Annotated in this window: 47 protein-coding genes and 4 tRNA genes (2 of these 51 running past the window's edge); 38 read left to right on the top strand and 13 right to left on the bottom strand. The window is 44.9% G+C overall.

From position 1 onward, the window contains the following. Positions 1–1446, top strand: the 3' portion of a protein-coding gene (gene ilvD, locus AAC855_RS12535) for a dihydroxy-acid dehydratase (protein ID WP_340609997.1). Its footprint begins 405 nt before the window's first position; 1446 of the gene's 1851 nt are visible here — the last part of the coding sequence; its start codon lies beyond the left edge, outside the window; it ends in the stop codon at positions 1444–1446. A 2-nt stretch (positions 1447–1448) separates the two neighbouring features. Further along, positions 1449–2996, top strand: a complete 1548-nt coding sequence (gene ilvA, locus AAC855_RS12530) for a threonine ammonia-lyase, biosynthetic (protein WP_340609995.1) — start codon at positions 1449–1451, stop codon at positions 2994–2996. A gap of 83 nt (positions 2997–3079) precedes the next feature. Here the strand turns inward: ilvA and ilvY are convergent, their stop codons facing one another. Next, a complete protein-coding gene (ilvY, locus tag AAC855_RS12525; RefSeq protein WP_340609993.1) occupies positions 3080–3991 on the bottom strand; it encodes an HTH-type transcriptional activator IlvY in 912 nt (303 codons plus the stop codon). 166 nt (positions 3992–4157) lie between these two features. Here ilvY and ilvC point away from each other — a divergent pair, with 166 nt between their 5' ends. Next, entirely contained in the window at positions 4158–5636 is a 1479-nt protein-coding gene (gene ilvC, locus AAC855_RS12520; RefSeq protein ID WP_340609991.1) for a ketol-acid reductoisomerase, read from the top strand. A 57-nt stretch (positions 5637–5693) separates the two neighbouring features. On the opposite strand, the gene AAC855_RS12515 is transcribed toward ilvC, so the two are convergent. Continuing rightward, positions 5694–6809, bottom strand: coding sequence for a class II histone deacetylase (locus tag AAC855_RS12515; protein WP_340609990.1), 1116 nt, complete (start codon positions 6807–6809; stop codon positions 5694–5696). A 295-nt stretch (positions 6810–7104) separates the two neighbouring features. On the opposite strand from AAC855_RS12515, the gene rep reads away from it, so the two are divergent. Beyond that, positions 7105–9135 carry a DNA helicase Rep gene (gene rep, locus AAC855_RS12510; RefSeq protein WP_340609988.1) on the top strand — a complete coding sequence of 677 codons (2031 nt, stop codon included), beginning with the start codon at positions 7105–7107 and terminating at the stop codon, positions 9133–9135. A gap of 102 nt (positions 9136–9237) precedes the next feature. Here rep and gppA read toward each other — a convergent pair whose 3' ends face one another. Continuing rightward, entirely contained in the window at positions 9238–10746 is a 1509-nt protein-coding gene (gppA, locus tag AAC855_RS12505; protein WP_340609986.1) for a guanosine-5'-triphosphate,3'-diphosphate diphosphatase, read from the bottom strand. Positions 10747–10782: 36 nt separating this feature from the next. Then, entirely contained in the window at positions 10783–12066 is a 1284-nt protein-coding gene (gene rhlB / locus AAC855_RS12500) for an ATP-dependent RNA helicase RhlB (RefSeq protein WP_340609984.1), read from the bottom strand. A 134-nt stretch (positions 12067–12200) separates the two neighbouring features. Between rhlB and trxA the strand changes: the two genes are divergently transcribed. The 19 genes from trxA (at position 12201) to AAC855_RS12405 (ending at position 30063) form a co-directional block, all read left to right on the top strand. Then, positions 12201–12527 carry a thioredoxin TrxA gene (gene trxA, locus AAC855_RS12495; protein WP_422824382.1) on the top strand — a complete coding sequence of 109 codons (327 nt, stop codon included), beginning with the start codon at positions 12201–12203 and terminating at the stop codon, positions 12525–12527. Between the two features lie 705 nt (positions 12528–13232). Continuing rightward, on the top strand, positions 13233–14492 hold the full coding sequence (gene rho / locus AAC855_RS12490) for a transcription termination factor Rho (RefSeq protein WP_010845326.1): 1260 nt from the start codon (positions 13233–13235) through the stop codon (positions 14490–14492). A 352-nt stretch (positions 14493–14844) separates the two neighbouring features. Further along, the gene (gene wecA, locus AAC855_RS12485; protein ID WP_340609980.1) at positions 14845–15933 is read left to right on the top strand and encodes a UDP-N-acetylglucosamine--undecaprenyl-phosphate N-acetylglucosaminephosphotransferase; all 1089 of its coding nucleotides are present in this window, start codon (positions 14845–14847) and stop codon (positions 15931–15933) included. Positions 15934–15965: 32 nt separating this feature from the next. Continuing rightward, positions 15966–17024, top strand: a complete 1059-nt coding sequence (gene wzzE / locus AAC855_RS12480) for an ECA polysaccharide chain length modulation protein (protein ID WP_340609978.1) — start codon at positions 15966–15968, stop codon at positions 17022–17024. A gap of 56 nt (positions 17025–17080) precedes the next feature. Continuing rightward, positions 17081–18211, top strand: coding sequence for a non-hydrolyzing UDP-N-acetylglucosamine 2-epimerase (gene wecB, locus AAC855_RS12475; protein WP_340609977.1), 1131 nt, complete (start codon positions 17081–17083; stop codon positions 18209–18211). Beyond that, complete coding sequence (gene wecC, locus AAC855_RS12470; RefSeq protein WP_340609975.1) at positions 18208–19470, top strand: UDP-N-acetyl-D-mannosamine dehydrogenase; 1263 nt, start codon at positions 18208–18210, stop codon at positions 19468–19470. Before wecB ends, wecC begins: the two co-directional genes overlap by 4 nt. Continuing rightward, on the top strand, positions 19467–20567 hold the full coding sequence (rffG, locus tag AAC855_RS12465; protein WP_340609974.1) for a dTDP-glucose 4,6-dehydratase: 1101 nt from the start codon (positions 19467–19469) through the stop codon (positions 20565–20567). The genes wecC and rffG overlap by 4 nt, the downstream gene beginning before the upstream one ends. 18 nt (positions 20568–20585) lie before the next feature. Then, the gene (gene rfbA / locus AAC855_RS12460; protein WP_340609973.1) at positions 20586–21461 is read left to right on the top strand and encodes a glucose-1-phosphate thymidylyltransferase RfbA; all 876 of its coding nucleotides are present in this window, start codon (positions 20586–20588) and stop codon (positions 21459–21461) included. Then, positions 21445–22176, top strand: a complete 732-nt coding sequence (gene rffC / locus AAC855_RS12455) for a dTDP-4-amino-4,6-dideoxy-D-galactose acyltransferase (RefSeq protein ID WP_340609971.1) — start codon at positions 21445–21447, stop codon at positions 22174–22176. The genes rfbA and rffC overlap by 17 nt, the downstream gene beginning before the upstream one ends. After that, positions 22163–23329, top strand: a complete 1167-nt coding sequence (rffA, locus tag AAC855_RS12450; RefSeq protein ID WP_340609969.1) for a dTDP-4-amino-4,6-dideoxygalactose transaminase — start codon at positions 22163–22165, stop codon at positions 23327–23329. Before rffC ends, rffA begins: the two co-directional genes overlap by 14 nt. Position 23330: 1 nt before the next feature. Continuing rightward, positions 23331–24581: a lipid III flippase WzxE gene (wzxE, locus tag AAC855_RS12445; protein WP_340609968.1), complete on the top strand. Its 1251-nt coding sequence runs from the start codon at positions 23331–23333 to the stop codon at positions 24579–24581. Continuing rightward, the gene (locus AAC855_RS12440; RefSeq protein WP_340609966.1) at positions 24578–25663 is read left to right on the top strand and encodes a TDP-N-acetylfucosamine:lipid II N-acetylfucosaminyltransferase; all 1086 of its coding nucleotides are present in this window, start codon (positions 24578–24580) and stop codon (positions 25661–25663) included. The genes wzxE and AAC855_RS12440 overlap by 4 nt, the downstream gene beginning before the upstream one ends. Continuing rightward, positions 25660–27075, top strand: coding sequence for an ECA oligosaccharide polymerase (gene wzyE / locus AAC855_RS12435; RefSeq protein ID WP_340609964.1), 1416 nt, complete (start codon positions 25660–25662; stop codon positions 27073–27075). Before AAC855_RS12440 ends, wzyE begins: the two co-directional genes overlap by 4 nt. Beyond that, complete coding sequence (gene wecG, locus AAC855_RS12430) at positions 27062–27799, top strand: lipopolysaccharide N-acetylmannosaminouronosyltransferase (RefSeq protein ID WP_340609963.1); 738 nt, start codon at positions 27062–27064, stop codon at positions 27797–27799. Before wzyE ends, wecG begins: the two co-directional genes overlap by 14 nt. Before the next feature lie 267 nt (positions 27800–28066). Further along, the gene (gene thrP, locus AAC855_RS12425) at positions 28067–29467 is read left to right on the top strand and encodes a bifunctional threonine/serine APC transporter ThrP (RefSeq protein WP_340609962.1); all 1401 of its coding nucleotides are present in this window, start codon (positions 28067–28069) and stop codon (positions 29465–29467) included. A gap of 148 nt (positions 29468–29615) precedes the next feature. Then, a tRNA-Arg gene (locus AAC855_RS12420) sits at positions 29616–29692 on the top strand. Positions 29693–29767: 75 nt separating this feature from the next. Beyond that, a tRNA-His gene (locus AAC855_RS12415) sits at positions 29768–29843 on the top strand. A 16-nt stretch (positions 29844–29859) separates the two neighbouring features. Further along, a tRNA-Leu gene (locus tag AAC855_RS12410) sits at positions 29860–29946 on the top strand. Between the two features lie 40 nt (positions 29947–29986). Continuing rightward, positions 29987–30063: transfer RNA gene (locus tag AAC855_RS12405), tRNA-Pro, on the top strand. 768 nt (positions 30064–30831) lie between these two features. Here the strand turns inward: AAC855_RS12405 and hemY are convergent. From hemY to hemC, 4 genes are read right to left on the bottom strand one after another with little or no spacing between them, the layout of a single operon-like run. Further along, positions 30832–32040 carry a protoheme IX biogenesis protein HemY gene (hemY, locus tag AAC855_RS12400; RefSeq protein ID WP_340609961.1) on the bottom strand — a complete coding sequence of 403 codons (1209 nt, stop codon included), beginning with the start codon at positions 32038–32040 and terminating at the stop codon, positions 30832–30834. A 2-nt stretch (positions 32041–32042) separates the two neighbouring features. Then, positions 32043–33224, bottom strand: coding sequence for a uroporphyrinogen-III C-methyltransferase (gene hemX, locus AAC855_RS12395; RefSeq protein ID WP_340609960.1), 1182 nt, complete (start codon positions 33222–33224; stop codon positions 32043–32045). Positions 33225–33244: 20 nt separating this feature from the next. Further along, on the bottom strand, positions 33245–34018 hold the full coding sequence (hemD, locus tag AAC855_RS12390; protein WP_340609958.1) for a uroporphyrinogen-III synthase: 774 nt from the start codon (positions 34016–34018) through the stop codon (positions 33245–33247). After that, complete coding sequence (hemC, locus tag AAC855_RS12385; RefSeq protein WP_340609956.1) at positions 34015–34992, bottom strand: hydroxymethylbilane synthase; 978 nt, start codon at positions 34990–34992, stop codon at positions 34015–34017. The genes hemD and hemC overlap by 4 nt, the downstream gene beginning before the upstream one ends. A 659-nt stretch (positions 34993–35651) precedes the next feature. Here hemC and AAC855_RS12380 point away from each other — a divergent pair. Next, complete coding sequence (locus AAC855_RS12380; protein ID WP_340609954.1) at positions 35652–38246, top strand: class I adenylate cyclase; 2595 nt, start codon at positions 35652–35654, stop codon at positions 38244–38246. A gap of 146 nt (positions 38247–38392) precedes the next feature. Here AAC855_RS12380 and cyaY read toward each other — a convergent pair whose 3' ends face one another. After that, positions 38393–38710, bottom strand: coding sequence for an iron donor protein CyaY (gene cyaY / locus AAC855_RS12375; RefSeq protein WP_340609953.1), 318 nt, complete (start codon positions 38708–38710; stop codon positions 38393–38395). 76 nt (positions 38711–38786) lie between these two features. Between cyaY and lptM the strand changes: the two genes are divergently transcribed. The 8 genes from lptM (at position 38787) to AAC855_RS12335 (ending at position 45974) form a co-directional block, all read left to right on the top strand. Continuing rightward, entirely contained in the window at positions 38787–39005 is a 219-nt protein-coding gene (gene lptM / locus AAC855_RS12370; protein ID WP_422824379.1) for an LPS translocon maturation chaperone LptM, read from the top strand. 36 nt (positions 39006–39041) lie between these two features. Next, a complete protein-coding gene (dapF, locus tag AAC855_RS12365) occupies positions 39042–39866 on the top strand; it encodes a diaminopimelate epimerase (RefSeq protein WP_340609951.1) in 825 nt (274 codons plus the stop codon). A gap of 24 nt (positions 39867–39890) precedes the next feature. Then, positions 39891–40595 carry a DUF484 domain-containing protein gene (locus AAC855_RS12360; protein WP_340609949.1) on the top strand — a complete coding sequence of 235 codons (705 nt, stop codon included), beginning with the start codon at positions 39891–39893 and terminating at the stop codon, positions 40593–40595. Next, positions 40592–41506, top strand: a complete 915-nt coding sequence (gene xerC / locus AAC855_RS12355) for a tyrosine recombinase XerC (RefSeq protein WP_340609947.1) — start codon at positions 40592–40594, stop codon at positions 41504–41506. Before AAC855_RS12360 ends, xerC begins: the two co-directional genes overlap by 4 nt. Then, a complete protein-coding gene (gene yigB / locus AAC855_RS12350) occupies positions 41506–42222 on the top strand; it encodes a 5-amino-6-(5-phospho-D-ribitylamino)uracil phosphatase YigB (protein WP_340609945.1) in 717 nt (238 codons plus the stop codon). The genes xerC and yigB overlap by 1 nt, the downstream gene beginning before the upstream one ends. A 65-nt stretch (positions 42223–42287) precedes the next feature. Then, positions 42288–44453 carry a DNA helicase II gene (gene uvrD, locus AAC855_RS12345; RefSeq protein ID WP_479715140.1) on the top strand — a complete coding sequence of 722 codons (2166 nt, stop codon included), beginning with the start codon at positions 42288–42290 and terminating at the stop codon, positions 44451–44453. A 140-nt stretch (positions 44454–44593) separates the two neighbouring features. After that, complete coding sequence (corA, locus tag AAC855_RS12340) at positions 44594–45544, top strand: magnesium/cobalt transporter CorA (RefSeq protein ID WP_099109327.1); 951 nt, start codon at positions 44594–44596, stop codon at positions 45542–45544. 124 nt (positions 45545–45668) lie between these two features. Continuing rightward, positions 45669–45974 (top strand): helix-turn-helix domain-containing protein, encoded by a 306-nt coding sequence (locus tag AAC855_RS12335; RefSeq protein WP_099124160.1) that lies wholly within the window; start codon positions 45669–45671, stop codon positions 45972–45974. 76 nt (positions 45975–46050) lie between these two features. Here the strand turns inward: AAC855_RS12335 and rarD are convergent, their stop codons facing one another. The 3 genes from rarD to AAC855_RS12320 form a co-directional block, all read right to left on the bottom strand. Next, positions 46051–46941, bottom strand: a complete 891-nt coding sequence (rarD, locus tag AAC855_RS12330; RefSeq protein WP_340609942.1) for an EamA family transporter RarD — start codon at positions 46939–46941, stop codon at positions 46051–46053. A 301-nt stretch (positions 46942–47242) separates the two neighbouring features. Continuing rightward, complete coding sequence (locus AAC855_RS12325) at positions 47243–48028, bottom strand: hypothetical protein (protein ID WP_340609940.1); 786 nt, start codon at positions 48026–48028, stop codon at positions 47243–47245. Positions 48029–48488: 460 nt separating this feature from the next. Continuing rightward, entirely contained in the window at positions 48489–48974 is a 486-nt protein-coding gene (locus AAC855_RS12320; protein ID WP_340609938.1) for a thioesterase family protein, read from the bottom strand. A gap of 257 nt (positions 48975–49231) precedes the next feature. Between AAC855_RS12320 and pldA the strand changes: the two genes are divergently transcribed. The 6 genes from pldA to AAC855_RS12290 all read left to right on the top strand — a co-directional run bounded on the left by pldA (position 49232) and on the right by AAC855_RS12290 (position 56901). After that, positions 49232–50092 (top strand): phospholipase A, encoded by an 861-nt coding sequence (gene pldA / locus AAC855_RS12315; protein WP_340609936.1) that lies wholly within the window; start codon positions 49232–49234, stop codon positions 50090–50092. Between the two features lie 185 nt (positions 50093–50277). Next, positions 50278–52104 carry an ATP-dependent DNA helicase RecQ gene (gene recQ, locus AAC855_RS12310; protein WP_340609935.1) on the top strand — a complete coding sequence of 609 codons (1827 nt, stop codon included), beginning with the start codon at positions 50278–50280 and terminating at the stop codon, positions 52102–52104. Positions 52105–52164: 60 nt separating this feature from the next. Continuing rightward, positions 52165–53160, top strand: coding sequence for a lysophospholipase L2 (gene pldB / locus AAC855_RS12305; RefSeq protein ID WP_340610017.1), 996 nt, complete (start codon positions 52165–52167; stop codon positions 53158–53160). A gap of 21 nt (positions 53161–53181) precedes the next feature. Further along, the gene (yigL, locus tag AAC855_RS12300) at positions 53182–53982 is read left to right on the top strand and encodes a sugar/pyridoxal phosphate phosphatase YigL (protein ID WP_340609933.1); all 801 of its coding nucleotides are present in this window, start codon (positions 53182–53184) and stop codon (positions 53980–53982) included. Positions 53983–54454: 472 nt separating this feature from the next. Further along, positions 54455–55852 (top strand): MFS transporter, encoded by a 1398-nt coding sequence (locus AAC855_RS12295; protein WP_340609932.1) that lies wholly within the window; start codon positions 54455–54457, stop codon positions 55850–55852. A gap of 38 nt (positions 55853–55890) precedes the next feature. After that, positions 55891–56901 carry a LacI family DNA-binding transcriptional regulator gene (locus tag AAC855_RS12290; protein WP_340609930.1) on the top strand — a complete coding sequence of 337 codons (1011 nt, stop codon included), beginning with the start codon at positions 55891–55893 and terminating at the stop codon, positions 56899–56901. Between the two features lie 9 nt (positions 56902–56910). Here AAC855_RS12290 and AAC855_RS12285 read toward each other — a convergent pair whose 3' ends face one another. Then, positions 56911–57671, bottom strand: the 3' portion of a protein-coding gene (locus tag AAC855_RS12285) for an MFS transporter (protein WP_340609929.1). It continues 445 nt past the right edge of the window; the window shows 761 of its 1206 coding nt (coding positions 446–1206); its start codon lies beyond the right edge, outside the window; its stop codon occupies positions 56911–56913.

Genomic DNA, 57671 nt, shown 5'->3' with positions numbered 1-57671 from the left:
TTGAACATTCCGGTTATTTTCGTTTCTGGCGGCCCGATGGAAGCCGGAAAAACACGGTTATCGGATCAAATCATCAAATTGGATCTGGTCGATGCCATGATTCAGGGAGCTAACCCGAATATCAGTGATGAGCAGAGTGATCAGATTGAACGCTCTGCCTGCCCGACTTGTGGCTCCTGCTCCGGTATGTTTACCGCGAATTCAATGAACTGCCTGACAGAAGCTCTGGGGCTTTCTCAACCGGGCAATGGTTCATTACTCGCTACACATGCTGATCGTAAGACGCTGTTCCTCAACGCGGGTAAGCGCATTGTTGAACTGACTAAGCGCTACTATGAACAAAATGATGACAGTGCCTTGCCACGTAATATTGCGACTAAAGCTGCGTTTGAAAATGCTATGACGCTGGATATTGCAATGGGGGGGTCGACAAACACGGTGTTGCATTTATTGGCCGCAGCACAGGAGGGTGAAGTTGATTTCACCATGGCAGATATTGATCGCCTGTCTCGTCAGGTTCCCCATTTGTGTAAGGTGGCACCCAGTACCCAAAAATATCATATGGAAGATGTGCATCGTGCTGGTGGCGTGGTTGGTATTCTCGGTGAACTGGATCGGGCAGGGCTTTTGCATCGCCATGTGAAGAATATTCTCGGGTTAGATTTGCCACAAACACTGGCCCAGTATGACGTTATACAAACCACTGATGAAGCTGTCAAAAGCATGTATGCAGCAGGGCCGGCAGGTATTCGTACTACTCAGGCATTTTCTCAGAACTGCCGTTGGCCGTCTTTGGATACAGACCGAAAAGAAGGCTGTATTCGTGAACTTTCCCATGCCTATAGTCAGGATGGGGGACTGGCAGTTTTGTCCGGTAATATTGCTGTGGATGGCTGCATAGTGAAAACCGCAGGAGTGGATGAAAGTATTCTGACTTTCCGTGGCCCGGCTAAAGTTTATGAAAGCCAGGAAGATGCCGTAGATGCGATTCTGGGAGGAAAGGTAATAGCAGGTGATGTGGTTGTCATTCGCTATGAAGGCCCGAAAGGAGGTCCCGGTATGCAGGAGATGCTTTATCCGACGACTTACCTGAAATCAATGGGATTAGGCAAAAGTTGTGCTTTGATTACGGATGGACGTTTCTCTGGAGGGACATCGGGATTGTCAATCGGCCATGTCTCTCCTGAAGCTGCTAATGGCGGTTTAATTGGTCTGGTACATGATGGCGATATCATCAATATTGATATTCCAAACCGTAAGATTCTGTTGGATGTCGGTGAAAAGGTGCTTGAAGAGCGGGTACAGAAAGAATTATCCCGTGGCGATAAAGCATGGACACCCACGTTCAGGGAACGTCAGGTTTCTTTTGCCCTGCGTGCTTATGCTTCACTAGCGACCAGCGCTGATAAAGGGGCTGTGCGTGATAAAACTAAATTGGGAGGGTAATTGTGGTTGTTTATCCTCTTAATACTGAACCCAAAGGGGCGGAATATCTCAAAGCAGCGCTAAGTGCGCCGGTTTATGACGTTGCTCAGGTGACGCCATTACAGGAAATGAAAAAAATCTCTGCTCGTTTAAATAACACCATTTTGGTTAAACGGGAAGATCGTCAGTTGGTACACAGTTTCAAACTACGTGGTGCCTACGCGATGATTGCCAGCCTGACGGAAGAACAAAAAGTCAGGGGCGTTATTACGGCATCAGCAGGCAATCACGCACAGGGCGTTGCATTATCGGCCAGTAAAGTGGGTATCAGAGCGACGATTGTGATGCCGGTAGCGACAGCCGATATTAAAGTTGATGCTGTGCGCAGTCTGGGCGGAGAAGTCTTGTTGCATGGTGCGAATTTCGATGAAGCAAAAGCCAAAGCGATCGAAATGGCAAAGGAACACAGTTATACCTTTGTGCCTCCTTTTGATCATCCGGCTGTCATTGCGGGTCAGGCAACGTTGGCAATGGAATTGTTACAGCAGGATGTTCACCTTGATCGTATTTTTGTTCCGGTTGGCGGCGGCGGGTTAATTGCCGGTGTTGCTGTTCTGATTAAACAGCTTGTACCAGAAATGAAAATTATTGGGGTGGAAGCTGAGGATTCTGCCTGCTTGAAAGCCGCACTGGAAGCCGGGCGCCCGGTCGATTTACCGAGAGTGGGTTTATTTGCGGAAGGTGTTGCCGTCAAGCGTATTGGGAATGAAACATTCCGCCTTTGTCAGAAATATGTCGATGATGTCATTACAGTTGATAGCGACGCTATTTGTGCTGCCATGAAAGATATTTTTGAGGACGTGCGGGCCATTGCTGAACCCTCCGGCGCTTTGGCATTGGCAGGGTTGAAGAAATACGTCCAGCAGCATCAGATTCAGGGAGAAAGGCTTGCACATATTCTTTCTGGTGCAAATGTGAACTTCCACGGTTTGCGTTATGTTTCAGAGCGTTGTGAGCTGGGCGAGCAGCGTGAGGCTTTGCTGGCAGTCACTATTCCTGAACAAAAAGGCAGTTTCCTGACGTTTTGTCAGATATTGGGAAGTCGTTTTGTGACAGAATTCAGTTATCGTTATTCGGATTCTGCTGAGCCAAATAAAGCCTGTGTTTTTGTCGGTATCAGGCTGAGTAGTGGAAATACGGAACGGATTGAAATTATTGAAGAGCTAAAAACATCAGGTTATCAGGTCGTTGATTTGACCGATGATGAAATGGCGAAACTCCATGTCCGCTATATGATTGGCGGCAGGCCATCCAAACCGTTGCAGGAGCGCTTATTCAGCTTTGCCTTTCCTGAATCACCGGGTGCTTTGCTGAAATTTTTACAGACATTAGGGGCACACTGGAATATTACGCTGTTTCATTATCGTAGTCATGGTATGGATTATGGGCGAGTATTGGCTGCCTTTGAGCTTTCAGAGGAAGAACTTCGTTTTGATCGACATTTGGAGGAGTTAGGCTACGAATATCATGATGAGACGAATAATCCTTCATTTAATTTGCTATTGAGATAGGAAAACTCAGACTTGTAGGAAATAGAGATAGCGCCATAATAGGCGCTATTATTTTAGTGATTAAATTTATTCTGTCCTTATCATCATCCAATGCTTGATGAGTGGCTATCAGACGATAGCAGTCGCCAAAATGCTTGTATCAACGGTTCATTCAGTCGCTTACCCAGAGCACATACACCCAATTCAAAGGGTTCAACCAGTGAAATGTTTTCCAGCAGCGATATACGGCTGCGTACCGGTTCCGGGCTGTTTTCAACGACAACCGCAGGAATGAGAGCGATGCCGCAACCTAAAGCCACCATCGATACAATGGCTTCATGGCCTGAAACTGTTGCATAAATTTGCGGATGATTAATGTTATGGCGGCGGAACCAAAGCTCAATGCGCTTACGGGAAGGGCCGTGTTCCGGCAGGATAAACGGGATCTTATTCCAGTCAGGCTGTTCCTGTATGGCTAACGATCTGACTGCACAAGGTAAAGCCGGGGCGATCAGAACGAGTGGAATTTCGCCAATCTTGGTAAAACTGACGTTATCAGGCAGTTTTTCAGGTTTACCGGCGATACCTAAATCCGCTTCTTCAGATTGGATTTTATCAACGGCATCGGCAGCATCACCTGTTGTCAGTTTAATCTCCACCAAAGGATGTTCCGCCCGAAATTTATCCAGTACCTGAGGGAGGTGGCTATAAGCGGCTGTTACTGAACAGAAAAGGCGTAATTCTCCCGTTAATGACGGGCTTTGGTGATTCAGAGAATGAAGCAGTTGCTGATATTGTAATAATGTATGTTGGGCAAATTGTTTTAGCTGTTCGCCCGCAGTGGTGAGTTTTACTGTCCGGTTATCCCGTAGAAACAGGGGATGAGCCAATTGATCTTCAAGGCGCTGAATCTGGCGCGAAAGCGTAGAAGGGCTGACATGCATTGCTTTAGCTGTGCGGCCAAAATGACAACTTTCTGCAAGATGTAAAAACAGTTTTAAATCACGTAGATCCATCGTTTCTGTGTCCTCTGCTGAAAGTTTTTTCTGTAAATTGTCTCAAAAAAGATATGTTGCATAAACTGCAATATAGTCTTGTCAATATATCAATTTAAGCAATGTCTTTCATGGCATATATTGGCTGAATGCAAACAACATCACACCTAATTATATCGGAGTCACCATGGCTAACTATTTTGATACATTGAATTTACGCCAGCAGTTGGCGCAGCTGGGCAAATGCCGTTTTATGGCAAGAGAAGAATTTGCTGACGAGGCAGGGTATTTAAAAGGCAAGAAAGTGGTGATTGTCGGGTGTGGTGCTCAGGGCCTGAATCAGGGGCTGAATATGCGTGATTCCGGTCTGGATATTGCCTATGCCCTGCGTAAAGAAGCTATTGCAGAAAAACGAGCTTCATGGCGTAAGGCAACAGAAAATGGTTTCAGAGTCGGTACCTATGAAGAGTTGATCCCACAGGCTGATTTGGTTATTAACCTGACGCCGGATAAACAACACTCTGCCGTTGTTCAGGCTGTTCAGCCCTTGATGAAAGAAGGCGCTGCTCTGGGGTATTCCCACGGTTTTAATATTGTCGAAGTGGGGGAACAGGTTCGCAAAGATATTACTGTTGTGATGGTTGCTCCGAAGTGCCCGGGAACGGAAGTGCGGGAAGAATATAAACGTGGTTTTGGTGTTCCGACTCTGCTTGCTGTACACCCGGAAAACGATGCAAAAGGCGAAGGTATGGCAATCGCGAAAGCATGGGCAGCAGCAACCGGAGGCCATCGGGCAGGCGTTCTGGAATCCTCATTTGTCGCCGAAGTAAAATCTGACTTGATGGGAGAGCAGACCATCCTGTGTGGCATGTTACAGGCAGGTTCTCTGCTGTGTTATGACAAGCTGGTGGCTGATGGTGCTGAGCCGGGCTATGCCGGTAAACTTATCCAGTTTGGCTGGGAAACTATCACTGAAGCCCTGAAACAGGGTGGCATTACGCTGATGATGGATAGGCTTTCCAATCCGGCAAAACTGAGGGCTTATGCACTTTCGGAACAGTTGAAAGCTATTCTGACGCCATTATTCCAGAAACATATGGATGATATTATTTCCGGTCAATTCTCTTCAGGCATGATGGCTGATTGGGCGAATGATGATAAGGATTTGCTGAACTGGAGAGCTGAAACCGGTCAGACACCATTTGAAAACTACCCCGATTACAGCGGTCATATCGACGAGCAGGAATACTTTGATCATGGCGTATTAATGATTGCTATGGTTAAAGCCGGGGTTGAGCTGGCATTTGAAACGATGGTGGATTCAGGCATCATCGAAGAGTCTGCTTATTATGAATCACTGCATGAACTGCCATTGATTGCGAATACCATTGCTCGTAAACGTCTCTACGAAATGAACGTCGTCATATCAGATACGGCTGAATACGGTAACTACCTGTTCTCTTATGTTGCAGTCCCTCTGTTGCAGAAAGAATTTATGTCATCTTTACAGGCAGGGGATTTAGGTAAAACTGTTGCCGATAATGGTATCGATAACGCTCAGTTGCGTGATGTTAACGAGGCTATTCGTAATCACCCGATTGAAACTATAGGCCGGACTTTGCGTGGTTATATGACTGATATGAAACGCATTGCTGTTGGCGGATAATTTTGATGATGCTATGCCCGATATGATGTATCGGGCACACTATTTTTCCCCGCCGGGTTACAAATGAAATCTCTGTTTCAGTGCATCAATTTCCTGACGCTGGAATGTGTCAAAATGTTCTCTTGGCTGCTGCCTTTTAAACATCTCCAGTAAAGGATCTTGAACTTCCGTGCGAACGCCGCTTAATTCCTCCAGTACAGCCAAACCACAGAAAGGCACATAGAGTTCTGAGTAACCACCTTCATGGATAACAACCAGCTTACCATCACATAATTCATCTGCTGCCTGCTGTATTTTGCGTGTCATTTCCCGGAAGCTGTCACTGTGTAATTGCATGCGAGCCAGCGGGTCAATCGCATTGGCATCATAGCCACTGGCGATAATAATCAATTCGGGTTGATAACGATGTAATGCGGGAAGAACGATGTGATCCATGGCATACATGTAGCTGTTGTGCCCGGCTCCGGCCATCAATGGAATATTGATATTAAAACCTTCCCCTTTACCCGCACCGATATCGTCTTCGCCACTATAACCTTCGGGATAGCAACCATCCTGATGCAGCGAAATAGTTAAAACGTCATCACGTTCCCAAAAGATATGTTGTGTTCCGTTACCGTGGTGAACATCCCAGTCAACGACTGCAACCCGCCCAAGCCCAAACAGCTTTTTGGCTCGTTCAATGGCGAGGGGAATATTGGCGAAATAACAAAAACCCATTGCTTGTTCTGGCAGGCAATGATGTCCGGGAGGGCGGGAAAGGCTATAGGCATTATCGAGTTCACCCTGCAATACGGCCTCTACAGCAGCACAGGTCAGCCCGGCAGACAGTTTAGCAATTTCATAGCTGCCTGCCCCTACAGGTGCTTCGTGCCCAAGCAAACCGGTTCCATTATCGCTCATAGTCTTAAAACGCTGTAAATACTCTGTTGGGTGGATGAGATTTAAGGTTGCTTCATCAAGAGGAGCAGCACCTGATAGCTGCAATGAGCGGCTTAATCCAGAAACATCCATTAAATTTTTCATTCTACGTTTAGTTTCTGGTGATTCAGCATGCCCCGATCCAGAAGGAGGCTGTACCCATACCCCAACTGGAAGCATGACAACATGCTGTATGCCGGAATTGTGCCAGAAGCAGCTTTCATCAAAGAAAAAACCGGTTTTGCGTAACATATTGCATCCTCTATGACAGGTTTTATGAGATGAATTTTTTATTGTGATTACAGCAAGGTGAATTCGATACAATTTATGACATTGTTATTTATTACATATAGAAAAGTAGTAAATCTATTACGGATTAGGGATTTTAAGATCTGTAAAATAATTATTTTTGATGGTTGAATAATAATTCACTAAAGAATAAAGCATCGTAGTGGCCTGACTGGTGAAGAAAAACGCCTTATTACACGGCTTTCTGCTACAATTTCGTTCCTTACTTTTTTCATCCTGATATAACTTTCAAAACAGTATGCGATTAAATCCCAGCCAACAACAAGCGGTTGAATTTGTGACAGGACCTTGTCTGGTTCTGGCAGGTGCAGGCTCCGGTAAGACCAGAGTTATCACCAATAAAATAGCCCATCTGATACGCGCCTGCGGTTATCAAGCCCGCCATATTGCGGCTGTGACCTTTACTAACAAAGCGGCACGCGAAATGAAAGAACGTGTGGCACAGACATTAGGACGTAAGGAAACCAGAGGCCTGATGATCTCCACGTTCCACACGTTGGGATTGGAAATCATCAAGCGTGAATACAAAGCGTTGGGCATGAAGAGTAATTTCTCTCTGTTTGATGATCAGGATCAAATGGCTTTGCTGAAAGATCTGACGGCGGATTTACTGGAGGAAGACAAAGATCTATTACAAAAATTGATCTCAAGTATTTCTGGCTGGAAAAATGATCTGATGCCACCTGAGCAGGTAATAAGGCAGGCTCGTTCAGAACAGGAACATCACTTTGCTGAGTGTTATCGGCGTTATGATTTACACTTGAACAGTTGTAATGTGCTCGACTTTGATGATCTGATCACTAAACCAACGTTGCTGCTAATGCGGGATGAAGAAGTCAGGGAACGTTGGCAGAATAGAATTCGTTATCTGCTGGTGGATGAATATCAGGATACCAATACCAGCCAGTATCAACTGGTAAAATTGTTGGTTGGTAATCGGGCACGTTTTACTGTGGTTGGTGATGACGATCAGTCAATTTATTCTTGGCGTGGTGCTCGTCCACAAAACCTGATCCTGTTAAAAGAAGATTTTCCACAGCTTAATGTGATCAAGCTGGAGCAGAATTACCGCTCATCAGGAAGAATATTGAAATCGGCAAATATCCTGATTGCAAATAATCCCCATGTATTCGAGAAAAAACTGTTTTCTGAATTAGGTTATGGCGATCCTCTGCGTGTGATCGAAGCCAATAATGAAGATCATGAAGCTGAACGGGTAGTAGGTGAGTTGATCGCACATCATTTTATCAATAAAACTGATTATAAGGATTACGCAATTCTGTATCGCGGTAATCATCAATCCCGTATTTTTGAAAAGATGCTGATGCAAAGCCGTATTCCGTATCGTATTTCTGGCGGAACGTCATTTTTTTCCCGACCAGAAATTAAGGACTTACTTTCTTATCTGCGCGTACTGACTAATCCTGATGATGACAGCGCTTTTCTGCGGGTTGTAAATACCCCGCGTCGGGAGATAGGTGCGGTGACGGTTCAGAAGCTAGGCGAATGGGCTAAACAGCGTAACAAAAGTCTGTACCATGCCAGTTTCGATCTTGGTCTGGAGCAAAATCTCTCTGGCCGTGGATTGGCAGCCTTACAGCGCTTTACCCACTGGATGAATGAAATTTCACATCAGGCAGAACGTGAGCCATTGTTAGCCGTAAGGGATTTATTGCATGGTATGGATTACGAAAGTTGGTTGTATGAAACATCCCCCAGCCCTAAAGCGGCTGAAATGAAGATGAAGAATGTTAACCAGCTTTTCACGTGGATGAGTGAGATGTTTGAAGGGGATGATCTGAATGAACCGATGACACTTTCTCAGGTCGTCGCCCGCTTTACTCTACGTGACATGCTGGAGCGCGGAGAGGAAAGTGAGGAGTCGGATCAGGTACAGCTCATGACGTTACATGCTTCGAAAGGGCTAGAATTCCCTTATGTTTTTATGGTGGGTATGGAAGAAGGATTATTGCCACATCAGAGCAGCATTGATGAAGATAATATCGAGGAAGAACGACGTTTGGCGTATGTCGGTATTACCCGCGCGCAGCGTGAACTCTTCCTCACTCTGAGTAAAGAACGCCGTCAGTACGGGGAGCTAATACGCCCAGAACCGAGTCGGTTTTTGTTAGAGCTGCCTCAGGATGATCTGGACTGGCCGCAAGGCAAGAAAGTCGTCAGTGCAGAAGAACGCATGAAACGGGGGCAATCACGTCTTGCCGATATCAAATCCCGTTTTGGCCTTGGGCAGAAAACGGGCGGGGATTGATCGCATCAGGAAAATCTGCCGTAAACCCTCGCCCCAGTTGCATGTTCAGTCATGCATCTGGAGTGAGTGATTCATTTTTTGTTGTCTTGTAAGACGCTGAATTTATCCTAAATGGACGTTGTTCTGTTCTTCAATAAAAAGTGGCCAATGAACATAATGTTGCCATGTACTTTCCTGATGCAGGGTTTCAGTCCTGAGAGGATGCAGGGCTTGCCACTGATATGGAAGAGTAATGGTCAGCGTTTCATTTTCAGCGTTTAAACGCAGAGCGGATAAAGCGTCATCCTGCCGCCGGCTGGCGAAAATAATGGCAAGGCGCAGTAAACGGCACAATCGTAGTGCCAGCTGTGCCGGTAAGGCATTTTGCTGATTCAGTGATGCTAAATCGATAGCTCCGCTCTGATTTTGTAATAATGTCGCTAGCAGGCGTTTTTGAGCAGGGGTGTAACCGGGTAGATCTAAATGACTAATCAGATAAGCAGAATGAGCCGGCCCCTGACGAAAATCGACGCACAGGCCGATTTCATGCAGTAAACAGGCGCTGACCAACAGTTCCCGGCATCGCTCATCCAATCCCCATGTTTTAGCGACTTGTTGAAAGAAATGTTCTGCCAGTTGCCTGACACGTAGTGCCTGTTCTGTATCAATCTGAAAACGCTGTTGAATATTCTGTAAGGTTCTGGCTCGGACATCCTGCTCGACAGGTAATTCCAGCATTCCGTAAACCAGACCTTCCCGCAAGGCGCCTCCTGCCAGAATCATGCTCTCAATGCCCAATGCCTGAAAAATAGCAATCAGGATTGCGAGGCCACTTGGAAAAACCAGTGCCCGCTCCAGCGTCAGGCCATTTATTTCCAGCTCTTCCAGCTTCCCGCATTCAATCGCTTTAGATTTGAGTTGTTGCAGTTTGGGCAGGGTGATAAGTTCATCCATGCCCTGAGCAATCATAATCTCCTGAAGCGCCTGAACGGTGCCGGATGCCCCGACACAAATCTGCCAGCCTTGTTTCAGCAGCGTCGTGGTGATCGGCGCAAGGGTCTGGTGAGCTGCTGCTTCTGCTTCAGCAAAATTTTCTTCTGTCAGGCGGCGATCATTGAAATAACGTTCGAGCCAAGTAACACAACCCATTTCAAGGCTGAATAACTGTGTGGCTTTGGTGCCCGTACCTGTAACCAGCTCTGTACTGCCCCCGCCAATATCCACCACCAGACGCTCCTCCGGACCGCCTGTGGTGTGAGCTACGCCCTGATAAATCAGCCGGGCTTCTTCTTCCCCTTTGATAACGTTGACCGGGGAACCTAAGATTTCAGAGGCTTTCCCGACAAATTCACCGGAATTTGCCGCAAGTCGCAGTGTAGCTGTCGCGACAACGCGGATCTGTGGAGCAGGAATATCCTGCAAATATTCCGCAAAAAGGCGAAGGCATTGCCATCCTCGTTCCATTGCCTGTTGTGATAAGTGGTTATTTTTATCTAATCCAGCGGCAAGCCTGACCTTACGCTTGATTCGGGCAACCACCTGAATACTATCGGATACTCTGCGGACAACCAGCATATGAAAGCTGTTTGAGCCTAAATCGATAGCGGCATAGAGCGAAGAGGAACTCAGCATTTTGTTATTCCAAAATTACGTTAATCAGCCTGAACCTTACGAATTGCGTTTACGATTACGAACAGTGTTTCCACGGCGCGGCATATTGGTACGGCGCGGATGTCCCCCTGAACGCGAACGGTTACGGCGTTTGGGCACTGGTAAATCTTTCAGCAATGCATCACTGTTATATTTACTTACAGGGATCTGATGCTGGATATATTCTTCAATCGCTGGCAGATTCAGCGCATACTCTTCACAGGCCAGACTGATTGAGTGACCACTTTCGCCTGCTCGACCGGTTCGACCAATGCGATGGACGTAGTCTTCACAGTCATCCGGTAAATCATAGTTAAATACGTGTGTGACTGATGGAATGTGCAGCCCGCGTGCAGCAACATCGGTAGCAACCAGAATATCCACATTCCCCAGACTGAACTCTTCCAGTATACGCAGGCGTTTTTTCTGTGCGACATCACCGGTCAGCAGGCCGACGCGATGGCCATCGGCAGCCAGATGCGCCCAGATATCTTCACAACGATGTTTGGTATTGGCAAAAATAATGCAGCGGTCGGGCCACTCTTCTTCCAGCAGGGTCTGTAACAGACTCATTTTCTCTTCATTGGAAGGATAAAACAGTTCTTCCTGAATACGGTGCCCTGTTTTCTGTAATGGCTCTACTTCCACATATTCAGGATTGTTCATCTGCTCAAAAGCTAACTCACGTACCCGATAAGAGAGTGTAGCGGAAAACAGCAGCGTCATACGCTGAGTAGCAGAAGGAATACGACGGAATAGCCAACGGATATCCTTGATAAAACCAAGGTCATACATCCGGTCTGCTTCATCCAGTACAACAACCTGAATAGCACTGAGATTAATATATCCCTGCTTAGCATAATCAATCAGGCGGCCTGTCGTGCCAATGATGATATCAACACCGGCTTCCAGTACTTTTAGCTGTTTATCATAGCCATCTCCGCCATAAGCAAGCCCCATTTTTAGCCCGGTGGCTTCCGCCAGTTCTTCTGCATCAGAATAAATCTGGACAGCCAGTTCGCGGGTCGGAGCCATAATCAGAGCGCGTGGCTGATTGGTTTTATGATCCGCTGCAGCGGGATGGCTTAATAAATAATGAAAAGTAGACGTCAGAAATGCCAGCGTCTTACCCGTTCCTGTTTGTGCTTGCCCCGCAACATCCTGGCCTTCGACAGTAAAAGGCAATGTTAGCGCCTGTATTGGCGTACAGTTGGAAAAACCCTTTTTATCAAGGGCTTCAATGACCTTGGGGTGCAATGCGAAGTCGGAAAACTTCTTTTCTGTCAAATGTGTTTTGCTCATAGTGTGGTAGAATATCAGCTAACTATTGCTTTAAGAAAGTGTATCCGCTGAAATAAAGACACCTTATGTTGGTTAATGTAGACTGATAACCTAAAAGATTTTACTTTGGAGTCCAATTAATGAGTGAAAAGATTGTGAGTGCTGGCGTTATTCATCTGGCAGACAGTGACTTTGATGGAGATAAACTGCAATCAGAAGGTATTGTTCTGGTTGATTTTTGGGCAGAATGGTGTGGCCCTTGCAAAATGGTCGCCCCTATTCTGGATGAAATCGCGGAAGAATATGCAGGTAAGCTGACTGTCGCTAAGCTGAATGTTGATGATCACAAGGACGTCGCACCAGAATTTGGTATCCGTGGCATCCCAACACTGATTCTGTTTAAAGACGGTGAGAAAGTCGCAGTAAAAGTGGGAGCTTTGTCAAAAACTCAACTGAAAGAGTTTTTAGAGCCATACCTCTAACTTAGAGTTTGCTCACAGTAATTAAGGACGTTTAGCGGATAAGGTGATTTATCTTACTGACAGCTAGACGTCCGCTACGAAGCATGGTAAGTTAGCGACCACGTGCTTATATGGAACATGCATAGAAAAATTTTCATCATCTACATGAATAATTGACAACGGACATGTTACATACTAAACAATCTGTAGTGTCTGATAAATCTGTTATCTCTGACACCTTGAAATATCTGATGGCATATCGTATTTAGTACAGTATCTAAAAGCATATAGTATCTAAAAGCATATATAGTGAGACATTCAGTATATAGCCTGATGCTGAAGACGTCTTTATGCTAACATCCCAATGATGTTTTCGTTCCAGCGTCTATGTTGAAGCCTTCTTTTGCTGAACCTCTTTTGCTGAGATAATATTTGCTAAAACAGTATTTGTTGAAACGGTACTTGCGCTGAGATAGCTTTTCACTGAGATAGTTTTTAGTTCTGAGCTTAATCACATTTTGTTATTACCATCTCAGCCGTGCATTCACAGTTTGTTAGCCTTATTTTGAAATCAATTAGAGTACTTCAGACTATTACCTTGTAATATAAATTTATATGTTAAAAGGTTGTATTTGTTTTGGGTACAAATAAACAGGCACCGATAACGCTGCCATACCATTCACGTTCATAGTTCGAGATATACCCCGAGTTAAAGAACCCACCATTATGAATCTTACCGAATTAAAAAATACGCCGGTATCAGAGTTAATTACTCTCGGCGAAAATATGGGGCTGGAAAATCTGGCTCGTATGCGCAAGCAAGACATTATTTTCTCTATCCTCAAACAGCATGCGAAGAGCGGAGAGGATATTTTCGGAGATGGTGTGCTGGAGATATTGCAGGATGGATTCGGTTTCCTCCGCTCCGCAGACAGCTCCTACCTTGCAGGCCCCGATGATATCTACGTTTCTCCTAGTCAAATCCGCCGCTTTAACCTCCGTACCGGTGACACCATTTCAGGTAAAATCCGCCCACCAAAAGAAGGTGAACGTTATTTTGCCCTGTTAAAAGTCAATGAAGTTAACTTTGATAAGCCAGAAAACGCCCGCAGCAAGATCCTGTTTGAAAACCTCACTCCGCTTCACGCTAATAACCGTTTGCGTATGGAGCGTGGTAATGGTTCTACAGAAGACCTGACAGCCCGAGTTCTGGATTTGGCCGCACCTATCGGTCGTGGCCAGCGTGGTCTGATTGTTGCACCACCAAAAGCCGGTAAAACTATGTTGCTGCAAAACATTGCGGCGAACATTGCACATAACTATCCAGACTGCGTATTGATGGTATTGCTGATCGATGAGCGTCCGGAAGAAGTGACCGAAATGCAGCGTTTGGTAAAAGGTGAAGTTATCGCTTCTACTTTTGATGAGCCTGCTTCCCGCCACGTCCAAGTGGCTGAAATGGTCATTGAAAAAGCCAAACGTCTGGTTGAACATAAAAAAGACGTTATCATCCTGTTGGATTCCATAACCCGCCTTGCTCGTGCATATAACACTGTTGTTCCGGCTTCTGGTAAAGTGTTGACTGGTGGTGTGGATGCCAATGCTCTGCATCGTCCAAAACGTTTCTTTGGTGCAGCACGTAATGTTGAAGAAGGCGGTAGCCTGACCATCATCGCTACAGCGCTGGTTGATACCGGTTCTAAAATGGATGAGGTCATTTACGAAGAATTTAAAGGTACAGGTAATATGGAATTGCACCTGTCCCGTAAAATTGCAGAAAAACGTGTTTTCCCTGCGATTGATTACAACCGTTCTGGTACGCGTAAAGAAGAGTTGCTCACTACTCAGGATGAGCTACAGAAGATGTGGATATTGCGTAAAATTATTCATCCTATGGGTGAAATTGATGCAATGGAATTCCTTATCAATAAACTGGCTATGACAAAAACAAACGAAGAATTTTTCGACTTTATGAAACGTTCGTAGTCTGCAAATAACAATTGATAGTCCGTAAACAAAAAGTAATTAAGCGATCATTTCTTCAAAAAAACGCCACTCTTCTGTGGCGTTTTTTATAGGTGTGTTAAATTACCCGTTGAAATGGTACATGTTTTGCATGTTTTTCGCTTGATTGAATGAGTGTTTCTTGAACGGAAATTTTATAAAAGTTCTATAAATAACTATTAATCATTACTTGTAATCTGCATTATTTTTTTGATTTTCATTTATACATAGCAGGATGTCTTCTTGAACAGGGAACTTATGGGCTGGCTATTAAATCCATAAGTTAATGAATAATAGATGGCCATCATTATTATTTTTACAGAGAGTTGTTATTGTGAATATACCCAGCATGAGTGCCGAAGTTTTTTGCATCTTTATATTTTCATTAGTTTTTTTGTTCATGGCAAGGAAGGTAGCAAAAAAAGTTGGTCTTGTTGATAAGCCGAATTACCGTAAACGTCACCATGGTTTAATTCCTTTGGTGGGGGGGATATCTGTATTTGTTAGTGTTTGTTTTGCTTTTGTTATAACAAAAGAGTTTATACCACATAAGTGGCTGTATATGTTTTGTGCCGGAATACTGGTTTTTATTGGTGCATTGGATGATCGGTTTGATATCAGTGTAAAAATTCGTGCAACAATTCAGGCCTTAGTCGGTATCAGTATGATGTATTTCGCTGACCTGAGACTTGAAAGCTTGGGTAATACTTTTGGCCCGTGGGAAATGACGCTGGGGCCATTCAGTTATGTCGTCACTCTGTTTGCGGTCTGGGCAGCCATTAATGCTTTCAATATGGTGGATGGTATTGATGGTCTGTTAGGCGGCTTGTCCTGCGTCTCTTTCGGCGCTCTGGGTATCCTGCTGTATGAAAGCGGAAATACAGCATTAGCATTCTGGTGCTTTGCCTTTATTGCCGGGATACTGCCTTATATCTTTCTTAATCTCGGGCTATTGGGTAAACGCTTTAAAGTCTTTATGGGGGATGCCGGGAGTACATTAATTGGTTTTACCATTATCTGGTTGCTGACTGAAGCGACGCAGGGTGGAAATCGTTCTATCAATCCTGTGACGGCTTTATGGATTATTGCCATTCCATTGATGGATATGGTTGCGATTATGTATCGCCGACTGCGTAAGGGAATGAGCCCATTCTCACCGGATCGCCAGCATATTCACCACTTAATCATGCGTGCTGGTTTCACGTCCCGTCAGGCCTTTGTCTTAATCACGATGGCGGCAGCGTTATTAGCCGCGATTGGTATTATCGGCGAACGGCTGGATTTTGTTCCTCAATGGGTAATGTTGGCATTATTTTTGCTTGCATTTATGTTGTATGGTTATTGCATCAAAAGAGCATGGCGGGTGGCGCGTTTTATTAAACGGTGGAAACGCCGGATGCGTCGGGTTGCAAGCCATCACTAAAAAACATCGGCTTATCAAAGAGGTTTTGCGCAGTGAAAAACTCAGAAACGAAATCTATTCAGGATCAAACGGTTACAGAGCATGAACTGGATATTCGTGCGCTATGTTGTGCTCTGTGGCGTGGAAAGATATGGATTATCGCACTGGCAATAATTTTCGCTGCTGTTGCTCTGGCTGCATCGTATCTGATGCAGCAAAAATGGAGCGCAACCGCTATTGTGGATTTACCAACAACGAATAATCTGGGAAGTTATTATTCACAACAGCAATTTTTGCGTAATCTGGATACGCATATTAATGCTTCGCCGGAAGCTCAACTGCCGACAATCCCCGATGGGGCCTACAAAGAATTCATGATACAGGCTGAAGCCTATGATACTCGTCGTGAATTCTGGCTGCATTCTAATTATTACAAGCAGCGTCATCATGATGGTAAGCACAAAGCTGATGCGGTGTTACTGGAAGAATTAATCAACAATATTCAGGTGACACGTCGTGGTGAAAAAAATGCCCAGAATGAAAGTATCAAACTGACGGCAGAAACAGCCGTAGATGCTAACCGGCTGTTGCGGGAGTACATTGCTTTTGCCAACCAACGTGCGACTACTCATCTGAATGACGAAATAAAAGGCGCATGGGCAACACGGACTCAGTCAATGAAAGCGCTGGTCAAACGGCAGGAACTCGTCGCTAAGGCGATGTATAACCGTGAATTGAACGTATTGCAGCAATCATTAAAAATTGCTGAAAAACAGGGTATTCAGCGTAACCAGACAAATATTCCCATCGGTGAATTACCTGAATCCAAAATGTTTATGCTGGGAGTCCCATTATTACAGGCTCAGCTTGAAATATTGGAGGCCACAGGCCCTAATTACAGTATCGATTATGATCAAAATATAGCGATGCTGTCGACACTCAGTGTCGGCCCCACTTTGCAGAACACTTTTCAGACCTACCGTTATCTTAGAACGCCAGAAGAACCTGTTAATCGAGACAGCCCTCGCCGTGTATTTATGATGATTTTGTGGGGAGCAGTAGGTCTGTTGATTGGTGCTGGAGTCGCACTAGCGAGGCGTTCACGCACATAATTTTATATTCCTTTGTGGAACTACCCAGCAATGATTAACAAAATAAGAGAGCCACTGTGAAAGTGTTGACTGTGTTTGGTACTCGCCCGGAAGCCATCAAAATGGCGCCGCTGGTACACGCTTTAGCTGAGGATAGTGATTTTGAGGCAAAAGTTTGTGTGACCGCACAGCATAGGGAAATGTTGGATCAGGTACTGAATTTATTTGGGATCAAGCCGGATTTTGATCTCAATATTATGAAGAAAGGGCAGGATCTGACAGATATTACCTGCCGGATACTTGAATCCATCAAGCCGGTACTCAATGAATTCAAACCAGATGTAGTACTGGTACACGGTGATACCACAACAACGATGGCGACCAGTCTGGCTGCTTTTTACCAGCGAATACCTGTAGGGCATGTTGAAGCAGGACTGAGAACAGGCGATCTTTACTCACCATGGCCGGAAGAGGCCAACCGTAAAATTGCAGGTCATCTGGCAACGTATCATTTTGCTCCGACAGAAAACTCCCGCAGTAATCTCTTACAGGAATCTATTGCAGACAACGCTGTTTTTGTTACGGGAAACACCGTTATTGATGCTTTGCTCTGGGTGCGTGATCGCATTATGCATGATGACGTATTAAGGGGGCAGCTTGCGGAGCTTTACCCTTTTATTAATCCTGCTAAGAAAATGATTTTGGTAACAGGCCATCGCCGAGAGAATTTTGGCGGTGGTTTTGAACGAATTTGTGAAGCACTGGCGCAAATCGCCAGAATGCACCCAGATGTGCAGGTTGTTTATCCTGTACACCTGAATCCCAATGTATGCGAACCGGTAAAACGCATTCTGCATGGTATTGATAATATTATTCTTATCAGCCCGCAGGATTACCTGCCCTTTGTTTATCTGATGGATCATGCCTATTTGATCCTGACTGATTCAGGCGGAATTCAGGAAGAGGCTCCCTCTCTTGGTAAGCCCGTTCTGGTCATGCGTAATACCACAGAGCGGCCGGAAGCGGCTGACGCGGGTACGGTGCGGCTGGTAGGAACAAAAACCCAAACGATTGTTGATGAAGTCACGCGCTTATTGACGGATGACTCCGCTTATCAACAAATGAGCCGGGCTCATAACCCCTACGGGGATGGCAAGGCTTGCCAGAAAATTCTGGAAATATTGAAGAAAAATCAGGTGGCATTATGAGTTTTGAAACAATTTCTGTGATCGGTCTTGGTTATATCGGTTTACCTACTGCGGCAGCATTTGCTTCCTGCCAGAAAACGGTTATTGGTGTTGATGTTAACCAGCATGCAGTAGAGACGATTAATCGTGGCGAGATTCACATTGTTGAGCCTGATTTGGATCAAGTTGTTAAAACAGCGGTTGAAGGTGGTTATCTGAGAGCGGTCACTTCACCCCAGCCAGCGGATGCATTTTTGATTGCGGTTCCTACGCCTTTTAAGGGCGATCACGAGCCGGATATGGCTTATGTTTTTTCAGCAGCAGAATCCATTGCACCTGTTTTGAAAAAAGGCGACCTGATTATTCTGGAATCGACATCGCCAGTTGGTGCAACGGAACAAATGGCCGAGAGACTGGCAGAAGCCCGACCGGATCTTTCCTTTCCACAACAGGCAGGGGAAAATTCAGATATTGATATTGCTTATTGTCCTGAACGGGTATTACCGGGTCAGGTCATGGTGGAGCTAATCAAAAACGACCGAGTTGTGGGGGGAATGACCCCGAAATCCTCTTCCAGAGCAAGTGAACTGTATAAAATTTTCCTGGAAGGTGAATGTGTTGTCACCAACGCCAGAACGGCAGAAATGTGTAAGCTGACTGAGAATAGCTTTCGGGATGTTAACATCGCTTTTGCTAATGAACTTTCGCTTATCTGCGCTGAGCAGGGAATTAATGTTTGGGAATTAATTCGTCTGGCAAACCGGCATCCCCGGGTCAATATCCTGCAACCGGGGCCGGGAGTCGGCGGGCACTGCATTGCCGTCGATCCGTGGTTTATTGTGTCACAAAATCCTACGCAGTCTCGTCTGATCCGCACCGCCCGGCTTGTGAACGATGACAAACCACTTTGGGTGGTTGATCAGGTGAAAGCCGCCGTCGCGGATTGTCTGGCCGAAAGCAACAAACGAGCCAGTGAAATTAAGATTGCCTGCTTTGGTCTGGCATTTAAATCAAACATTGATGATTTACGTGAAAGTCCGGCAGTTCACATCACCAAAATGGTTGCGCAGTGGCACGCAGGCCCTACTCTGGCTGTTGAACCGAATATTCACGAATTGCCTCATTCACTGGAAGGTATGGTGGAGCTGGTCAGTCTGCAACAGGCGCTGGAAGACGCTGATGTTGTATTGATGCTGGTGGATCACAGTCAGTTTAAGGCGATCAATGGCAGCCAGATAAAACAAAAATGGGTTGTAGACAGCAAAGGAGTCTGGCGTTGAAACGTATTCTAATTACTGGTGGAGCGGGCTTTATTGGTTCTGCGGTGGTTCGCCACATAATCAACCATACTGAAGACAGTGTCGTTGTGGTTGATAGCCTGACTTATGCCGGCAATCTTGAGTCACTGGCATCGGTAGCTGATCATCCTCGTTATGCGTTTGAGCAGGTAGATATCTGTCATCGCGATGCGTTGGAACGTATTTTTCAGCAATATCAGCCTGATGCGGTGATGCATCTGGCGGCGGAAAGCCATGTTGATCGTTCCATTGACGGACCTGCGGCATTTATTGAAACCAATATCATTGGCACTTATACCTTATTAGAAGCGGCTCGTACATTCTGGCAGCAGTTAGATCGGGAAAAGCAGGCAACATTCCGTTTTCACCATATTTCCACGGATGAGGTCTATGGTGATTTGCATGGCGAAGAGGGCTTTTTCACAGAAACGACACCTTACGCACCGAGCAGCCCTTATTCAGCCTCCAAGGCATCCAGTGATCATCTGGTCAGGGCATGGCTACGCACTTATGGTTTACCAACCGTGATCACTAACTGCTCGAATAATTATGGCCCTTACCATTTTCCGGAAAAGCTGATCCCTTTGGTGATCCTGAATGCACTGGCGGGTAAACCTTTGCCTGTTTACGGTAAGGGAGAGCAGATCCGTGACTGGCTGTATGTGGAAGATCACGCGCGGGCACTGCATTTGGTAGTCACTCAGGCGGTATCTGGCGAAACGTATAATATTGGCGGCCATAATGAGCGCCGTAATATTGATGTGGTCGAAACGATTTGCGAATTGCTGGAAGAATTGAAGCCGGAAAAGCCAGCCGGTGTGGCGCATTACCGAGAGCTGATTACCTACGTTACTGATCGCCCGGGGCATGATATGCGTTATGCCATTGATGCCGCAAAAATTGAGCGTGAATTAGGCTGGAAACCACAGGAAACCTTTGAATCTGGTATTCGTAAGACAGTGCAGTGGTATCTGGCAAACGAAAATTGGTGGCGCAGGGTACAGGATGGCTCTTATGCGGGAGAACGTCTTGGCTTGTCTGAACATGATGGACAGTTTGAGCATTGCGGAAATAAATAAACCCATCAGGGGGATGACATGAAAGGAATTATACTGGCAGGTGGCTCCGGCACACGCCTGTACCCAATAACACGCGGCGTATCAAAGCAGTTATTGCCTATTTATGACAAGCCAATGATCTACTATCCGTTGTCAGTCTTAATGTTGGCAGGGATACGCGATATCCTGATTATTTCCACTCAGGAAGACTTACCTGCCTTTAAACGGTTACTGGGTGATGGTGAGCGTTTTGGCATTCATCTGAGCTATGCAGTACAGCCTTCGCCGGATGGTCTGGCACAGGCATTTCTGATTGGTGAAGAATTTATTGGTGATAACCCTTGTTGTCTGGTGCTGGGTGACAATATTTACTTTGGTCAGGCATTCAGTCCTAAGCTACAAAGTGTTGCGGCCCGCAGTCATGGTGCCACTGTGTTCGGCTATCAGGTTATGGATCCTGAGCGGTTCGGTGTTGTGGAATTTGACGAACAGTATCGCGTCCTTTCTATTGAAGAGAAGCCAGTCCAGCCAAAATCCAATTGGGCGGTAACCGGGCTTTACTTTTATGACAACAACGTTGTGGATTTCGCTAAGCGGGTAAAACCCTCCATTCGTGGGGAGCTGGAAATTACCAGTATCAATCAGATGTATCTGGAGCGTGGCGAGCTGAATGTTGAATTACTCGGGCGTGGCTTTGCCTGGCTGGACACCGGTACCCATGACAGCCTGATTGAAGCCAGTATGTTTGTGCAGACTGTCGAAAAACGGCAGGGCTTCAAAATTGCCTGTCTGGAAGAGATCGCATGGCGTAATGGCTGGATGAACGATGAGCAGGTCAGGGCTTCTGCGGCAGAGTTGGCCAAAACAGGCTATGGCCAATATTTGCTGGATTTACTCCATGTCTATTCACGCTGATATTGAATCTCTGGCATGGGACAGCCAATTTTTTGGCCTGTCCACTGCCCGTCTGAATATCATAACGGCTTCTTCACCGGCTATTGCGCCAATCACCGCGTTGCAGTTGGATGAGTATGCCTTAGTGCAGGCAAAAGTACCGGCTCAACAGGTTTATCTGATTGATCAATTATCGGCACTGGGCTTTTCTCTGGTGGAAGGTGAAGCAGATTTATTGTTATCCATTAGCTCAGAAAAAGCTGACAGGGATCAGGCGTTAATAACCGCGACTCCACAGGATATTCCACTACTGAAAGCGGCGGCTGCTAACGTATTTTCAACCAGTCGCTTTCGTACACCTTGGTATCAATCGGATGACAGTAGCCGTTTTTATGCTGCATGGGTTGAGAAGGCGGTTTTGGGCACTTTTGACCATGAGTGCCTGCTTGTTAATGATGAGTGTGGTAATCCTGCGGGTTTCGTCACCATGAGAAAGATAGGAAGTCATGAAGCGCGGATAGGTTTGCTGGCGGCAATGCCGGGCAAATTGCAGCAGGGGATCGGAAAAAAATTAATGTCAGCGGCGCAACAATGGTGCCATAACCATGAGATACAATGCCTGAGAATTGCAACGCAAATCAGCAACATCACGGCTTTGCGCCTTTATACACGTAGTGGTGCAACAATCGAAAGCACTGCATATTGGTTATACAGAGGACGAAATGATTCCATTTAACAAACCTCCGGTTGTCGGCACTGAACTGGAATATATGCAACAGGCAATGGCCAGTGGAAAACTGTGTGGTGATGGTGGTTTTACCAAACGTTGTGAAGAGTGGATGGAGAAACGCTTTAGTTGTCCGGATGCTTTGCCTAAAACCGATGCTTTTCATAAAACAAAGGTGTTGTTAACGCCCTCTTGTACTGCTTCCTTAGAAATGGCGGCAATACTGTTGAATATCCAGCCGGGTGATGAAGTTATCATGCCGAGCTACACCTTTGTTTCGACTTCCAATGCTTTTGTTCTGCGTGGGGCAACCATTGTTTTTGTGGATATTCATCCGGATACGATGAATATTGATGAAACCAAAATTGAAGCAGCCATCACGGATAAAACCCGTGTCATTGTGCCAGTGCATTATGCGGGGGTAGCTTGTGAAATGGACACCATCATGGCATTGGCAGAAAAGTACAATCTGTATGTCGTCGAAGATGCTGCACAGGGCGTTATGTCAACCTATAAAGGGCGTGCGCTGGGGACGATTGGTCATATTGGCTGTTTCAGCTTTCATGAAACTAAAAATTACTCAGCCGGAGGCGAAGGTGGCGCGACACTGATCAATGATCAATCCATGCTTGCCCGTGCCGAAGTTATCCGTGAAAAAGGCACTAACCGTGCTCAGTTTTTCCGGGGGCAGGTAGATAAGTATACTTGGCGTGATATTGGTTCCAGTTATCTTCTTTCTGACTTACAGGCAGCATTTCTGTGGGCACAACTGGAAGTCGCGGATAAAATCAATCAGCGTCGTCTGCTGCTATGGAATAACTATTATCAGGCTCTGCAACCATTGGCTGATAAAGGGCTGCTGACTCTGCCTGTTGTGCCAGAAAATCTGGAACACAATGCCCACATGTTTTATATCAAACTGAAAGATGTGGCAGAACGCAGTGAATTTAATCGCTTTATGAAAGAGGCGGATATCCTGACGGTATTCCATTACGTTGCTCTGCATAGCAGCCCGGCTGGCGAGAAATGTGGCCGTTTTCATGGCGAAGACCGTTTCACTACCCGTGAAAGTGAGCGTCTAGTACGTTTACCGATGTTTTACAATATCACTGATGAAGAACAGCAGGTTGTCATCAGTCGCATCAAGGAATTTTTTGCCTGATATGTCACTTGCCAAAGCCTCAGTCTGGACGGCTGGCTCCACACTAATCAAAATTGGTGTGGGGTTACTGGTCGTTAAACTTCTGGCCGTCTCCTTTGGCCCGGCAGGGGTGGGGCAGGCGGGAAATTTCCGCCAGCTCATTACTGTTCTGGGAGTACTGTCTGGTGCCGGGATTTTCAATGGCGTAACCAAATATGTTGCGGAGCACCACTCTCAGCCGGAAAAGCTCAAGGCGGTATTGGGAACGTCATCCTCAATTATTCTGGGGTTTTCTACCCTGCTAGCGGTAGTTTTCCTCTTATTCAGTGAGGCTATCAGTATTGGCCTGTTTGGTCACAACTATTACAAAACGGTTGTGCAGGCGCTCGCATTTATTCAAATGGGAATCGCTTATGCCAACTATTTTCTGGCTATTTTGAAAGGGTTCCGCGATGCTCAGGGAAATGCACAGGCAATTATACTAGGCAGTCTGACAGGGGTTATTGCTTATGGCCTGTGTTATTGGCTGGGGGGGTATGAAGGTGCGCTGGCGGGGCTGGCTTTAGTTCCTGCTTTGGTCGTTTTGCCGGCAGGGATGATGTTACTGCAACGCAAAACAATAGCATTTTCAGCACTGAAACCTGCATGGGATCGTGCCATTGCCAGCCATTTGGGGAAGTTTACGCTGATGGCTTTGTTGACTTCTATTACACTGCCAGTCGCTTACATCATGATGCGAAACTTAATGGCTGAGCGTTATAGCTGGGAAGAAGTGGGGATTTGGCAGGGTGTAAGCAGTATTTCTGATGCTTATTTACAATTTATCACGGCCTCTTTCACCGTTTATTTGCTACCGACCCTTTCTCGACTGGAAAGCAAAAATAAGATCACCAGTGAGATCGTAAAGGCGCTGAAGTTTGTATTACCCGCAGTGGCTGTTGCCAGTTTTTCCGTCTGGTTATTGCGTGACTTTGTTATCTGGCTATTGTTTTCAGATAAATTTACCGCAATGCGGGATCTATTCGCATGGCAGCTGGTGGGCGATGTTCTGAAAGTTTGTGCTTATGTTTTTGGCTATCTGGTGATAGCAAAAGCCGCTCTGCGTTTTTATATCTTGGCGGAAGTCAGCCAGTTTTTGTTGCTGACCGGCTTTTCTCACTGGCTGATCCCGATAAATGGCGCGTTGGGGGCCGCACAATCCTATATGGCGACTTATGTCGTTTATTTTAGCCTTTGTTGTAGTGTATTTATTATTTATTGCAGACGAGCATGACAACCTTAATCCACGTTTTGGGATCGGATATCCCACATCACAATCAAACGCTACTGCGTTTTTTTAATGACGTACTGGCACAGGAAACTCCGTCTTCAGCCAAGCCGTGCTTTATGGTGGTAGCTAAAGATCACTCATGGATAGCTGAAAATTATCCTGCTTTAACTATCACAACTTATGAAAATAAAGCAGTATTATCGCAGGCAGTAATCGCAATGGCACAGGAAGACCGGGCTAACCGTTTCTTTTTTCACGGGCAGTTCAATGCCGGCTTATGGCTGGCTTTATTAACCGGAAAAATTAAAAGTCATCAATTCTGGTGGCATGTGTGGGGGGCTGATTTGTACGAGGATTCCCGCCAGCTTAAATTTCGTGTGTTCTATTTATTGCGTCGTCTGGCTCAGAAGCGGGTAGGGAGAGTATTTGCGACACGTGGAGATCTTAACTATTTCGCGAAATCCCATCCGCGAGTACCGGCTTCACTGCTCTATTTCCCTACGCGCATGACACCTTCTCTGACAGTGAAAGAAAAACGCTTTTCACCTGAAGGGATCGCCATCTTACTGGGAAATTCAGGTGATCAATCTAATCGGCATATTGAAGCACTCCACAAAATTCATCGCCAGTTTGGTTCAGAAGCACGGCTTATCCTGCCAATGGGTTATCCCGAGAATAATCAGGCTTATATCCAGAATGTAGAACAGGCTGCATTATCGTTATTCAAGGCTGAAAATGTCAGAATACTGAAAGAAAAAATGACATTTGATGATTATTTATCATTACTGCGTCAGTGTGATTTGGGCTATTTTATTTTTCAGCGCCAGCAGGGAATAGGAACACTTTGTTTGTTGATCCAACAGGGGATTCCTTTCGTTCTGAGCCGCCAGAACCCATTCTGGCAGGATCTAGCCGAACAGCAAATACCGGTTCTGTTTGATGGTGACGAACTGAATAAGCATTGGGTGCAGGAAGCGCAGCGTCAGATGCTGTCTCTCGATAAGAAGGCAATTGCTTTTTTTGATCCTAACTTTGTCAAAGGGTGGAAGATTGCCCTGCTGGAAGCATCTGGAGAGTTGCAATGACGTTGGTGCAATTTGGTGGGCTGTTTGTTGTTTATGCAATCTCGTTGATTTTTATTCTGACACTGACGTATCAAGAATTTCAGCGTGTTCGTTTTAATTTTAATATTTTTTTCTCACTGCTTTATCTGCTGACTTTTTATTTTGGTTTCCCACTGACAAGCATACTGGTTTTTCAGTTTGATGTGCAGGTTGTACCTGTGAGTTCACTGCTGTATGCAATATTGGCATCAACTTGTTTCTATGCCATTTATTATGTCAGTTATAAAGTACGTCTTAGGTATCAGGCATCGGGGAAGGGGAGCGCAATAAGCGGTCTTGTTCCGCGCAAGCCGTTGTTTACCATGAATCGGGTGGAGACGAATCTGGCGTGGCTTTTGTTGGCGGGTATAGCCATTTTTTCTGTTGGCTCTTTCTTCCTGCAAAATGGTTTTCTGTTATTTAAGCTACAGTCGTACAGCCAGATCTTTTCCAGTAAGGTTTCCGGGGTTGCGCTTAAACGCTTTTTCTACTTCTTTATCCCCGCCATGCTGGTGGTATTTTTCCTGAAACCGACCAAAACGCGTTGGCTGTTATTTTTAGTGGGAACCGTCGGGTTCGGTATTCTGACTTATGTGATTGTCGGAGGGACACGGGCCAACATCATTATTGCGTTTGCACTGTTTCTGTTCATCGGTATTGTCCGGGGCTGGATTACATTGTGGATGCTGCTTGTGGCTGGTGTTATTGGGATCGTCGGTATGTTCTGGCTGGCTCTGAAGCGTTATAGCCTTGATGTGAGCGGCGCAGAAGCGTTTTATACCTTCTTGTACTTAACCCGTGATACTTTTTCTCCGTGGGAAAATCTGGCTTTGTTGCTGGATAACTACAGCAAAATTGATTTTCAGGGATTGGCCCCGATTATCCGCGATTTCTATGTGTTTATTCCGAGCTGGGTCTGGCCTGACAGACCAAATTTAGTATGGAATACCGCCAATTACTTTACTTGGGATGTGCTGAATAACCACTCTGGTTTAGCGATTTCCCCGACGCTGATCGGTTCATTAGTTGTTATGGGCGGCGTGTTTTTTATACCACTTGGGGCAGTTGTTGTTGGCATGATTATCAAGTGGTTTGACTGGATTTATGAAGCCGGGAAACAGGAAACGAACCGTTATAAAGCAGCTATTTTACAGGCATTCTGCTTTGGCGCGATTTTTAACATGATAGTCCTTGCCCGTGAAGGGATGGATTCTTTTGTTTCTCGTGTTGTGTTCTTTGGTGTTGTCTTTGGCCTGTGCCTGATAGTGGCAAAATTGTTGTACTGGCTTTTTGACAGCGCAGGGCTTGTTCGGAAATTTGTCATCACCAATATGTCTGTATCACCAGAAACATCTGCTCGGGTGGATGTAAGGAGCAAAAATGGCGATGAATAATATTCGTAAATATCATATCCGTGGTCTGGAACTGTGGGGATTTCAGGGAATGTCACATTTCCTTGATCATCTTTTTCAGGATGGGCAGGTCAAGACAGGCACACTGGTGGCTATCAATGCAGAGAAAGTGCTTACTGCTGAGAAGGACAATGCACTGAACACACTGCTGGATGAAGCGGAATATCTTTATGCAGATGGCATCAGTATTGTGCGAGCTATTCGGCGTAAATATCCGGATGCGCAGGTGTCACGCATTGCGGGCGCGGATTTATGGGAAGCCCTGATGGAGCGCGCAGGACGTGAAGGTACTCCGGTCTTTTTGGTGGGAGGCAAACCGGAAATTCTGACGCAGACAGTAAACAAACTCCGTAAACAGTGGAACGTCAATATTGTGGGCAGTCAGGATGGTTATTTTACTGCTGATGAGCGTAATGGGGTATTTGAACGTATCCGTGCCAGCGGTGCAAAGATTGTCACAGTTGCAATGGGTTCGCCAAGGCAGGAAATTTTTATGTGTGACTGCCGAAAAGTGCATTCTGGCTCACTGTATATGGGGGTCGGAGGAACGTATGATGTTTTCACCGGGCATGTGAAGCGAGCGCCGAAAGTCTGGCAGAATTTAGGTCTGGAATGGCTTTATCGTTTATTGTCGCAGCCCAGCCGTATCCGCCGTCAAATCAAGCTGTTGAGATTTTTGGGGTATTACTACAGTGGCAAGCTGTAGGTGATGTTTTATCTACTGTTTTAACAACAATTAACCCACTGTGCCCATCTTAATGTTAGGGACGGTGCAGTGGGCTGTCTTACCTTAGTCCACTTCATTTAGCTATCTGCGTTGACTCTATTTTACAATTTTTTATTTCACTGATAGGCAAAACGTGCTTTGATCCCAGCCTTTTTACAACTTATCTTCACAACCATTGATTATTAATTCCTGTATTTTTTCTGTTTGCAAATAATATAGACACCATAAAAATGGATAGGGAGTTTTATGAGTGATTCGAAACAAGATCTGCCCGAGCAGGGGCTGCAAAGAGGACTTGAAGCACGACATATTGAGCTGATTGCGTTGGGTGGCACAATCGGCGTCGGGCTGTTCATGGGCTCTGCCAGTACCCTGAAATGGGCTGGCCCCTCAGTTTTACTGGCTTACATTATTGCCGGTCTTTTTGTCTTTTTCATTATGCGGTCAATGGGTGAAATGCTGTTTCTTGAGCCTGTTACCGGTTCATTTGCTGCTTTTGGTCATAAATACCTCAGCCCTTACTGGGGTTGCCTGACAGCCTGGGGTTACTGGTTCATGTGGGTTTCTGTCGGAATTTCAGAAATTACCGCTGTGGGAGTCTATGCTGAATTCTGGTTCCCTGATTTACCACAATGGGTAGCGGCTTTGGTGGCGGTCAGTCTGGTGGCATTGGCGAATCTGGCCGCCGTGCGGCTGTATGGGGAGCTGGAATTCTGGTTTGCAATGATCAAAGTCACCACGATTATTGTGATGATTCTGGTGGGGATCGGGCTGATATTTTTTGGGCTGGGTAATAACTGGCAAGCCATTGGTCTTGATAATCTGACGGCTCATGGTGGTTTCTTCGCCGGAGGTTGGAAAGGATTTTTGTTTGCATTGTGTATTGTGGTTGCATCGTATCAGGGTGTTGAGTTGGTTGGTATCACCGCGGGTGAAGCCAAAAACCCGCAGGTGACTCTGAAGAAAGCAATCAACAATATTCTGTGGCGTATTCTGATTTTCTATGTCGGCGCGATTTTCATTGTTGTCACTCTGTTTCCATGGACTGAGATAGGCAGCCATGGCAGCCCGTTCGTGATGACTTTTGCTAAAGTGGGGATTGCTTCAGCAGCGGCGGTGATCAACTTTGTGGTACTGACTGCGGCCCTTTCAGGATGTAACAGCGGTATGTACAGCGGAGGCAGGATGTTGTATGCGCTGGCTGAAAATCGTCAGTTGCCGGCTTCATTGCGTAAACTATCGAAAAATGGTGTACCTGTCAGATGTGTTGCAATCACTATTGGCTGCCTGATTGCAGGTTCCAGCCTGAATTATTTGATCCCGAATCCACAGTCTGTTTTTGTTTATGTCTATAGCGCCAGCGTCTTGCCGGGAATGGTGCCGTGGTTTGTGATTCTGGTGAGCCAGTTACGTTTTCGTCAGCATCATCAGGCAGCCTTGAAACAGCACCCGTTTAAATCGATACTTTTCCCTTATATCAATTACCTGACATTGATTTTCTTGTCTTGTGTATTGGTTGGGATGGCGATTAATCCGGATACGCGCTTTTCACTCATGGTGGGTGGTGCCTTCCTGCTGATTGTGTCACTGATTTATTGGGTAATAAAATTTATCCGGGAACAAAAACAGATAGAAAATGTAGGGTAAATTTTCATCTGGGAAACAATTTGCGGTGGGAAAGTGCTGGCTTTATCAACGAAGTGAGTAAAGCATAATCAAACGCACCATTTCTTTAAAAAAAGCACTGGACAGTTGGAGATTAAATCCGTACTATCCTCCACCGCAACGGCGTTAAGCGCCCGTAGCTCAGCTGGATAGAGCGCTGCCCTCCGGAGGCAGAGGTCTCAGGTTCGAATCCTGTCGGGCGCGCCATTTAAAGCGTGCAAGAGCAGTGACATTGGGTTATCGTGGTACGGCGTTGTAAGCAGTAATAAAAGATATGTTATGGTGGCTATAGCTCAGTTGGTAGAGCCCTGGATTGTGATTCCAGTCGTCGCGAGTTCGAGTCTCGTTAGCCACCCCATCTTTTTTATGATATTGCGAGGGTGGCGGAATTGGTAGACGCGCTAGCTTCAGGTGTTAGTGTCCTAACGGACGTGGGGGTTCAAGTCCCCCCCTTCGCACCATAAAAAAGAAAACGAGTATCTTTAGCTGTAAAAAATATTTCGGCGAGTAGCGCAGCTTGGTAGCGCAACTGGTTTGGGACCAGTGGGTCGGAGGTTCGAATCCTCTCTCGCCGACCAAATTATTAAGAAAAGCCCTGCTTATAGCAGGGCTTTTCTTATTGTATTTAAAGAAAATAAAAAATTTATCCTTTCCCTAAATCTCCCCTGCTTTTCTGATATTCGATTCTTTTGGAATAGATTATTTTTACTCATTTTTCATTTTATTAACTTTTTGTTTTTAAAGTTATTTTAATCTCTCTGTTGTATTTCAACGACAAACAATACCCTTACATGTCTCCAATTGGAGACATGTAACACATTGATTATATTTGGGTGTAATTGAGATGCCGAATTGGTGTCTCAAATGAGAGACGGTATTTGGTGTATTTTGTAGAAAGATAATATATCTATTTGGTCTCTGTGCTGTTTTTTTATCGAGTAGGGCTTTAAATTTCGACCATAGAGTTATTTATTTACCCGGAATGGGGTAAGGGGAACATCTGGCATGAAAAATGCATTAATAAAATCGTAGATGCTCATCCCACTCCTTATGACAGCATAGCTTCATAAACCTCGGGATGATGTAGAGCTGATTGCTGGTGCCTATGGTCCATGTTATAGATGAGTAAGCTATTATCTTTTCATCACGAACCGGACATAACGTTGAGTGAGGCACTATCCGTCTGTAGACCTGATTGTATTTATGCACCTGTCTTTTATCGTGACAGGTGTTTTTTTTGCCTGTTATTTTCTCTTCTTCATCTTGAACAGCATGTTTGCCATGATTAACGGTGATATCTTTGTCTGGGTTGTTAATCATGACAAATTTGAATTTACAGCGAAAGGTTATGCTTCTTCCGAGCTACTTTCTCGTTTCAGTGTCAACATAAAGCCTTTAGTACGTATTTGAGCGGCCTCTTCACGTTTATGCAGCCTATCCAACGCATCAGCAAGCCATGCGTAATCATGGGCATCAGGGCGCTGCGCAAGAGCCGCCTTAAATGCTGTTTCTGCTTTAGCCCACTCGCCGTGACGTAATGCTACTTGCCCCAGTGTACTGTTAAGCAGAGGTGTTTCACCGTGTTGCTTCAGTAAATGTGACAGTGATTTTTGCACACCCTCGGAATTACCCGCTTTTAAGTGAGGAATCAGCAGTAACAGCCGGTCATCATATTGTTGCTTTAATCCGTCGAGAATAATCTGCTGTGCAGTTTCATGATCATTACATTCGATCAGATGTTCAGCCATTGCAACCTGTAGCGCTGCTTCATTGCGGATCCTGCGGGGTTGATCTTTCCACCATGCTTTTAATCCGGCACTGCCTTTTTCTGCCATGACCTGATTCATCAGCCCGATATACGCTTGCTGATGCAATTGAGACATTTGTTCTTCATCATGCAAGCCCACTTTCTTTATCGCAGGTAAAATATCAATTAGCGATTGGTAGGCACCTGAGCGAATATACGCCTGTTCAGCCAGCCGTAACACTTCCGGGTGTCGTGGTGCTGTATCCAGTAACTTATCTACACTGTTACGGGCTGCATGGGTTTCCCCTTGTGCTAATTGGATACGTGTGCGGGTAATATCGACAGGCAGTTGGTCTTTATCCGCAACTTCAGCGGCGCGCTCGATATATTGATTGGTGCGGAAATAATCCCCTCGTTGTTGAGCTGCTTCCGCAGCAAGCAGGTAGTTAACGACAGGGTCTTCTGCATGGTCAGCATTACGTGTCATTAAATGTTCAACCTGTTTGAAGTCCCCTTCAGCCAGCTTGAGTAATGCTTGTCTGGTTTGTAAACGGGCGCGCTTACGCTTATACCCGCCAAAAATCCAGCTATGGGTAAAAGTGCCGGTACGTTTTAATCTGCGGTAGCACCAGCCGATAAAAATCAGCAGGAATTGCAGCAGAAGGAACATAACCACTAAGCCGGTCACGCTGGTAGTGATATCGTAATTGTCGGTCTGGATAAGAACGTATCCCTGATGTCCGGATAGGAAAGGGCCGAGAACAACACCGATAATAAGGATGACAAACAATAATAATATTTTCAGCATATTCAGCCCTCCTGAGCAGGTGTTGCCGCCTGAACGGGGGCATCTTCAGGTTTTGTCTGATGCTGGGTTTCCGGCAGAGGTTGAGAAGCCGGCTGATAGATACGCTTACGTACTAAATCGGCCAGAATGGGCTGGCTGCTTAATTGTTCAGGCATTTCGATGGAAAGAGGCTGTTTTTCCAGCGTTTTCACTTCGTCCAGAAAGGTAATTGTATCTGGTAATGAGGTATCAAAATAAGCGTTCACCCAGGTTGAAACAGATTCTAGTGAGTCCCGATAAGTATCAATTTGTCGGCGGGGAACTGCCTGAGCTGCAATTAACAGCTTAGAGCGAATGTTTTCTCGCAGGTAGATTTCCTGCTTTGGTGCTAACAAAGGCTCTTTGGAACCATCACGTGGTCTGATAGTGATGAAGTTATCCATAAAACTGTGCCAGCTTTTGCTCAGGTTCTGGCGCCAGTCAGAAAGTGAGGCACTGATTCCTGTACCGTCTTCATCCATGGGTTTTCCCTGTTCGACTTTATCAACCAACGGTAAGTTATCTACCTGATTTGATAAGCTATTCAGGGTCAGAATGATACCATCCAGATCGACTTGTTTAATTTTGGACAGTGTATCCATATCTGTTTTAATCGCCGCACGGGCGGGCATTAAGCTGGAGTCATTCATATCCGCAAGACTGTTATCAGCATCTTTCAGCAGAGCAATAGCGGTGGCGATATCCTGATCACCCCATATTTTGCGGCTGGCCATTTTCACGAGAAAATTGGCTTGTGCCAGCCGCCAGTTTTCAACGTCAGAATTCGTAACGGCAGAGACGCGATCCCGAAGTTCTGCCATATGGCTGTCTACTTGCTGGATCTGTTGCTGATTTTTCGCCCCTTCTTTCTGCAAGCCTTGTTTTAACTGTTCAATTTTGCTATCAGCAGCCTGCTTATCGACAGATTGCTGTTGTATGAGTGAAGCAACCTGAGTTTGCAGATCGAGGTTTACGGCTTTTAATGCCTCGTTCTGTTGTTTATTGTGATAATAAAGATAAAGCCCACCGGCGCCTACTGCTAAGGCAATAGCAATTGAGAGAGTATTGCCCACCCATCCGTAATTTCTGGATTTGCGAGGAGCCTTTTCAGGCTGCTGAGGGTGTTGTGTCTCAACCGCATCAGTGGATTTCTTTTGTTCCGTCATAATGGACATCCCATATTGGTTTATTCCAGCGCCTGCATTAAGGCGTCATTATCTGCACTCTTGGCTACTTTTATTACTTGCCAGCCCAGTGTCCGGGCGATACTGGCGAGGCGTTCACTGACCACAATCAGTCGGCAATTTAATAACCACGCTTTGCTATTACTACTATCATTAGCGTGACCTTCAGCGCTATCACCTTCAATAACTAAGTTATATAACAGTCGTAACATTTCGCCACTGGTAACAACGATGGTTTTTATACTACACCGCTGCCAGTGATGACTGAACTCAGTTGAATGATATTTGACAGGCCGGCGTGCATAACATTCACAATAGTCGACTTCTGCTCCTCTTGCCCGCAGGGTTGACGCAATCACTTCACGGCCACCATTACCCCGGAGTAACAAAATTTTTTTATTCTCCACCTGTTGCAAGGAGGGGAGTTGCAGTAAATCCTCACTTGTTTCTCCCTGCTCTGGCCAGAGAATGCTTTTCCCTGTTTTTTGCTGAAAAAACAGGGAAGTTGATTTACCGATACCATAATAAGATAGTCTGTCAGACCATGACAGGCTATCTTGTACAAGCTGCTCACAGGCATAATGAACGGCATTTTTGGATAGCAGAAAAACAAAATCACCTGCCGTTAGCCTTTGCAGTTTATGAGGCAGCAAGGGCAAATCCGCCCCCGGATGAATTGAAATAAGTGGTGCACTAAATGCTGTTTTACCAGCAGCGTTTAACCGATTAACCAATTCTTCTCCTGCGGGGGCAGGGCGGGTGATTAAGATACTCATGCAGGTCGATCTCTCTGATAAACGTCAGCCAGAATCTGGCGGGCACCTTTTTCCAATAACTCTTCGGCCAGTGAAATACCCGCCTGACAAGCCTCTTCGGATGATATTGTTTTATCACTGCAATTGGTTTTTTTACTACAAATAACGCTTTCACCCCGGATGATGTTACTGCCATCAGGTGCACCAACAAGTGCTCGTAGCCAGATATCATCGCCCTGCCAGATGGCATAACTACCAATAGGAACCTGACATCCCCCTTCCAGACGGGTATTCATGGCTCGTTCAGCGAGGACACAAATTTCCGTGTTTTTATGATTTAAAGGCGCAAGTAACTCACGGGTTTGTATGTCATCCAGACGGCACTCAATACCAACGGCGCCTTGCCCGACAGCCGGAAGCAGTAACTCCGGTGCGAGTGGCATCCGGATGCGATCTTCCAGCCCTAATCTCTTCAGCCCGGCAGCCGCAAGGATAATGGCGTCATAATCACCCTTGTCCAGTTTGCTTAAACGAGTGCCAACGTTGCCACGTAAGTCGCGGATCACAAGGTCAGGACGAAGCTGCCGCAGCTGACACTGACGGCGTAAACTGGATGTTCCGACGATACTGCCGATGGGGAGGTCATCGAGCGAGGCGTATTCTACTGAAACAAAAGCATCTCGTGGATCCTCCCGTTCACAGATTGTGACCAATCCCAAACCATCAGGAAATTCGACAGGGACATCTTTCATGGAATGAACGGCAATATCAGCTCGATTTTCAAGTATTGCCAGTTCCAGCTCTTTTACAAATAACCCTTTACCACCAACCTTGGCGAGGGGGGTATCAAGAATGATATCTCCACGGGTAGTCATAGGAATTAATTCAACCTGCAAATCAGGATGAAAATGTTGTAGTTTTTTTTGAACATATAGAGCTTGCCACATAGCCAGAGGGCTTTGGCGAGTCGCAATGCGAATGGTTTTCATTGTCATGGGTAATAGTATTGGATAGTTGTATTAATTAACAGCAATTGGAGGCTTTTAACCTCAGAAGTGAAAAGTAGAACAGTAAAAATAGATCTCTTTTAACACTTCGATAATGTTTTTTCCAGTTAAGATAAACTCGAATAGTATATAAATATACAGTCTTAATTGGTAAAAATAATTTTAAATATTAAAATAATATTTTAATTAAATAGAGAAAATAAACAAAAAGATTGATTTAAAATCAAATTCCTATTTGTCATTTATCTTTTGTGAAAAAAAATAAAGATGTTTATCAATTAAAATTAATCAAATGGTCACTTAAAATTCACTGTTTACAATATGTTATCTGAGTAATATAGAAATTAGATGAATATAAAATCTATTTCAAAAAACATATTTTAGTCTCGAATTTGTGATTAACTTAATATTTTACAAAGAGTTAATTGATTATTTGGGGTTGTAGGTCAGGCGAAAAAGTGGTATTGCGGGCTTTACGCTTTAGCTGCAAGGTGTTAAATTGATCACGTTTCCGACAAATAAGTTAGTAAAAAAACCTAAAAATAATTTTTGTAAATCGCACGTTAACAAGAATAAAGCGTTAACGGGCGCTGGGCCTTAGTGGAAACTGGCGATTGTAAGCACTGAAACTGAAGCAGGCAAAACACTTGTATCTTTATATTGAAACGCTGAAGCAGCGGCTGGATGCAATTAATCAGCTTAGGTTAGAGCGTGCGAATGACTCGATGAGTGCCACGTTTAAGCAGGTTTATAATTTAATTCCAGTATTATTACATTATCATCACCCAATGATGCCGGGTTATATCGAAAACGGCGTTCCTCATGGCGTTTGTTTTTTTGCACCTGATGAAACTCAGCGATCTTGGATTAACAATATAGAATACCAGCCTGCTGGTGTTTTATCTCATTCCTCTAATGGTGAATTGCCAATTACGGGTATTTACTCGATGGGCAGCACCTCTTCTATCGGGCAAAGCTGTTCTTCTGACTTAGATATTTGGGTTTGCCATCAAGCATGGCTGGATAATAGCGAAAAAGACTCATTGGAACAAAAATGCAGTTTAATACAACAGTGGGCCGCTTCACTGGGTATTGAGGTTACATTTTTTCTGATAGATGAGAACCGCTTTCGCCATAATACCAGTGGCAGTCTGAATGGCGAAGATTGTGGTTCAACTCAATATATTCTTCTACTGGATGAGTTTTATCGCACTGCGGTTCGGATGGCGGGTAAACGTCTGCTATGGGCGATGGTTCCTGTAGAAGAAGAAGCGAATTACGATGAATACGTCAACTCTTTGTATGCTCAGGGGGTTTTAACACCCAATGAGTGGCTGGATCTCGGTGGGTTGGCGGAATTATCGGCAGAAGAATATTTTGGTGCCAGCTTATGGCAACTTTATAAAAGTGTCGATTCTCCTTATAAGGCTGTATTGAAAAGCCTGTTGCTGGAAGCCTATTCTTGGGAATATCCCAAGAGTAAATTGCTGGCGACAGAAATGAAGCAACATTTCCATGAAGGCTCGATTGTTTCTTATGGTCTTGATGCTTATAGCATGATGCTTGATCGTGTTACCCATTACCTGACGGCGACTAACGATATGACGCGTCTGGATTTGGCTCGTCGCTGCTTTTATCTGAAAGTTTGTGAAAAAGTTGAGAGTCGTGGCGATACTCAGGGATGTACAGGGTGGCGGCAGCAGGTTATTGAGCAGTTAGTACAGGAATGGGGATGGGATATTGATAAACTTGCGGTACTGAATAACCGCAATGCATGGAAAATTGAGCAGGTACGTACAGCACATAATGAGTTGCTGGATACCATGATGCAGAGTTATCGCAACCTTATCCGTTTTGCCCGGCGTAACAATTTAAGTGTGAGTGCTAGCCCGCAGGACATCGGCGTATTGACTCGTAAGTTGTATGCTGCGTTTGAAGCACTGCCCGGCAAAATCACATTAATTAACCCGCAAATTTCACCGGATCTGTCAGAACAGGATCTGACATTTATTTATGTTCCCCCCGGGCGGGCAAATCGTAGTGGCTGGTATCTTTACAATCGTGCCCCGACAATAGAATCTATCATTGGTCATCAGCCGCTGGAATATAATCGTTATTTAAATAAGCTGGTGTCATGGACTTATTTCAACGGGTTGCTGACGGAAAAAACCCGCCTTCATATTCGCAATGGTGATTCTCAGGTAGACAAAAAGAAATTGGCTGATTTAGTCAACGATATTTCCACTCATTTTCCTATTCGTTTGCCCGCTCCGACACCAAAAGCACTATACAGTCCCTGTGAAATACGCCATCTGGCAATTATTGTTAATTTAGAAACGGATCCAACTACCCGCTTTTCTGATCAGGTTGTGCATTTTGATTTCAGAAAATTAGATATCTTGAGTTTTGGTGAATCACAGCAGTGTATGGTGAGTAGCATCGATCTGCTTTACCGTAATTCATGGAATGAAGTGAGAACGCTGCATTTTAATGGTGAGCAATCGATGCTGGAAGCGCTGAAAACAATTCTGGGCAAAATGCATCGTGACGCCGCGCCTCCAGCGAGTGTTGAAGTTTTTTGTTACAGTCGGCACTTGCGTGGGTTGATTTGTACCCGTGTCAGGCAATTGGTTTCAGAGTGTATCGAATTACGCCTTTCCAGTAACCGTCAGGATCTTGACCGCTGCAAGGTATTGCGTATTTCCGGCCAAACTTGGGGGCTGTTTTTTGAACGGTTGAATGTTTCAGTACAAAGACTGGAAAATGCGGTGGAATTTTACAATGCGATTTCAAATACCAAACTGCATGGTTTACCGATTAGAGTGGATAACAAAGACAAACAGCTACCTTCTATTATTGACGGGTTTGCCTGCGAGGGAATAATTCAGTTTTTCTTTGAAAATATTGAGGGCACTCAGGGTTTTAATATCTATCTTCTTGATGAATCAAACAAGGTAGAGATTTACCCTCATTGCGAAGGAAGTAAAGAAGAGCTGGTACGTGATGTCAGCCGTTTTTACTCTTCATCCCATGATCGGTTCACTTATGGTTCCAGTTTTATCAATTTTAACCTGCCACAGTTCTACCAGATCATAAAGAAGGGTGAACGTACTCATGTAGCGCCATTTATGGATGGGCAGTCACCGCTGGATCATGAGACAGAAAGCGCTACCGTGCTGGAGACGGGGGAAGCCATCAGGGCGAATGACCAGTATCATTCTGCCACTATTAACCATTATTAAGTTCAATGAGTTTAGTTCAATGAATTAAGCTCAATGAACCATCGTTGAAACAGCCAGCGGTTTGTCATAACAGTGCCGTATTTTCGATACGGCACAGGATGCCGATAATTGCAGCTTTATATCAAAGCCAGCTAAATAACAACGGGCTAAAACAGAAAAGGTTCGCCACTCTGCTCGGTGATTGCTTGTCCCAGCATAGAAAGAAAGTCGTTGCCATTACGGTCGCAGACCCATTGGTTATCGCGATAATCGAAGTGATAACCTCCATTTTTAGTTGCCAGCCAGATTTGATGAAAAGGTTCCTGCCGATTGATAATGATTTTGCTACCATTATCAAAACTCAGCGTCATGACACCACCATTGGTTTCACAGTCAATATCTGCGTCACCTTCATAATTATCCAATTGTTCTTCTATGTGTGACATCAATTGATCGGCCAATTGATGAAATTCGCTATCGTTCATACTCATTTCCTATTTGCTTTTCGGGGCCTAACTGCGATTATAGAGAGTATTGGCGTATGAATCACAGGCATTAATTATGATGAACAAACAATTCCGTTGGTCACTTGCTATCATAACATTACTCTCTGTTACAGGTTGTGGTCTGAAAGGCCCTCTTTACTTCCCTCCGGCAGAGCCAGCGGCGGTACCCGAGGTTTCAGTCAATAAGGCACAACCTGCGGGTCATGTTTCTCAGGACAGTACGTCTAACAAAAGCGATACTTCTAAAAACAATATCTCAGCGAGTGCTCAATAAGAGTGAGCAGGTGATGGGCTTTCATTGGAGTGGTATATGCAATTCTCCAAAATGCATGGTCTTGGCAATGATTTCATGGTTGTTGATGCAGTAACCCAGAATGTTTATTTTTCACCGGAATTAATCTGCCGGTTGTCAGATAGGCATACTGGTGTAGGATTTGATCAACTGCTGGTTGTTGAAGCACCCTATGATCCTGATTTAGATTTTCACTATCGTATTTTTAACGCGGATGGCAGTGAAGTATCCCAATGTGGTAATGGAGCGCGTTGTTTTGCCCGTTTTGTTCGTTTACGGGGATTGACGAATAAGCGTGATATTAAAGTCAGTACACAGGCAGGCCAAATGGTACTGAGCATGACTCATGATGATCAGGTTTGTGTCAATATGGGGGAACCTGCCTTTGAACCTCAGTCTGTTCCCTTTCGCGCGAATAAAGCCGAGAAAACTTATATCATCCGGGTCATGGATCGCACTGTGCTCTGTGGTGTCGTATCAATGGGGAATCCCCACTGTGTTATTCAGGTTGATAATGTGGACACCGCAGATGTGGAGGTGCTTGGCCCTGTTCTGGAGAGCCATGAACGTTTTCCTGAGAGAACAAATGTTGGTTTTATGCAGGTCGTAAGTCGCAACCATATCCGTTTACGTGTATTTGAACGGGGTGCCGGAGAAACTCAGGCATGCGGCAGTGGTGCGTGTGCGGCTGTCGCGATTGGTATTCAGCAAGGTCTGCTGGATAAACAGATTCGTGTTGATTTGCCCGGAGGTTCTTTGCAAATTCGTTGGGATGGGCCGGGGCAGCCACTTTATATGACCGGGCCTGCAACTCACGTTTATGACGGCACAATTAATTTGTAATTGTGGAATATAAGGCATTGGAAAATGGATAAAGAAAACGAACCATTACATACTGAAAGCATATTGGATGATCAGATGGTGGTGGATTATCTGCTGAATAATCCCGATTTTTTTATCCGTAATGCTAATGCAGTCGACAGGATACAAATTCCTCATCCGGTACGTGAATGTGTTTCTCTGATGGAATGGCATATGAATCGTCAGAGAAAACGGATCGATTATCTGGAGGAGGATCTGGTACATCTGGTGGAGCAGGCAAAACAGAATGAGATCCTGTTTAACCGCCTGCTGCAATTGCTTGCTGAACTTTCTGCTGCTGAAAGTTTGCAGGATTTTCTTGCCCGTTTGAGTGTCTGGGCTAAAACGCTGGGTCTGAGTAACTGCTATATCCGGCTGTTCTCTGATAAATGGTTGCTGGGTGCTCCTCTGAATGCGCCGGATTTGGTGATATCCCGTCATGCTTTTGAATCTGTCCGTATTCAGCGATTCGGCAACAGTAATCATTATCTTGGGCGATTACATGGCCCGGAAATTTTGTTGCTGATGCCTCAGGCCCGTCATGTCGGGTCGGTCGCGGTATCTCTTTTAGGTATGCAGGGAGAACTGGGCATGGTGATTTTTAATAGCCACGATAAACAGCATTACTACGAGGGAATGGGAACGGCTCTACTGGATCAGTTAGCAAAACTATTACCGGGATTACTGTCCCGTTGGGTCGAGCGAGCATGAGCCAGCCAATTGATTTACTCCTTGAGCCAGTAGAAGCGTTCCTGCACTATCTGCGGGTTGAGCGCCGCTTAAGCCCAATGACGATAATCAATTATCGCCGACATTTGACAGTACTGGCAGACATGTCGCTGGAAATGGGCATAGCCGAGTGGCAGGCACTTGATGTCACCAAAGTCAGAATGTTTGCTATCCGTAGTCGTCGGGCTGGGTTACAGTCTGCCAGTCTTGCTCTGCGTCTTTCTTCCCTGCGCAGCTTTCTTGACTGGATGGTAACGCAGGAAAAAATGGAAGCTAACCCGGCTAAAGTTGTTAGTGCACCACGTAAAAAACAGCATCTGCCTAAGAACATGGATGTCGATGAGGTGAATCAGCTCCTCAATATTGACCTGAATGATCCGTTGTCCGTGCGTGACAGAACAATGATGGAAGTGATGTATGGTGCGGGCTTACGTTTGTCAGAGTTGGTTGGATTGGATTGTCGGCATCTGGATTTGGAAAGCGGTGAAGTCTGGGTATATGGTAAAGGCAGCAAGGAGCGTAAAGTCCCTGTCGGCAGAATGGCATTGGAATGGCTGCAACGCTGGCTGGTCATGCGGGAATTGTTTGAACCGGAAGATAATGCTGTTTTCATTTCTACCCAAAGTGGTAAACGGATGTCTACTCGCAATGTGCAGAAACGATTTGAACAGTGGGGGATCCGTCAGGGAGTCAACAACCATATTCATCCCCATAAACTGCGTCATTCGTTTGCGACACATATTCTGGAATCCAGTGGTGATCTCCGGGCAGTGCAGGAACTGTTGGGTCATGCAAATTTATCAACTACCCAAATATACACCCATCTGGATTTTCAACACTTAGCCAAAGTTTATGATGTGGCTCACCCCAGAGCAAAAAGAGGGAAATCATAATGCGTTTTTATCGGCCTCTCACGCCGTTTGCGGCGATGACATTCGATTTGGATGATACACTTTACGATAATCATCCCGTCATCGACAGAACCGAAAAAGAAGTATTGTGTTTTATCAGGCAGTACGATAGCAAATTCAGCCATTTTGACCGTGAAGATCTGTATGTATACCGTCAGGCGGTGCTTGAGATGGAGCCTGAAATATACCACGATGTGACATTATGGCGGCGGCAATCCGCAGAACTGATGTTCAGCGACCACGGTTTTAACCGTGAAGAAGCGATACGTGGTGCGGGTGAGATTATGTCCTGTTTCACTTATTGGCGTAATCAGATTACAGTACCGGAATCCACGCATAACACCTTATCGGTACTGGCAGAAAAAATACCGCTGGTGGCGATCACCAATGGTAATGCTGAACCTGCGGAATGTGGTCTTGCCCCTTATTTCAAATTTATACTCAAAGCCGGCGTGGATGGTCGTTCCAAACCCTATCCGGATATGTACCATCTGGCGGCTGAACGGCTGGCGTTGCCGGCAAATCAAATCCTGCATGTTGGTGATAATTTGCAGACTGATGTTGAAGGCGCAATTCGCAGTGGTATGCAGGCTTGCTGGATCAATATTGAAAATAAAAATCTCATGCAGGAGCCGGAAGGGCGGCTGGTTCCACATGTTGAGATTTCTGACTTGGATTCTCTGATCGCACTGATATAATTTCAGACTGTAAATCTGTACAAAAAAACAGTGACAGCGGTCATTGCTAACAACTGATGGTAATTATGGACGTCTCTTATCTGCTCGAAAGCCTGAATGATAAACAACGTGAAGCCGTTGCAGCACCCCGTACCAATATGCTGGTACTGGCGGGAGCCGGTAGTGGTAAAACCCGCGTATTGGTGCATCGGATCGCCTGGTTACTGTCAGTTGAACACGCCTCACCTTTTTCCATTATGGCGGTAACATTTACCAATAAAGCCGCAGCGGAAATGCGCCATCGCATTGAAAACCTGATCGGCACCAGTCAGGGCGGCATGTGGATTGGAACATTCCATAGTCTGGCTCACCGTTTACTGCGGGCGCATCATTTAGATGCCAATTTGCCGCAGGATTTTCAGATTCTGGACAGTGACGATCAGCTGCGTTTGATTAAGCGGATCATCAAAGCGATGAATCTGGATGACAAACAGTGGCCTGCACGTCAGGGCATGTGGTACATCAACGGTAAAAAAGATGAAGGTCTGCGCCCTCGTCACATTGAAAGCTATGGCAATCCGGTAGAAGTCACATGGTTGAAAATCTATCAGGCTTATCAGGAAGCTTGTGATCGTGCCGGACTCGTGGATTTTGCTGAGCTGTTGTTGCGTGCTCATGAGCTGTGGCTGAATAAACCGCAAATATTGCAACATTACCGCGATCGTTTTACTAATATTCTGGTAGACGAATTTCAGGATACCAACAGTATTCAATATGCATGGATCCGCCTGTTAGCAGGCGATTCAGGCAGAGTCATGATTGTGGGTGATGATGATCAGTCCATTTATGGCTGGAGAGGGGCGCAGGTAGAAAACATCCAGCGTTTCCTGAAGGATTTCCCCGCTGCACAAACTATTCGTCTGGAACAAAATTACCGTTCTACCAGTAACATACTTAAAGCCGCCAATGCCCTGATTGCACATAACAGTGATCGTTTGGGTAAAAATCTGTGGACAGAAGGCAGTGAAGGAGAACTCATCTCACTTTACTCAGCTTTTAATGAGTTAGATGAGGCTCGTTATGTGGTCAGTCGAATGAAAAACTGGCTGGATAACGGAGGCGCTTTGAAAGACTGCGCGATCCTGTATCGCAGTAATGCCCAGTCCCGTGTATTGGAAGAAGCATTGTTGCAGGCTTCCATGCCTTACCGGATCTATGGTGGCCAGCGCTTCTTCGAACGGCAGGAAATTAAAGATGCGTTGTCTTATCTGCGCTTAGTGTCAAACCGTAATGATGATGCGGCCTTTGAGCGGGTAGTCAATACACCGACCCGGGGGATCGGGGACAGAACCCTTGATGTTGTTCGCCAGATGGCGCGTGATCAGCAGAAGACACTCTGGGAAAGCAGCCAGTTGTTAATTCAGGAAAAAGTGCTGGCAGGTCGGGCAGCATCAGCTCTACAACGTTTTATCGAATTAATTGACGCGCTGGAAACTGAAACACAGGACATGCCGCTGCATGTGCAGACTGATCGGGTTATCCGGGACTCCGGCTTGTGGGCGATGTACCAACAGGAAAAAGGCGAGAAAGCACAGGCGCGTATCGAAAACCTTGAGGAGCTGGTGACTGCGACCCGTCAGTTCAGCTATCAGGATGAAGACGAAGATTTGATGCCATTACAGGCTTTTCTGTCCCATGCGGCGCTTGAAGCAGGGGAAGGGCAGGCTGATGCCTATCAGGATTCTGTTCAGCTGATGACCCTGCATTCGGCAAAAGGGCTGGAATTCAGGCAGGTCTTTATTGTTGGTATGGAGGAGGGGATGTTTCCAAGCCAAATGTCCATTGATGAAGGAGGGCGTCTGGAAGAAGAGCGCCGTCTGGCTTATGTCGGTGTGACAAGGGCAATGGAAAAACTGACGCTGACTTATGCGGAAAGCCGCCGTTTATACGGTAAAGAGGTGTACCATCGCCCATCGCGTTTTATCGGAGAGTTACCGACAGAATGTGTTACTGAGGTTCGTCTGAGGGCAACAGTATCCCGACCCGTTAGCCATAAACGGCTGGGAACACCGATCAGCACCAATGATAGTGGTTATGCTTTAGGGCAACGAGTCCGCCATCCTAAATTTGGTGAAGGGACGATTGTTAATATTGAAGGCAGTGGGGAGCATTGCCGTTTGCAGATCGCGTTTCAGGGCGAAGGTATCAAGTGGCTGGTTGCCGCTTATGCCAGACTTGAAACCGGCCAATAATAATCCGGTCGAATGTTGACAGGCTTTTTTCTTCTAGACCCTATGGATTTCAAAAAAGAGGTAGTTTGAAATACGACGGGTATAAGCGTAACATTCGCGCCTTACGATCAACGTAGGGAGTATAAGGAGACTTATGGTACATGCTGAACGCATTTAAATTAGAGAATAATCGCCTGCTCCGTCTTGAACTTGAAGAAGGTGATACATTATCCGACTCCATGTGGGTAGATTTGGTTGGGCTGGGAGATGATGATCGACTCCGGGTTCAGAACGAACTAGGACAAATCCTGGCAACCCGCACTGAGCTGGATGATATCGAGGCTTCGGCGCGTTTTTTTGAAGATGAAGACGGCCTGCACGTTCACTCATTCTTCTACTTTGAAGACGCCGAAGACCATGCTGGCAACTCGACAGTCGCATTTACCATTCGTGACGGTCGTCTCTACACATTGCGAGAGCGTGAACTCCCTGCATTCCGATTATACCGAATGCGCGCCCGCAACCAGACTATGGTTGACGGGAATGCTTATGAACTCCTGTTGGACTTATTCGAAACCAAGATCGAACAGTTGGCTGATGTCATTGAAAATATCTACAGTGTGTTGGAATCCCTGAGCCGGGTCATTATGAACGGTAAACAAGGGGATGAATTTGATTCAGCTCTGTCTAACCTTGCCGAGCAGGAAGATATTGGCTGGAAAGTTCGCCTTTGTCTGATGGATAGCCAGCGCGCCCTGAACTTCCTCGTGCGCCGTGCCCGTTTGCCTGCTAATCAGTTAGAACAGGCGCGTGAAATCCTGCGGGATATCGAATCCCTGTTGCCACATAACGAATCTCTGTTCCAGAAAGTTAACTTTCTGATGCAGGCGGCGATGGGCTTTATTAACATCGAACAGAGCCGGATTATCAAGATATTCTCCGTTGTTTCTGTCGTGTTCCTGCCCCCGACGCTGGTGGCTTCCAGCTACGGTATGAACTTCGAGTTTATGCCGGAATTACACTGGACCTTTGGTTATCCGGCTGCGATTGGTGTGATGATCGCTGCGGGACTGGCACCTTACCTCTACTTTAAGCGGAAAAACTGGCTGTAATCTTTCCGGCTTTCACTTTTTAAGTCGCTATTTTGGCGGCTTCTGCTGCCTCCAGTTACATAGTCAGCTATGTTTCTGGGGGATACCTCTCGTTATACTACAAAGCGACAGAAGGAGTTACTTGATGAAAGTTAAAGGTATCCCATACTCTGACGTGAAAACTACATTACTTCAAGATCCTGAGGTTTTATCAGCATATTTGGCTGAGAAGAAAAAAGAAGAGATGAGGGAGTTTCTCATTAACATGAGGAAGAAAGCGGGTTTAAATAGTAGCCAAGTTGCTGAAAAAATGGGAATTAGCCAACCAGCTGTTAGTAAACTGGAAAACAATGCAATCAACGCGAGCTTATCCCGACTGGAACGTTATGCTGAGGCATGTGGCACTTCATTGAAGATAAGCTCAGAAGATGGCGAACTTCGCTTATTTTGAACCCATTTTTTTGTTTAAATAATAACTGACCCTATTTATCAGGATGATTTCGGGTCAGTTCAGCAATAATGCCGATTTACTTCCGCAAACGGCGTTGCGTATAAAGCGCATCCAGCGTAAACAAAATCAGGGCTGCCCAGATAAACCCAAACGTGACCAGACGGTCTGACCCAATTTTCTCACCATAAACCAGTGTCGCCAGCAGGAACATCAACGTTGGTGCAAGATACTGGAAAAAGCCTAGCGTGGATAAGCGCAGATGAGCCGCCGCCGCGGTGAAAAACAGCAATGGCACAGTTGTAATAATACCCGCTGCAACCAACAGTAGATTTAGGGATATCGTGTTATTCAGCATGTTGCTCGTCGGGGTATGAGTGAAAAACAGCAGGTAAGCCAGTGCAACTGGGAATACCCAAATAGTTTCAATCAACATACCGGTTTGTGCATCTACGCCCAGCTTTTTACGGATCAGGCCATACAGGGCAAATGTTGTTGCCAGATACAGGCCAATCACAGGTACAGAGCCAAATTGCCATAGCTGAATAAAGACACCGGTGAATGCCAGCCCGACCGCAATCCACTGCATACGACGGAAACGTTCACCGAGAAATATCATTGCAAACAGCACACTGACCAGCGGATTGATAAAATAGCCAAGACTTGCTTCCAGCATATGATTATTGTTGACTGCCCAGATATAAACCAACCAGTTACTGGCAATAGTAAAGGCGGTGATGCCTAACATCAGCAGATGCTTTGGTTGCTTTATTACCGTCAGAACCTGACGCCAGTGACGAGTTATTGTCAGCATCAGTACCATAAAGAAAACCGACCAGATAACACGATGCGATACGATTTCATCGGGTGGCACGTAGTGTATTTCTTTGAAATAGATGGGAGCCAACCCCCAAATCAGGTAAGCACCTAAGGCATATAAAATACCTTTGGTTGTCTGTGGTTCGTTCATAATATCCTTGAATGTTCAGAGAGTGTTCAGAAAAAAATGAGAAGAGCTTATTAGATGTTAGCCCATAGAGCCATACAATGTGTCACTGGGTTAAGTAATTTACAAGGGGTTAATAGCATGAATGATAAATAAAAAATCCCACTCATTAAATTAGAGTTTAACTCTGTATTAATTCAACTTACTGGCTTAATAATCCAATTTAGCGTTAATGGTTAACTTTTTTAATTGGTTATTGGCGTTGTGAATAGAATATAAGAACTCGCGAGGTGGTCATTAAAGTTTACATCTTTACACTCTCAAATTACCTGAGCCCTATTATTGTTCTAATCGGCAAGCTAAATTTATCAGGGCAGTCTAACCCGCGCACTTTGACAGCAAACTCATTGTTTCTTAATTGATTACATAACTGTGCAATATCTTTCGGGGTCCAGTAGATATTTTTTCCGTATCCTATTTTCTGAGTTTTTGTTAATAAACTGTCTACTCCCCCTGATTTTAATATTCTGGCGACCATGACTGCACAATTTTTGTTAACAGGATTATAGCTGTGGCTGATTTGATGATTGCCATACGTTTTTCCATCATAGATCTCCTTTTTTTTAGCCTGCATTTTTTCAACATCTAAGCCAATGAGGTAATACTCCAGATGAGGTTGTACTTCAAAATCACTCTGAGTATTTTCGAATACTCCTTCAATGGATACAAACCCCCTGCGTATATTGGCGTCACCAACGAAACTCACATAGTTATTATCGGTTGTCCGTGATGGATGTTGTACGGATGATGAAGGCCAATCTCTTTCGGTCACGTCGTAAGGCGCTGGAGGGCTAGCACCTCGTGAAAAGACAGACTCTGTTGACGGAAGTCTTCCAACTCTAGAGAAAATAGAAGAGATAGAACGTCTTCTTTCACTTTGTGGTGTTGGATTGTCAGGTAAATCCGATGGCCAGGGGTATCTGGGGACTCCACCAACATAAATAGTGGTGTGTCCCAGTTTCCATTTTTTACAAGGATACCAGATATAGACAACAGCAGAGACGGGTTTTCCAGAGAGGATTTCTTGTTCTGCTTTTGTTCTTGGGTTCATGGTTTGCTCCTTGTTTTCTTTATTAATTGATACTTCGATAAATAATTTTTGAGACTTTTTGGTATTTCAGGCGTTAACCAATATTAGCGCGAATGCTGTGTAACCGCGATATTACACGCCTTATTTTGGGTGATATCCAAAATAGCGATCAGATTTGTTTGCGTAAAGTAAATTATGGCAGAGTATTATTAAATAATTTAACTCAGTCGGTGTAATGTTTCGATAAGCAACCATTAATCCTTGCTATTTAATCAATTATTTTTCTATATGACAATTTATTGAAGATAATTACCCAATTTTCATCAGATAAAATGTGGAGGAGCAGGAAGCAGAATAAATATGAAGAGTTGCTAATATATAATAATTTAGTTTTCATAAAGATTCAGGAGTTTCTAAGAAAATTATCCTGAAAAAAGGAATGTATTCCTTATCACATTCCTTTATTTAAGAATATTAAACATTATCCAACCAAATAAGTCCCTGTTGCACTTGCAATATGCACTTGTTTTTCATTGTGTAATTCTATCCTGGCAACAGATACTTTATTGCCGGCACGGATAATATTACTGCTGGCTGTAAATATTTCGCCACGTCCGGGGCGCAGGTAGTCAACACGCAGGTCTATCGTACCTAAAGTGGGCAAACGCTTTTTTATTTCTTCGAGCGTGACTGTTTTCATCATGTTCAGCGCCCCGCCTGCACAGACTAAACCCCCTGCAACATCAAGGATTGAAGCTATGGCTCCGCCGTGTAAGATCTTTTGGGCCATATTGCCCAATAGCTTATCTTGATTGAAAAATTGAAGCTCTGCGTAGTCGTGCTCAAAACGAATCAATTCAAGCCCTAAAAGTTGGTTGAATGGCATCTGATAAATAAAAACCTCACCTATAATTTTACGCGCTTCTTCTTGTGTTAAAGGTTGAGTTGGGTGCTGTATCGTTTCCATGTTGAACTTCCTGATAATGAGAAAAATAAATTGAATATCATTAGGGAGTTATCGTTGGTTAATAACTTGTTAAGTTTATGCTTTTATTTATCATCTTGCCAGTCTGAGAAGTGCTTCGAAAAAATAATTTATTGAAGAAAAAGTTACTATAAAAAATCCTCGTTTCGAGTTTAGAATATCTCAGTAATTTTTTGCTCTTTATATTCTTATCTTCTTACTTCTTTATCTTTGAACTGTCACGATTAGGAAAACCAGAAATGCAATTGCGGTGGAAAATACTGGTGATTACCTGTTTATTATCAACATTAGCTTATGGCTCAGATAAACAGGCTGACGCAGTTAGAGGCAGTGTAATTTCGGCAATGCTGCAAGAATATGATTCGCCTTTTATGCTCTATCCCTATGATACAAATTATATTATTTACACTTACAGTACCCGGGTAAATAAACAGGCAATTAACAGTTATGACTGGGCTGATCATGCCCGTAAAGATGAAGCCCACTTTCAGGTCAGTTTTGGTTTTCCAATATGGCGAGGTATTGTTGGCGAAAATTCATTGCTGGGAGCTTCGTATACACAGCGTTCATGGTGGCAACTCAGTAATAAAAGAGAGTCTTCTCCATTCCGTGAGACTAATTATGAACCGCAGCTATTTCTGGCATGGCTGACTGATTATGAACTTGCCGGCTGGCACCTGCGGGAAATTGAAGCGGGAATTAATCACCAGTCTAATGGTCGTCCGGAATCCACTTCCCGTAGCTGGAACCGGGTTTATGCACGGTTGATGGCACAAAAAGGAAACTGGCAGGTAGATTTGAAACCGTGGTATCGCCTGACTGAAAGTAACAGGCGTGATGATAACCCGGAAATGAACCGTTATATGGGGTATTATCGCCTGAAAGTCGGCTACCACTATGGTGAAAATGTATTTACCATGCAGGGGCGTTATAACTGGAACAGCGGTTATAGTGGCGGAGAGCTGGGTTGGAGTTATCCTCTATCTAAACATGTCCGTTTTTACGCACAATTATTCAGCGGATATGGCGAATCAATGATTGATTACAATTTCAGACAGACCCGATTTGGTATCGGTGTTATGCTGAATGATATGCTGTAATTAATTAAATACCTGTTGTCTTTCAAGTTGCCTCTTTGTTGGCTGCGTTCACTCACTCCGGTTACCGTTTTTATAAACAGACGGTTATCTAACGTTCCCGGGGCGCACCTTGTCGCCACGATGCAACTTGAAATCCACTGGGTATAATCATTTTATAAAACCAGCTCTAAAAATTGAGGAAAGGCGTGTCTACCGCAGAAGTCATCAGCACGGCATCGCTGGCTGAACAAGTATTACGAAAAACATTCGGATATCAGCAATTTCGCGCCGGCCAGCAACAGGTCATCGATGCTGTTCTTGATGATCGGGATTGTCTGGTTATCATGCCTACAGGTGGCGGTAAATCAGTCTGTTACCAAATCCCTGCTCTGGTGAAAGACGGCCTGACACTGGTGGTTTCTCCACTGATCTCATTAATGAAAGATCAGGTGGATCAACTCAGAGCGAATGGTATCGAAGCGGAGTGTCTAAACTCCACTCAGGATCGTGAACAACAGAGCGATATTATCCGTCGTTGTCGTCAGGGAAGTATTAAATTACTTTATATTGCACCTGAACGACTGGTGACTGATAACTTTCTCGACCAGTTATCCCATTGGCATCCTGTTCTGTTGGCTGTTGATGAAGCACACTGTATTTCTCAATGGGGACATGATTTCCGGCCGGAATACCGGGCACTTGGGCAATTACGCAGGCGTTTTCCTGATCTTCCCGTTATCGCGTTGACAGCCACCGCAGATAAGACAACCCGGCAGGATATTGTCCGCCTGCTGGAATTGCGTGATCCTATCATTCATATCAGTAGTTTTGATCGTCCTAATATTCGCTACACATTGGTTGAGAAATATAAGCCCCTTGACCAGCTTTGGGCATTCATTCGAAGCCAACAGGGAAAAAGCGGGATTATTTACTGCAATAGCCGGAATAAAGTAGAAGAAACGGCTGAACGGCTGCAAAAGCGCGGATTGAGCGTTGCACCTTACCATGCGGGGTTGGAAAATAACCAGCGAGCATGGGTACAGGATGCATTCCAGCGGGATGATTTACAGGTTGTTGTGGCAACGGTTGCGTTTGGCATGGGGATTAACAAACCGAACGTGCGATTCGTTGTGCATTTTGATATTCCCCGTAACATCGAATCCTATTATCAGGAAACAGGGCGTGCTGGTCGTGACGGTCTGCCGGCTGAAGCGGTGCTGTTTTATGATCCGGCAGATATGGCGTGGTTGCGCCGTTGTCTCGAAGAAAAGCCTGCCGGTGAACAACAGGATATTGAACGGCATAAACTCAATGCGATGGGCGCATTTGCTGAAGCGCAAACCTGCCGCCGTTTGGTCTTGCTCAACTATTTTGGCGAAAGCAAACAAACAGCCTGTGGTAACTGCGACATCTGCCTCGATCCACCGAAACGTTATGATGGTCTGGTGGATGCACAAAAAGCCCTGTCCTGTATTTACCGCGTTGGGCAGCGTTTTGGTATTGGCTATGTTGTTGAAATGCTACGTGGCGCTAATAACCAGCGTATCAGGGAATCAGGGCATGACCGATTACCTGTTTACGGCATCGGCAAAGAGCATAGTCAGGAACATTGGATGAGTGTTCTGCGCCAGTTGATCCATCTGGGGCTTATCAACCAAAATATTGCCAATTATTCTGCACTACAACTGACAGAAGCTGCGCGACCTATTTTGCGTGGTGAAATGCCTCTGCAACTTGCCGTTCCCCGAATTCAAAGTCTGAAAAGCAGAAATCAACAAAACAAATCATACAGTGGGAACTATGATCGTAAGTTATTCGCTAAGTTGCGAAAATTACGGAAATCCATTGCTGACGAAAATAATATTCCGCCTTTTGTCGTTTTCAATGATGTAACACTGATTGAGATGGCGGAACAGTGCCCGATAACACCTGATGAGCTTCTGCTAATTAATGGTGTCGGGCAGCGTAAACTCGAGCGTTTTGGTGATGCCTTTATGACAGTTATCCGTGAACATTTCGAAGGATTCGAATAAACGTAGCAGTATTAAGTCGTTAATCTGCAACCGGAAAGACAGCGGGTATAGAGGATGATAATGGTACCTGAGAGACTAAAAGCAAGCTGGCTAAACCGTGAGCCTCAGTTTTCTGCTTTTACAAATGGATTATTGCTGGATTTTTGGAATATCAGAGATGAACGTGAATTCATGGGTGTTGATAATATCCCTATCCGTTATGTCTCTTTCAGTTCACCTCATCATGATAAAACATTGGTGATATCTCCGGGGCGTAGCGAAAGTTATGTGAAATATCCGGAGGTAGCCTATGATTTTTACCATTTGGGTTACAACATTCTTATTATTGATCATCGCGGTCAGGGGCGTTCAGGCAGAATGCTGACGGATCCTCAGAAAGGGCATGTTGAGTCGTTTGATCACTACGTAGATGATCTGGCAAAACTGATTGAACTCGAAATTTCTTCACTTAAGTCGCATCGCTGTTATGCACTAGCCCATTCAATGGGAGGAGCAATCCTGAGTTCTCTTCTGTTACGTCATGAATCAGTATTCCGTGCGGCGGCTCTCTGTGCCCCTATGTTTGGTATTAATTTGCCGATGCCTCGTTGGATGGCAAATTTTTTAGTTAATCAGGCTGAACCCTATCCTAGGAGGCGTAACAGATATGCCGTCTTAACCGGGCAATGGCGTCCGCTACCCTATTTTATCAACCTGCTAACTCACAGTTATGCTCGTTACCAGCGATACTTACGCTATTATGTAGATTATCCTGAATTACGCCTTGGTGGCCCGACTTACCGCTGGATGCGCGAAAGTATGCGGGCTGGCGATAACCTCATTGAAAAGGCCGGCGAAATTCAGACACCACTCATCGTTTTAAAAGCAAGCGAAGATAAAGTAGTTAGTAATCGGGAGTTGTTGGCTTTTTGTGCATCCCGTCAAAAAGCCGGAGCAGGAAAAGAAGAATATAATCCTCTGGTTATCCAAGGGGCACACCATGAAATCCTGTTCGAAAAAGACGCATTGAGAGCACAGGCCCTGAATGCGATTTGTGATTTTTTTGACCAAAATTAATTTAGCTTAGGAATTTGAACCATGTACCATGTTGTTGCTTCTGATTTAGATGGCACACTGTTATCTCCCGATCACGTATTAACACCGTATACAAAGAAAATATTGAATCTGCTGACGGATAAAGGAATTCACTTTATCTTTGCAACAGGGCGTCACCACATTGATGTAGGGCAGATCCGGGATGGACTGGGTATTGATGCTTACATGATCACATCAAATGGGGCGAGGGTACATAACTCACAAGGAGATTTGGTCTTCAGCCATAACCTTGCTCCGGAAATTGCCCGTGATTTATGTTTGTTGGAATTTGATAACCCGGATGTTCTGACCAACTATTACAATAACGATGATTGGTGGGTTAATCGGGCAAGCGAGGAACAAACCGAATTCTTTAAAGAATCGGATTTCCATTATCAGATTTTCCAGCGAGACAATTTCCCTGTGAATGGGGTATGTAAGGTTTACTATACCAGCGAAGATCATGATTATCTGGTTCAGCTGGAAGAAAGGATTGAAGCTCGCTGGGGAGATAAAGTCAATGTCAGCTTCTCACTGAGAAACTGTCTGGAAATCATGTCAGGCGGTGTATCCAAAGGGGAAGCATTGGCACAGGTCTGTCAGTCCATCGGGTATGAGTTAAGTGACTGCATTGCGTTCGGTGATGGCATGAATGATCGGGAAATGCTGAGTGTGGCTGGTAAAGGCTGCATTATGGAGGGAGCACATCAGCGCCTGAAAGATACTCTGCCGGAGATGGAAATCATAGGTTCTAATGCTGATGATGCGGTGTCATGTTATTTGCAGAAAATGTATCAAGTCTGAGTGTGTTGGTTTCACTTATCAAATATAAAAACAGCATCCAATTGGATGCTGTTTTTATATTTGAAAGTCAAAATTAGCAACATTATTTTTAGATATGATAATTTCATTATTTATTATGACAAATATTATTATTTTGTAGTGTTGTTCTGTTATGACTGTCATTTTTAATTTAATTATTTATATATCATATTATTACGTGACATTTGTCTTAATGATATACCGTAATGAAAATTCCCTGCGTAGATATAGAGATTATTTTTAACCCTCTTGTTTTAAAATTTATTAATTACAATCATTAAATTTTCTATGATAGTTGTTGCTGAATTTCAATAATTAAATTCCTGTATTTTTACAGTCTACGCGAGTAGATATTCTGGTGTGTGAAAATAATCGATGAATAAAAATAATATTGTCAGAAATATTATGTTGGAGTTAAAAATTCACTGTTCCAACATTCAGGGAATACCTTGTTATGCCGTGTGAAAATACGGAGCCAGTTATCACTGAGTTACGGCATGCTTCTGAAGCGTGTCTGGCTACACCGGAAGGGCGAAAAGGGTTTCGGCGAGCGATTTTTTCCTGTTGGTTCGGTACGACGATGGAATATGCCGATTTCGCACTTTACGGTTTAGCTGCTGGTATCATTTTTGCTGATATTTTCTTTCCGGAAGTGACTCCGACAATCGCGTTATTAGCTAGTTTTGCCACTTATTCTGTCGGGTTTATTGCCCGCCCTATTGGGGCGCTCGTATTCGGCTGGCTGGGAGATCGAAAAGGCCGTAAATTTGTCATGGTTATGACTGTCATGCTGATGGGAATTTCAACGACGTTAATTGGCTTAATTCCCAGTTATGCACATATTGGTGTTTGGGCACCGATTTGTTTGGTGATTTTACGATTTATACAGGGATTCGGCGCGGGTGCCGCATTATCTGGCGGTACGGTAATTCTGGGGGAATTTGCACCACCTAAACAGCGAGGTTTAGTTTCATCCATTATCGCTCTTGGCTCTAATGGTGGAACGTTACTGGCATCACTGGTCTGGTTGCTGGTTTTGACGATGGATAAAAAGAGTTTACTGGATTGGGGATGGCGCATTCCATTTCTGTGCAGCTTTTTGATTGCACTAGCAGCCTTATTCATACGTCGCTATATGAGCGAAACGCCGGTTTTTGAACGCTATAAAGCGATGCTGGCAGAAGAACGAAGCCGGGTATTAATTGAAAAAGAACAAGATAAAATACCTGAACGTGGGCGTTGTTTTTGGCAGCGAAGTCGCGCATTTTGGCTGATGGTGGGGTTGCGCATCGGCGAAAATGGGCCGTCATATCTGGCTCAGGGGTTTATCATTGGTTATGTTGCAAACGTACTGGCGATGGATAAATTTATTCCGACAATTTCAGTACTTATAGCGTCAGTGTTGGGTTTTATCATCATCCCTCTGGCCGGTTATTTTTCTGATCGCTTTGGGCGTCGCATTACTTATCGCTGGTTTTGTCTATTACTGATTTTTTATGCATTTCCTGCTTTTTCCCTGTTGGACAGTCGTGAACCGATCGTCGTCATTCTGACTATTGTTGTGGGCATGGGATTGGCTTCACTCGGTATTTTTGGTGTACAGGCTGCTTGGGGAGTCGAACTCTTTGGTGTCACCAATCGTTACTCCAAAATGGCATTTGCGAAAGAATTAGGTGCGATGTTATCTGGAGGTACTGCACCATTGGTTGCCGCAGCTTTATTCTCTTTTAGCGGTCACTGGTGGCCCATTGCATGCTATTTTTCAGCGATGGCAGGGATCGGGTTTATTACGACATTTTTTGCACCTGAAACACGTGGCAGAGATTTGAATTTACTTGAAGATGCAATTTAATACCCTGCAATCCAATATGATGGAACTCGCATAGATATATGAATGACCGCTTGAAAAAAGTTACACGTAATGATGTTGCGAAAGAAGCCGGAACCTCGGTAGCTGTTGTCAGCTATGTGATTAACAATGGCCCGCGCCCTGTAGCTGAAGCAACTCGTCAACGTGTATTGGCAGCGATAAAAAAAACAGGTTATCGCCCGAATAATATTGCCAAGGCGTTAGTTTCTGGATCAACTCATGCTTATGGCCTGATTTTGCCGGATATATCCAATCCTTTCCTTTCTTCAGTCGCTCATGCCTTGCAGTTGGAGGCTTTTAAACATGGGCAAGTACTGCTACCGGGGGATTCAGGCGATAATCGAATGAGGGAGAAGGAGCTGATTAATAATCTGCTGAATCGTCAGATTGATGGTCTACTGTACACGAGTGTGGATCGCCATCCTTATATTGATTTGATTCAAGCCAGTGGAACTCCCTGTGTGATGCTCGATTGGGTTTATGCTGATTCAAATGTCAGTGCAATCCGAGTTAATGAACGGATTGCCGCATTTAAAGTGACTCAACATCTGACAGAGCATGGCTATCGGGATATTGCCATTATTTGTGGGCCTCTGAGCATGCTAAACACACAAGATCGCCTTTCAGGCTGGCGAGATGCGTTAGAACAAGCAAATCTGGCGATAAAGAAAGAATGGATTTTCTCTACAGATTATACCCGATTGGGAGGCTATGAAGCGACGCTACGCATGTTGAAAGGAAAGTTGCCTCAGGCCGTGTTTGCTTCCAATGAGTTGCAGGCATTCGGTTGTTTACGTGCACTGGCCGAACATAAAATAAAAGTGCCTGCCGATATCGCATTAGTTTGTTTCAATGCGACTCAGCAATCTTTGTATAATGTGCCTTCTTTGACTGCTGTTCGTCAGCCGGTTGATCAAATGGCCCAAACAGCCATCAAGATATTGAGAACATGGAGTGGCCGGGCACAGGAGTGTGAATTCGAGTTTGAATTACAAATTGGTGAGTCCTGTGGCTGCCAGCCTGAGCGATAAACTTACTTATTATCGTGCTTCACTGGGTTCTGCCTGATCTAAATACCGCCTGACCAACAACACGGCTGGTGCAATAAGGCTGATAGCAAAAACATAATTCCATACTAGTTTGTAATCACTAACAAAAATGAGTGGAACAAGCCCTGTCGCAATGATCCTGCCGCACAGTGCGAAAAATTGTCCATATGAAAATGCCCGGCCAATTACCTCAGAATCAACTTCCTGTAGAATAAGGTTGTTGCTTGATATCCGTGATGCTGAATTACTGAATCCGAGGAAAAAACCACAAATCAGAATCACTTCAAGAGTTGGAAACAGAGCGATGATACCGAGTGTCACTGTAAAAATGAGCGTGCACACTAACACCAGATTGCGTTGAGAATAATGATTGGATATTTTTCCCATAATAAAACCAACCAGAATCGCCCCACAGCCGTAGATAATCCCGTAAGTAGCATAAGAACTGATAGGTTGCTGAAGCACACTATTCATAAATGGGGGTTGGATAATATTGATTGTCATGATGCAGATGAAGGGAATTGCACCCATCGACATATAGCAAAATAAGTCAGTTTTTAAAAATGATAAAGGAAGCGTGGATTGTTGAGATTCAGGAGCACTTCCATGACTGATATTTCTGGAGGTGTAAGGGATGACTGTCAGCATAATAAGGGAAATAAACGTCATACATGCCAGTAGCATAAAAATATCAATGTCAGTTGAACCCGAAAAAGCAACGACTAATAATGCTGCAATGAGTGTCGAAGACT

The sequence above is a fragment of the Xenorhabdus bharatensis genome (genome assembly GCF_037996705.1).
Classification (GTDB): Bacteria; Pseudomonadota; Gammaproteobacteria; order Enterobacterales; family Enterobacteriaceae; genus Xenorhabdus; species Xenorhabdus bharatensis.
The sequence above is the reverse complement of the archived record's forward strand: the minus strand, read 5'-3'. Positions and strand labels throughout refer to the sequence as shown.

Coding starts and splice junctions, on each gene's coding strand:
- ilvY (WP_340609993.1), bottom strand. CDS start 3,991: ATGGATCTACGTGATTTAAAACTGTTTTTACATCTTGCAGAAAGTTGT.
- ilvC (WP_340609991.1), top strand. CDS start 4,158: ATGGCTAACTATTTTGATACATTGAATTTACGCCAGCAGTTGGCGCAG.
- AAC855_RS12515 (WP_340609990.1), bottom strand. CDS start 6,809: ATGTTACGCAAAACCGGTTTTTTCTTTGATGAAAGCTGCTTCTGGCAC.
- rep (WP_340609988.1), top strand. CDS start 7,105: ATGCGATTAAATCCCAGCCAACAACAAGCGGTTGAATTTGTGACAGGA.
- gppA (WP_340609986.1), bottom strand. CDS start 10,746: ATGCTGAGTTCCTCTTCGCTCTATGCCGCTATCGATTTAGGCTCAAAC.
- rhlB (WP_340609984.1), bottom strand. CDS start 12,066: ATGAGCAAAACACATTTGACAGAAAAGAAGTTTTCCGACTTCGCATTG.
- rho (WP_010845326.1), top strand. CDS start 13,233: ATGAATCTTACCGAATTAAAAAATACGCCGGTATCAGAGTTAATTACT.
- wecC (WP_340609975.1), top strand. CDS start 18,208: ATGAGTTTTGAAACAATTTCTGTGATCGGTCTTGGTTATATCGGTTTA.
- rfbA (WP_340609973.1), top strand. CDS start 20,586: ATGAAAGGAATTATACTGGCAGGTGGCTCCGGCACACGCCTGTACCCA.
- rffC (WP_340609971.1), top strand. CDS start 21,445: ATGTCTATTCACGCTGATATTGAATCTCTGGCATGGGACAGCCAATTT.
- rffA (WP_340609969.1), top strand. CDS start 22,163: ATGATTCCATTTAACAAACCTCCGGTTGTCGGCACTGAACTGGAATAT.
- wzxE (WP_340609968.1), top strand. CDS start 23,331: ATGTCACTTGCCAAAGCCTCAGTCTGGACGGCTGGCTCCACACTAATC.
- AAC855_RS12440 (WP_340609966.1), top strand. CDS start 24,578: ATGACAACCTTAATCCACGTTTTGGGATCGGATATCCCACATCACAAT.
- wzyE (WP_340609964.1), top strand. CDS start 25,660: ATGACGTTGGTGCAATTTGGTGGGCTGTTTGTTGTTTATGCAATCTCG.
- wecG (WP_340609963.1), top strand. CDS start 27,062: ATGGCGATGAATAATATTCGTAAATATCATATCCGTGGTCTGGAACTG.
- thrP (WP_340609962.1), top strand. CDS start 28,067: ATGAGTGATTCGAAACAAGATCTGCCCGAGCAGGGGCTGCAAAGAGGA.
- hemY (WP_340609961.1), bottom strand. CDS start 32,040: ATGCTGAAAATATTATTATTGTTTGTCATCCTTATTATCGGTGTTGTT.
- hemX (WP_340609960.1), bottom strand. CDS start 33,224: ATGACGGAACAAAAGAAATCCACTGATGCGGTTGAGACACAACACCCT.
- hemD (WP_340609958.1), bottom strand. CDS start 34,018: ATGAGTATCTTAATCACCCGCCCTGCCCCCGCAGGAGAAGAATTGGTT.
- hemC (WP_340609956.1), bottom strand. CDS start 34,992: ATGACAATGAAAACCATTCGCATTGCGACTCGCCAAAGCCCTCTGGCT.
- cyaY (WP_340609953.1), bottom strand. CDS start 38,710: ATGAACGATAGCGAATTTCATCAATTGGCCGATCAATTGATGTCACAC.
- lptM (WP_422824379.1), top strand. CDS start 38,787: ATGATGAACAAACAATTCCGTTGGTCACTTGCTATCATAACATTACTC.
- dapF (WP_340609951.1), top strand. CDS start 39,042: ATGCAATTCTCCAAAATGCATGGTCTTGGCAATGATTTCATGGTTGTT.
- AAC855_RS12360 (WP_340609949.1), top strand. CDS start 39,891: ATGGATAAAGAAAACGAACCATTACATACTGAAAGCATATTGGATGAT.
- xerC (WP_340609947.1), top strand. CDS start 40,592: ATGAGCCAGCCAATTGATTTACTCCTTGAGCCAGTAGAAGCGTTCCTG.
- yigB (WP_340609945.1), top strand. CDS start 41,506: ATGCGTTTTTATCGGCCTCTCACGCCGTTTGCGGCGATGACATTCGAT.
- uvrD (WP_479715140.1), top strand. CDS start 42,288: ATGGACGTCTCTTATCTGCTCGAAAGCCTGAATGATAAACAACGTGAA.
- corA (WP_099109327.1), top strand. CDS start 44,594: ATGCTGAACGCATTTAAATTAGAGAATAATCGCCTGCTCCGTCTTGAA.
- AAC855_RS12335 (WP_099124160.1), top strand. CDS start 45,669: ATGAAAGTTAAAGGTATCCCATACTCTGACGTGAAAACTACATTACTT.
- rarD (WP_340609942.1), bottom strand. CDS start 46,941: ATGAACGAACCACAGACAACCAAAGGTATTTTATATGCCTTAGGTGCT.
- AAC855_RS12325 (WP_340609940.1), bottom strand. CDS start 48,028: ATGAACCCAAGAACAAAAGCAGAACAAGAAATCCTCTCTGGAAAACCC.
- AAC855_RS12320 (WP_340609938.1), bottom strand. CDS start 48,974: ATGGAAACGATACAGCACCCAACTCAACCTTTAACACAAGAAGAAGCG.
- pldA (WP_340609936.1), top strand. CDS start 49,232: ATGCAATTGCGGTGGAAAATACTGGTGATTACCTGTTTATTATCAACA.
- pldB (WP_340610017.1), top strand. CDS start 52,165: ATGGTACCTGAGAGACTAAAAGCAAGCTGGCTAAACCGTGAGCCTCAG.
- yigL (WP_340609933.1), top strand. CDS start 53,182: ATGTACCATGTTGTTGCTTCTGATTTAGATGGCACACTGTTATCTCCC.
- AAC855_RS12295 (WP_340609932.1), top strand. CDS start 54,455: ATGCCGTGTGAAAATACGGAGCCAGTTATCACTGAGTTACGGCATGCT.
- AAC855_RS12290 (WP_340609930.1), top strand. CDS start 55,891: ATGAATGACCGCTTGAAAAAAGTTACACGTAATGATGTTGCGAAAGAA.